The sequence below is a fragment of the Magnetococcales bacterium genome (genome assembly GCA_015231755.1).
GTDB lineage: Bacteria > Pseudomonadota > Magnetococcia > Magnetococcales > Magnetaquicoccaceae > Magnetaquiglobus.
This window is the reverse complement of record JADGAZ010000003.1, coordinates 1-57,671: the sequence shown is the minus strand read 5'-3', so window position 1 is coordinate 57,671 and position 57,671 is coordinate 1. Positions and strand designations below refer to the sequence as shown.

At 59.5% G+C, this 57,671-nt stretch carries 50 protein-coding genes and 1 tRNA gene (1 of these 51 running past the window's edge); 18 read left to right on the top strand and 33 right to left on the bottom strand.

Annotated features, from left to right (window positions below):
• The 8 genes in view from HQL98_02775 to HQL98_02740 are tightly spaced (at most 5 nt apart) and all read right to left on the bottom strand, a layout consistent with a single transcriptional unit that may run on beyond the window.
• Window positions 1-316, bottom strand: partial view of a type II secretion system protein M gene (locus tag HQL98_02775; protein MBF0270988.1) — the 5' portion only. 200 nt of this gene lie to the left of the window's left edge; the window shows 316 of its 516 coding nt (coding positions 1-316); it begins with the start codon at window positions 314-316; its stop codon lies beyond the left edge, outside the window.
• Window positions 313-1,641 carry a hypothetical protein gene (locus HQL98_02770; GenBank protein MBF0270987.1) on the bottom strand — a complete coding sequence of 443 codons (1,329 nt, stop codon included), beginning with the start codon at window positions 1,639-1,641 and terminating at the stop codon, window positions 313-315. Before HQL98_02770 ends, HQL98_02775 begins: the two co-directional genes overlap by 4 nt.
• On the bottom strand, window positions 1,638-2,537 hold the full coding sequence (locus HQL98_02765) for a general secretion pathway protein GspK (GenBank protein MBF0270986.1): 900 nt from the start codon (window positions 2,535-2,537) through the stop codon (window positions 1,638-1,640). The genes HQL98_02770 and HQL98_02765 overlap by 4 nt, the downstream gene beginning before the upstream one ends.
• Entirely contained in the window at window positions 2,534-3,133 is a 600-nt protein-coding gene (locus tag HQL98_02760; GenBank protein ID MBF0270985.1) for a prepilin-type N-terminal cleavage/methylation domain-containing protein, read from the bottom strand. The genes HQL98_02765 and HQL98_02760 overlap by 4 nt, the downstream gene beginning before the upstream one ends.
• Window positions 3,118-3,489 (bottom strand): type II secretion system minor pseudopilin GspI, encoded by a 372-nt coding sequence (gene gspI, locus HQL98_02755; protein MBF0270984.1) that lies wholly within the window; start codon window positions 3,487-3,489, stop codon window positions 3,118-3,120. The genes HQL98_02760 and gspI overlap by 16 nt, the downstream gene beginning before the upstream one ends.
• Window positions 3,480-3,989 carry a prepilin-type N-terminal cleavage/methylation domain-containing protein gene (locus HQL98_02750; GenBank protein MBF0270983.1) on the bottom strand — a complete coding sequence of 170 codons (510 nt, stop codon included), beginning with the start codon at window positions 3,987-3,989 and terminating at the stop codon, window positions 3,480-3,482. Before HQL98_02750 ends, gspI begins: the two co-directional genes overlap by 10 nt.
• Window positions 3,986-4,444, bottom strand: coding sequence for a type II secretion system major pseudopilin GspG (gspG, locus tag HQL98_02745; protein MBF0270982.1), 459 nt, complete (start codon window positions 4,442-4,444; stop codon window positions 3,986-3,988). The genes HQL98_02750 and gspG overlap by 4 nt, the downstream gene beginning before the upstream one ends.
• A gap of 5 nt (window positions 4,445-4,449) precedes the next feature.
• The gene (locus HQL98_02740; protein ID MBF0270981.1) at window positions 4,450-4,893 is read right to left on the bottom strand and encodes a membrane protein insertion efficiency factor YidD; all 444 of its coding nucleotides are present in this window, start codon (window positions 4,891-4,893) and stop codon (window positions 4,450-4,452) included.
• 247 nt (window positions 4,894-5,140) lie between these two features.
• Here HQL98_02740 and HQL98_02735 point away from each other — a divergent pair, with 247 nt between their 5' ends.
• Window positions 5,141-5,449: a hypothetical protein gene (locus tag HQL98_02735; protein MBF0270980.1), complete on the top strand. Its 309-nt coding sequence runs from the start codon at window positions 5,141-5,143 to the stop codon at window positions 5,447-5,449.
• A 110-nt stretch (window positions 5,450-5,559) separates the two neighbouring features.
• On the opposite strand, the gene HQL98_02730 is transcribed toward HQL98_02735, so the two are convergent.
• The 6 genes from HQL98_02730 to HQL98_02705 form a co-directional block, all read right to left on the bottom strand.
• Entirely contained in the window at window positions 5,560-9,513 is a 3,954-nt protein-coding gene (locus tag HQL98_02730) for a helicase associated domain-containing protein (GenBank protein MBF0270979.1), read from the bottom strand.
• Window positions 9,514-9,543: 30 nt separating this feature from the next.
• A complete protein-coding gene (locus tag HQL98_02725; GenBank protein ID MBF0270978.1) occupies window positions 9,544-11,625 on the bottom strand; it encodes a bifunctional aldolase/short-chain dehydrogenase in 2,082 nt (693 codons plus the stop codon).
• Between the two features lie 34 nt (window positions 11,626-11,659).
• Window positions 11,660-12,541 (bottom strand): 3-hydroxy-5-phosphonooxypentane-2,4-dione thiolase, encoded by an 882-nt coding sequence (gene lsrF / locus HQL98_02720; protein MBF0270977.1) that lies wholly within the window; start codon window positions 12,539-12,541, stop codon window positions 11,660-11,662.
• A 110-nt stretch (window positions 12,542-12,651) separates the two neighbouring features.
• Window positions 12,652-13,827, bottom strand: coding sequence for a hypothetical protein (locus tag HQL98_02715; protein MBF0270976.1), 1,176 nt, complete (start codon window positions 13,825-13,827; stop codon window positions 12,652-12,654).
• Between the two features lie 11 nt (window positions 13,828-13,838).
• Window positions 13,839-14,462 (bottom strand): DUF4337 domain-containing protein, encoded by a 624-nt coding sequence (locus HQL98_02710; protein MBF0270975.1) that lies wholly within the window; start codon window positions 14,460-14,462, stop codon window positions 13,839-13,841.
• A 69-nt stretch (window positions 14,463-14,531) separates the two neighbouring features.
• Window positions 14,532-16,403 carry a nitrate- and nitrite sensing domain-containing protein gene (locus HQL98_02705; GenBank protein MBF0270974.1) on the bottom strand — a complete coding sequence of 624 codons (1,872 nt, stop codon included), beginning with the start codon at window positions 16,401-16,403 and terminating at the stop codon, window positions 14,532-14,534.
• Window positions 16,404-16,662: 259 nt separating this feature from the next.
• Here HQL98_02705 and HQL98_02700 point away from each other — a divergent pair, with 259 nt between their 5' ends.
• The 3 genes from HQL98_02700 (at window position 16,663) to HQL98_02690 (ending at window position 18,816) form a co-directional block, all read left to right on the top strand.
• Entirely contained in the window at window positions 16,663-17,427 is a 765-nt protein-coding gene (locus HQL98_02700; protein MBF0270973.1) for a PHP domain-containing protein, read from the top strand.
• Between the two features lie 143 nt (window positions 17,428-17,570).
• Entirely contained in the window at window positions 17,571-18,170 is a 600-nt protein-coding gene (locus HQL98_02695; GenBank protein MBF0270972.1) for a NapC/NirT family cytochrome c, read from the top strand.
• 43 nt (window positions 18,171-18,213) lie between these two features.
• The gene (locus HQL98_02690) at window positions 18,214-18,816 is read left to right on the top strand and encodes a hypothetical protein (protein ID MBF0270971.1); all 603 of its coding nucleotides are present in this window, start codon (window positions 18,214-18,216) and stop codon (window positions 18,814-18,816) included.
• 87 nt (window positions 18,817-18,903) lie between these two features.
• Here HQL98_02690 and HQL98_02685 read toward each other — a convergent pair whose 3' ends face one another.
• Both HQL98_02685 and HQL98_02680 read right to left on the bottom strand, forming a co-directional pair.
• Entirely contained in the window at window positions 18,904-19,245 is a 342-nt protein-coding gene (locus tag HQL98_02685) for a CZB domain-containing protein (protein MBF0270970.1), read from the bottom strand.
• Between the two features lie 76 nt (window positions 19,246-19,321).
• On the bottom strand, window positions 19,322-20,287 hold the full coding sequence (locus tag HQL98_02680; GenBank protein MBF0270969.1) for a cation transporter: 966 nt from the start codon (window positions 20,285-20,287) through the stop codon (window positions 19,322-19,324).
• 258 nt (window positions 20,288-20,545) lie between these two features.
• On the opposite strand from HQL98_02680, the gene HQL98_02675 reads away from it, so the two are divergent.
• A complete protein-coding gene (locus tag HQL98_02675) occupies window positions 20,546-20,788 on the top strand; it encodes a hypothetical protein (GenBank protein MBF0270968.1) in 243 nt (80 codons plus the stop codon).
• On the opposite strand, the gene HQL98_02670 is transcribed toward HQL98_02675, so the two are convergent.
• The 7 genes from HQL98_02670 to HQL98_02640 all read right to left on the bottom strand — a co-directional run bounded on the left by HQL98_02670 (window position 20,749) and on the right by HQL98_02640 (window position 27,780).
• Window positions 20,749-21,807, bottom strand: a complete 1,059-nt coding sequence (locus HQL98_02670) for a hypothetical protein (protein ID MBF0270967.1) — start codon at window positions 21,805-21,807, stop codon at window positions 20,749-20,751. The two genes, HQL98_02675 and HQL98_02670, sit on opposite strands and share 40 nt — an antisense overlap.
• Entirely contained in the window at window positions 21,804-23,132 is a 1,329-nt protein-coding gene (locus tag HQL98_02665; GenBank protein MBF0270966.1) for a diguanylate cyclase, read from the bottom strand. Before HQL98_02665 ends, HQL98_02670 begins: the two co-directional genes overlap by 4 nt.
• Window positions 23,133-23,178: 46 nt before the next feature.
• Window positions 23,179-24,234, bottom strand: coding sequence for a PilT/PilU family type 4a pilus ATPase (locus HQL98_02660; protein MBF0270965.1), 1,056 nt, complete (start codon window positions 24,232-24,234; stop codon window positions 23,179-23,181).
• A gap of 7 nt (window positions 24,235-24,241) precedes the next feature.
• Window positions 24,242-25,390: a PilT/PilU family type 4a pilus ATPase gene (locus HQL98_02655; GenBank protein MBF0270964.1), complete on the bottom strand. Its 1,149-nt coding sequence runs from the start codon at window positions 25,388-25,390 to the stop codon at window positions 24,242-24,244.
• 128 nt (window positions 25,391-25,518) lie between these two features.
• Window positions 25,519-26,097 (bottom strand): hypothetical protein, encoded by a 579-nt coding sequence (locus tag HQL98_02650; protein MBF0270963.1) that lies wholly within the window; start codon window positions 26,095-26,097, stop codon window positions 25,519-25,521.
• Window positions 26,094-26,699 carry a hypothetical protein gene (locus HQL98_02645; protein MBF0270962.1) on the bottom strand — a complete coding sequence of 202 codons (606 nt, stop codon included), beginning with the start codon at window positions 26,697-26,699 and terminating at the stop codon, window positions 26,094-26,096. The genes HQL98_02650 and HQL98_02645 overlap by 4 nt, the downstream gene beginning before the upstream one ends.
• Window positions 26,700-26,730: 31 nt before the next feature.
• Window positions 26,731-27,780, bottom strand: a complete 1,050-nt coding sequence (locus HQL98_02640; protein ID MBF0270961.1) for a type IV pilus twitching motility protein PilT — start codon at window positions 27,778-27,780, stop codon at window positions 26,731-26,733.
• Window positions 27,781-27,930: 150 nt separating this feature from the next.
• Between HQL98_02640 and recA the strand changes: the two genes are divergently transcribed.
• The 5 genes from recA (at window position 27,931) to HQL98_02615 (ending at window position 35,473) form a co-directional block, all read left to right on the top strand.
• Window positions 27,931-29,070, top strand: coding sequence for a recombinase RecA (gene recA / locus HQL98_02635; protein MBF0270960.1), 1,140 nt, complete (start codon window positions 27,931-27,933; stop codon window positions 29,068-29,070).
• Complete coding sequence (parC, locus tag HQL98_02630) at window positions 29,067-31,328, top strand: DNA topoisomerase IV subunit A (GenBank protein ID MBF0270959.1); 2,262 nt, start codon at window positions 29,067-29,069, stop codon at window positions 31,326-31,328. The genes recA and parC overlap by 4 nt, the downstream gene beginning before the upstream one ends.
• 382 nt (window positions 31,329-31,710) lie before the next feature.
• Window positions 31,711-33,546: a hypothetical protein gene (locus HQL98_02625; GenBank protein MBF0270958.1), complete on the top strand. Its 1,836-nt coding sequence runs from the start codon at window positions 31,711-31,713 to the stop codon at window positions 33,544-33,546.
• 136 nt (window positions 33,547-33,682) lie between these two features.
• Window positions 33,683-34,819 (top strand): hypothetical protein, encoded by a 1,137-nt coding sequence (locus HQL98_02620; GenBank protein MBF0270957.1) that lies wholly within the window; start codon window positions 33,683-33,685, stop codon window positions 34,817-34,819.
• A 36-nt stretch (window positions 34,820-34,855) separates the two neighbouring features.
• A complete protein-coding gene (locus HQL98_02615) occupies window positions 34,856-35,473 on the top strand; it encodes a sel1 repeat family protein (protein ID MBF0270956.1) in 618 nt (205 codons plus the stop codon).
• A 63-nt stretch (window positions 35,474-35,536) separates the two neighbouring features.
• Here HQL98_02615 and HQL98_02610 read toward each other — a convergent pair whose 3' ends face one another.
• The 3 genes from HQL98_02610 to HQL98_02600 form a co-directional block, all read right to left on the bottom strand.
• Window positions 35,537-36,778 carry a DUF2252 family protein gene (locus HQL98_02610; protein MBF0270955.1) on the bottom strand — a complete coding sequence of 414 codons (1,242 nt, stop codon included), beginning with the start codon at window positions 36,776-36,778 and terminating at the stop codon, window positions 35,537-35,539.
• A 293-nt stretch (window positions 36,779-37,071) separates the two neighbouring features.
• A complete protein-coding gene (locus HQL98_02605) occupies window positions 37,072-37,533 on the bottom strand; it encodes a hypothetical protein (GenBank protein MBF0270954.1) in 462 nt (153 codons plus the stop codon).
• 38 nt (window positions 37,534-37,571) lie between these two features.
• Window positions 37,572-38,714, bottom strand: coding sequence for an FHA domain-containing protein (locus tag HQL98_02600; GenBank protein ID MBF0270953.1), 1,143 nt, complete (start codon window positions 38,712-38,714; stop codon window positions 37,572-37,574).
• 217 nt (window positions 38,715-38,931) lie between these two features.
• Here HQL98_02600 and acnB point away from each other — a divergent pair, with 217 nt between their 5' ends.
• Window positions 38,932-41,469 carry a bifunctional aconitate hydratase 2/2-methylisocitrate dehydratase gene (gene acnB, locus HQL98_02595; protein MBF0270952.1) on the top strand — a complete coding sequence of 846 codons (2,538 nt, stop codon included), beginning with the start codon at window positions 38,932-38,934 and terminating at the stop codon, window positions 41,467-41,469.
• A gap of 113 nt (window positions 41,470-41,582) precedes the next feature.
• On the opposite strand, the gene HQL98_02590 is transcribed toward acnB, so the two are convergent.
• Window positions 41,583-41,882 (bottom strand): hypothetical protein, encoded by a 300-nt coding sequence (locus tag HQL98_02590; protein MBF0270951.1) that lies wholly within the window; start codon window positions 41,880-41,882, stop codon window positions 41,583-41,585.
• A gap of 139 nt (window positions 41,883-42,021) precedes the next feature.
• Window positions 42,022-42,264, bottom strand: a complete 243-nt coding sequence (locus HQL98_02585; GenBank protein MBF0270950.1) for a hypothetical protein — start codon at window positions 42,262-42,264, stop codon at window positions 42,022-42,024.
• Window positions 42,265-42,938: 674 nt separating this feature from the next.
• On the opposite strand from HQL98_02585, the gene HQL98_02580 reads away from it, so the two are divergent.
• Both HQL98_02580 and HQL98_02575 read left to right on the top strand, forming a co-directional pair.
• On the top strand, window positions 42,939-44,387 hold the full coding sequence (locus tag HQL98_02580; GenBank protein MBF0270949.1) for a bacteriohemerythrin: 1,449 nt from the start codon (window positions 42,939-42,941) through the stop codon (window positions 44,385-44,387).
• Window positions 44,388-44,403: 16 nt separating this feature from the next.
• Window positions 44,404-45,417: a hemerythrin domain-containing protein gene (locus HQL98_02575; GenBank protein MBF0270948.1), complete on the top strand. Its 1,014-nt coding sequence runs from the start codon at window positions 44,404-44,406 to the stop codon at window positions 45,415-45,417.
• 38 nt (window positions 45,418-45,455) lie between these two features.
• Here the strand turns inward: HQL98_02575 and HQL98_02570 are convergent, their stop codons facing one another.
• Window positions 45,456-49,685 (bottom strand): DEAD/DEAH box helicase, encoded by a 4,230-nt coding sequence (locus tag HQL98_02570; GenBank protein ID MBF0270947.1) that lies wholly within the window; start codon window positions 49,683-49,685, stop codon window positions 45,456-45,458.
• Window positions 49,686-49,700: 15 nt separating this feature from the next.
• Window positions 49,701-50,333 carry an endonuclease III gene (gene nth / locus HQL98_02565; protein MBF0270946.1) on the bottom strand — a complete coding sequence of 211 codons (633 nt, stop codon included), beginning with the start codon at window positions 50,331-50,333 and terminating at the stop codon, window positions 49,701-49,703.
• Window positions 50,334-50,378: 45 nt separating this feature from the next.
• Here nth and HQL98_02560 point away from each other — a divergent pair, with 45 nt between their 5' ends.
• Window positions 50,379-52,400 carry a molybdopterin-dependent oxidoreductase gene (locus tag HQL98_02560; protein ID MBF0270945.1) on the top strand — a complete coding sequence of 674 codons (2,022 nt, stop codon included), beginning with the start codon at window positions 50,379-50,381 and terminating at the stop codon, window positions 52,398-52,400.
• 25 nt (window positions 52,401-52,425) lie between these two features.
• Here HQL98_02560 and HQL98_02555 read toward each other — a convergent pair whose 3' ends face one another.
• Window positions 52,426-52,875: a VanZ family protein gene (locus HQL98_02555; GenBank protein MBF0270944.1), complete on the bottom strand. Its 450-nt coding sequence runs from the start codon at window positions 52,873-52,875 to the stop codon at window positions 52,426-52,428.
• A gap of 86 nt (window positions 52,876-52,961) precedes the next feature.
• On the opposite strand from HQL98_02555, the gene nagZ reads away from it, so the two are divergent.
• The 4 genes from nagZ to HQL98_02535 all read left to right on the top strand — a co-directional run bounded on the left by nagZ (window position 52,962) and on the right by HQL98_02535 (window position 56,206).
• On the top strand, window positions 52,962-54,050 hold the full coding sequence (nagZ, locus tag HQL98_02550; GenBank protein ID MBF0270943.1) for a beta-N-acetylhexosaminidase: 1,089 nt from the start codon (window positions 52,962-52,964) through the stop codon (window positions 54,048-54,050).
• Window positions 54,051-54,073: 23 nt separating this feature from the next.
• A complete protein-coding gene (locus HQL98_02545; GenBank protein MBF0270942.1) occupies window positions 54,074-54,469 on the top strand; it encodes a DUF971 domain-containing protein in 396 nt (131 codons plus the stop codon).
• A 96-nt stretch (window positions 54,470-54,565) separates the two neighbouring features.
• A tRNA-Glu gene (locus HQL98_02540) sits at window positions 54,566-54,641 on the top strand.
• Between the two features lie 587 nt (window positions 54,642-55,228).
• On the top strand, window positions 55,229-56,206 hold the full coding sequence (locus HQL98_02535; GenBank protein MBF0270941.1) for an FkbM family methyltransferase: 978 nt from the start codon (window positions 55,229-55,231) through the stop codon (window positions 56,204-56,206).
• A 496-nt stretch (window positions 56,207-56,702) separates the two neighbouring features.
• Here the strand turns inward: HQL98_02535 and HQL98_02530 are convergent, their stop codons facing one another.
• Window positions 56,703-57,254 (bottom strand): hypothetical protein, encoded by a 552-nt coding sequence (locus HQL98_02530; GenBank protein ID MBF0270940.1) that lies wholly within the window; start codon window positions 57,252-57,254, stop codon window positions 56,703-56,705.
• Window positions 57,255-57,486: 232 nt separating this feature from the next.
• The coding region (locus tag HQL98_02525) for a hypothetical protein (protein MBF0270939.1) at window positions 57,487-57,671 on the bottom strand (185 nt) is incomplete at its 5' end.

The window sequence follows — 57,671 nt, the reverse complement described above, 5'->3', positions numbered from 1 at the left end:
TCGGCGCGATTTGTTGCATCTTGTCCGCCAACTGGAAGGCGGCGGTTTCCTTTTCCAGCCAGGGAAGCAGAGAGGGAATGGCCTCCTCTCCGGGTTTGCCCGCCACCGGGGCCCGCTCCTTGCCGGTCGCGCCGCGACTGGCCTTGAGTTGTTTGGCCAACTGGGCCACCTCCCGTCGCATGTTTTCCTGGGCCTTGGCCTTGTTTTCCCATTGGGTCACGGTGTCGTCGATCCAGACCACCCCCTGGATCAGCAGCAGCACGATCAGCAGCGCCAGGGATACGGTGAGCAGCAGACGCTTGTTGGCTTCGTTCATGGCAGTCCCAGGCGGAAACGGACGGTTTTGCTCTCCGGCGCGATGCGGGCTTCGTCCATGCGGGTCTCCTTGCCCTTGGAAAGGGGCAGCAGGGCCGCCCGCACCCGGTCCAGATGGTTGTAAGACGGGACTTCGCCGTGCAATTGCAGTTCGCCGGGTTCGTAACGCAACCGATGCCACTTGACCTGGGTATCGGCGGGAACCGTGGTCTGGATGAGGCCGATCCAGGTGGAAAGCGTCGGGAATTCCCCTTCCTTGTTGGCCTGACTGTTTTGACCCAGGGCCTGTTTCAGTTGCAACAGGGGCTCGACGATCACCGGAATGTGGGGCAATGCCTCCCGGAAGAGGGCTTCGGTTTCCGCTTTGAGCCGGTCGTGCCGGGCCTTGGCGCGGGTGAAGCGCAGCGCCTCCTCACCACCCCAGACCAGCAGCAGGATCAAGGCCAGCACTCCGGCTCCCCGCCAGGGATCCAGCCAGGTGCGCCATTGTCGTTCTCCGGCCCCGTGGAGAAAGTCCATCAGCCGTTCCTGTTGACCCCGCGCCGCCGCCAGGGCCAGACCCGCCGGTCGCAGCCATTCCCACTGTTTCAGCCCCTGTCCCAAAGCCTCCAGGGGGGGGATTTCGACCCGGTTGGCCGGGTGCCGCTCCCACACGGGTTGCCAGAACTCCCGTGTCCTGCCCAGAAAAATCAAACCCGCCGCTTCGGCCTCCGGCAAACGGCTGGCAAGATCCGTCAACAGCCATGCCACCTCTTCCAGCAGCGCGGTATCGTCGAGGGTGGAGGTGGCAGGGGCCACCAGACGTAACTCCCGCAGCCTGCCTTCCGTGACCGCGTAGACCGATACCGGCGAGGCGGAACCGTCCACCACCATCATCGATCCTTGGGTGCCGATCAGGGTGGCCGCTTCCAGCAGGGGCCAAGCGCCCAGTTCGGCCATGACCACGCCCCGGGGTTTGACCGTGGCCTGGGCCAGGGTGGCGAGCAGGCCATCCAGGGTGTGGCGTTCGCACAGGGCGAACAGCACCGAGGATCCCTGTTCCACCGGTTCCCACTGCATGGCGAAACAGGGATCTTCGAAGCGTTGCACCAGGGTATCCATGGCCTCCTGGGGCAGCACCGACCAGATCTGATCCCGACGGGAAAAAGGCAACACGCTCTTGCGCACCGCCATATTGACCGCCGACAGACCCGCCACCACTCCCCGCTCCCCGCCGGGAATCACCGCCATGCCGGTTTCAAACATCAAGGTGTCGTGTTCCAGCAGGCGCACCCACAACAGTTTGTCCGTGGCTGGCACCACGCCCCATGTGGCCTTGGATTTCATCCGTCCCAACTCGTTTTGGTGATGGTCACCCGTGTTCCGTTGCGAACCAGCCACGCGGTCAGCATGGCCGCCGATCCTTGCACCCGCGAGCGGATGTGCGCCACAAAACAACTGCTGCCCACGGTCAGCAGTTGGCCCTGATCCGGCGACAGCGCCACACCGGCCCCGGCCAGATCCGTCACCTGGGCGATCGGGGTGTGGGTGCGGCGTTCCACCACCTGTTGCCAGTTGGCCTCCGGAACCAGCGGTTCCAGGGTCTGGAGGGTGGCGGTGTTGAGATTCAGGCGGCTGTTGCGGCAGGTGTCATCCACGGTGATGAAGGGAGCGAGCTTGCGTACCGCCTCGGCGTTCCAATCCGGCAGTTTCAAGAGTTCTTCCAGGGCGTGCAGAGGCTCCGGGGCCAAGGGTGTCCCCCCGGTTTCCGGACGCGCCATTTGATCCGTGGGCACCAGCCACTCCACCACCCGTTCCAGCATCGATCCCGAAAGCCCCTCCCGGGCCGCCAGACGGCGCAACACCAGACGCAACTCTCCGTTCAGTTGTCCATCCTCCTTGCGCAGGGCGTTGAGGTTCCAGCGGCGGGAGGTGTCTTCCACCAACGCCTCCGCAGTGCCATCCGGGTTGTCCGGCAGGGTGATCGGCATGGCCCATGGTTCGTTCAAATGGTCGATGACTCCCCCCTGCACCCCATCCATCTTCACCACCGCCACCACCAGCGACAACAGGGATTCGGCGTGACGGTGGGCCATTTCCAGCTCCAGCTCCCGTTGCACCTGACGCAGATGAAACCGTTGCGACTCCATCCCGGCGTAAACCAGGGGCACCAGCAGGGCAATGGCCGACAGGGTCACCAGCAATACCATTCCCTCCTGCCCTTTGGCGCGGATGCGGCTCATGGGGCGGTCTCCGGCAGGGGCAACAGATTGCGCACCAGGGTCCATGGGCCGATGTCGCTGAAGTCGAAATGCCAGCGAATCGCCCGGAAAGGCGGATTCGCCCCCTCGCCGGATGGACGCCACTCCTGGGCGTCGAGCAGGGCATATTCCACCTTTTTCAAACCCTGGTCGAGTTTCAATGTCACTTTGGCCGTTTCCCTTTTGCCGTTTGCGGGTTTGACCAGCCGTTCCCAGGTCATGCCGGCTCCGGTGCCGTTGGAACGCCAACGGTAGATCACCTCCACCACCGCTCCCATGGCCCATTCCGGCATGATCCCCCCGCTGCAACGCAGGATCAAGGTGTCGTTTCCTTCCCGCACCAGACGCGCCGGGGGTTCGTGGGCGAGTTGTTCCAGATCCTGGCTCAAGACGCGTCGCACATGGCTCCAAAGATGGAGGGTCTCGGCGCGTTGTTCCAGCGTTTTGGTCTGGATCGCTCCGCCGTTGACCATGCGATACACCCCGGTCATGATCAGCGCCGAGATGGTCAACGCGATCAGGGCTTCCAGCAGGGTGAACCCCCCGGATCGCCACCGGCGGGTCAATGACCGGGCCATCGGAAGCGCTCCACAAAGAGCGGAGCGGTCTCCAGCCCCACCAGGATCGTCACTTCGTATCCCAGACCGTCTTCGGAACGGGTGACGCGTCGGATCCAGGGAAGGGTGCGACCCGCCATCTCTTCGTCTCCGGCCACCTGATCCGGGGTCGGGGGCAGGCCGTTGGCCCGGAACAGCTCCATCTGATTGCTGGCCACCTGGGCTGCGGCCAGACGTTCTTCCAGTCGGTACTGGGTATTGGCCTGCTGCCTGAGAATGGCCCCGATGCCCACGAACAATCCTCCGATCAGCGCCAGGGCCACCAGGATCTCCAGCAGGGTGAAACCTTGGATCGAGGCGGATCGGCTCATTTCCACGACAACAGTCCCGCTTCCAGACGGGGTTGACTCCACTCGGGCCGGTAGGAGACCGTGAATCCTTCTTTTCCGTCCCGGGTGGCGAATTGGACCTGGATCGCCCGCTCTGGACCAAACCGGGTGAACTTTACCGTCACCTCGCTGGGATCCGACAGATCGGCTTGATCCGGTTGCCAGAGCAGTTGTCCATCCGCAGGGTGCAGTTGCCCCGGCTTGAGCAGAGGATCCGCCACCGGGACAAAAGCCTCTTGGTCGAGTATCTCGACATGATAGCGCCCCTGGGCCGGTTCCAGCCGCAGCCGATACTCCGCCAGTCCGGAGGCTCCTTGATCCCGCAGCCAGATCAGCACGTTGCGGAAGCGATTGGCGGAGGCGCGCAATCCGTCCAGTTTCCCCGGTCCCAGATAGGGAATCACCAGTCCCGTTAGAATGGTGATCAGAAACAAGGTGATCATCACCTCCAGCAGGGTGAACCCCCGTGACTGGAGGCGTCGGTTCACTGGCGATCCAGATTCCAGGAGGTGATGTCCGCCCCTTTGCCTTCGCCCCCCGGCATGCCGTCCGGCCCCAAGGAGAGCAGATCGTATTGACCGTGCAGACCCGGAGCCAGATAGACATATGGATTGTCCCAAGGATCCATGGGCAGCTTGGCCAGATAGCCTTCCTGACGCCAGCGGCGGGGAACCGGTTCCACTTCCGGCTTGACCACCAAAGCCATCAGGCCCTGTTCGGTGGTGGGATACTGGTTGTTGTCCAGGCGATACAGATCAAGGGCCTGCCCGATGGATTGGATGTCGAGGATGGCCTTGGTATGCCGCGCTTCGTCCGGGCGGCTCATGATTTTTGGGATGATCAATGTCGCCAGGATGCCGAGAATGACCACCACCACCATGATTTCGATCAGCGTGAATCCGGCGGAGGCTGGCCGGGCTGACAAAATGGGCGATCTTTTCATTGTTTTCAAGGGTTCTCTCTCCAGGGTTGATGCAACCAGAAATCGTTGGCCTCCAGGGGATCCAGCAGGCGCGTCGAGCCGTCCTCGGCCCGGACCTGGGGTGCCAGTTCGATTTCGCTGCGTTCGTGGATCAGGCGGTCGATGGTCAGCCACAGTCCCGTCAGGGGGCCATGGCGTTGCAGGGCCTGCCTGGCATAGTGGGAGCAGTTGGGGTGCGAAGGGCAACGATCTCCATCCACGCGGCTTATGGTATGGGAATACAGGCTCAAGGGAAAGAGCAGCCATGGGGTCAAGGCGTTTGTGGCATCGGACTCCGGGGGGTGCTGCTGGGGCGTCGCCGGGCGATAGGCCAGGGGATTGACGGCTTCGTCGGCGGCCCAGGTGGTCCGGAGCGGTCCGAGCGCTGTCAACAGCGCGATGACCAAACCAATCGTGGGGGGCGGTGGCATTTTCAAGGTCGTGGGGAATGGGCTGCCGGTCTTGAAACCATGGAGTGGATGTGATGAATCACAAAAAGAGGATGGAATCATGATTGTTTTTTATCTGTCAAGATGGTTTGCCATTTCCGGGGGATGTGCGGGAGATGGGACCGGGTTTCTTTCTTGACATCGGAGTTGACGGACGGGGCTTGGGTATAGGAAAATGAGAAGAGATTGTTTCCACGATTCAAGTCACGCATTGGAGGCGAAGAGAGTCATGAATAAATGGCAGGGTGTTGTGGCCGTTGCGGTCTTTTTGTTGGCGGCTCCGGTCTGGGCCGCGGGTGGCGCCAACCCGGAAAAAGAAGAGCAATTCAAGGCGCGCAAGGCCAGAGAGATCCAGAACATGGAAGAAAAGCTGGCCTGTCTGAAAGCGGCCAATACCCCTGCCGAAGTGAAACGCTGTCATGAGGCCCAGAAGATGCGTCACCAGACCGAGCAGTTGCAACGCATCCAGGAACAGCGCAAAAAGCTGGATGCGCGGGAACAGAATCTGAAAGAGTTGCAGGAGAAGAAGGCCCAGTGATGGTGATGGTCCGGCCCTGACCGACAAAGAGGGCGCCGGACCATCCGTCTCGCCCCGACATGAAGCCCGTTGGGCTTTGTGTCCGGGGTGAGGGATCCTTTATCCGGAGGTTATCGCCACACCACCCCGATCTCTTCCAACCGTTTTTCCCGTCGCGGCTCCAGGGTGCCATCTTTTCTGGCCTGACGCTGAAATTGCAGCCACATCCCCAGTTTGGGACATTCCGGGGCTTCCAACGGCACGTCGCAGTGGCCGTGACGGGCCTGGAAGGCCCGCAATTGCTGGATCATCTCTTCGGCCACCGCCTCCTTGGGATCCCAGATCATCCCCAGATCGGTCAACAGGGCCACCCGTCTTTCTCCCAGATGACCCTTTTGACGCGCATTGCGCTGGGCGCTTACCCAGGTGGCCAGACGGGGATTTTCCGGCCAGTCGGCGGGCACCAGACAGTGGCCGAACCGGTGTTTGAACTGTGCCAGGGCGCTCAACGACTCCATCCAGATCACCTCCTGGGCATCCCAGACAAAACCGACCGCGTCCAGACGCTGGATCCGTTCCGGTTCCAGTTGTGCGGCCAGTCGCGCCTTGCGTTGGGCCGCCACCCACCAAGCCAACTGGGAGTGTTCGGTTTGACTTTCGGAAACCAGACAGTCCCCGTGCCGCTCCCGGTATTCCGTGAGGGCGGCGAACATCTCCTCCCAAAAGATCGCCTTGGAATCCCAGATGAACCCGAGGGATTCCAGGCGCTGGATCTGGTCGGGTTTGAGCAGCTTGAGTCGATGGTCCCGCCGTTGTTGTTCCACCCAGCGGGCCAGGGCCGGATCGTTGGCCCATTGGGCCGGCACCAGACAGTGGTTGCGGGCTTGCTGGAAGCGGGTCAAGGCGAGAAACATCTCCTCCCAGGCCGCCTCCCGCGCATCCCACAAGAACCCCAAAGCCACCAGTCGGGAGAGTTTGTCTTCGTCCAGTTTCTCTTTTTCACGCGCCAGCCGTTGCGCCTTGACCCAGGCGAACAACTCCGGGGGATCCTCCCACTCTTTGGGCACGTTGAAATGACCCTGGGTCTGGTAAAAGCGGTCCAGGGCGGTGAACTGGTCATTCCACCATTTTTCCGCCGGATCCCAGATGAAATCCACCCGATCCAATCGGGTCTGCAAGGTCGCGGAGAGGGAGCCCTTGAGCCGTGCCCGGCGTTGGGCCTGCACCCAGGCCGCAAGCAAAGGAAATTCGGGACACGGCTCCACCACTCCGGCATGACCATGGTCGGCGCGGAACCGTTCCAGCTCGGCAAAGCGCGCCTCCCAGGCAGCCTGCTCCAGATCCCAGACAAAGCCCGCCTCGTCCACCCGGCTTTGCAGTTTGGGATCGAGCTGTCCCAGCCGCCAGGAGCGGCGCATCTCCCTGGCCCAGGAATCCAGAAGCGCCGAGTCCGGATGGGGATCGGGCACCAGACCATGCCCGTTCAGGGCGAAAAATTGCAAAAAGGCCTGCCATCCCTCTTCCCAGCGGGCTTTCTTGAGATCCCAGACGAAATCCAAAGCCTCCAGACGGGCCACACGCTCCGTGGACAAGGCCCCCTTTTCATGCAGACGACGCTGTTCTTCGGCCCAGATGGCCAGGGTGGGATTTTCCGGCCACTCCTTGGGCACCTTGCCGTGGCCTTGCATCATGCGGTGCTGGCGCAACACCTCCAGCATTTCGTCCCAGGCCGCGGCGGCCAGATCCCAGACAAAGCCTTCCGCCTCCAGCCGGTCCTGACGGGTGGGGAGCAGTTTTTTCTGTTCCCGCTCCTTGCGTTGCCGCTCGGCCCATTTGCCCAGTTGGGGATCATCCGGGCAGTGGCTCGGAATCTTGCCATGTCCCCGCACCCCCTTGAAACGCAGGAAAAGCTGAAAGAACTCCTCCCAGGCCGCCTCTTCCGGATCCCAGATGAAGCCTGCCGCTTCCAGGCGCGCGTTTCGTTCCGCAGCGAGTTTTTCCTTTTTCTTAAGGTGACGCTGCCGCAGGGTCCACTCCCCCAGGGCTGGATCCTCCGGGCAGGGGTCGGGAATCTTGGCGTGGCCGTGACGGGCGATGAACCGTTCCAACCGGGCGAAGGCCCGATCCCAGGCGAAGGCCTCCAGATCCCAGACAAAGCCCACCGTTTCCAGTCGCGTTTTCTGGGTCTCTTCCAGGATGCCCTTGGCCCAGGCGGACCGCTGGCGTCCGGCCCATTCCGCCAGCAGGGGATTTTCCGGCCACAGCACCGGAACCGCCCCGTGGCCTTGCCTGTGACAAAAAGATTGCAGCTCGCCGAACCGCTCGTCCCAGCTTTCCCCCAGGCGTTTGAGGAGTGCCGTGACGATGGTTTCCGCCGGGGGAACGGAGAGGGACGTGTCGCCGGGCAGCAGGCGGAAGCGGGTTTGCAACGGCTCAGGATCGCAGCGTCCTTCCCGGCCCTGTTGTTCCATGGCGGCGCGGATCTGTTGGGTCAGGGTGGGGTCCAGCTCCCGCAGACCTTTCAGAATGCCCCACAACAGCTCCGGATCCGCCAATTGGCCATCCTTGAGGGGCAACGGCAGCAGCAGGCAACCCGGTGTGGCGCCGTTGCCGGTGGACAGCAGGGAATCCAGGGTGTGGGACAGGCCCGAACCGCTGGGAGATGTCAGCCAGATCACCAGATCCGCTGCGGGCAGGAAGGGTCCGGAGTCGCCACCAGGGGGCAAAAGCAGCATCCCCCGCCGGGCGCGCTGGAAGGCGGTCAGGATCCGGTCCCGCTCCGTGGGTTTGAGGCCTCGGGCCAGATGAAAAACCGTGTATCCGGACTCTCCCGCCCAGGCCGGATCCATCAGGGTCCGGGGAGGATCCTCCGGCAGACACGCGAGAATGTGGCGTACCTCGTCCAGGGCCGTCGCCTGTGTCATCAGCGCGGGCAACAGGCTCCAGGGGTTTTCCGTCTGACTGGCCGGAACCGGCAGCAACCACAGCCGCCAGGGTCGGGGCAAGGGCAGGGTCAAGGCGCGGGCCGCATCCAGGGATTTGGGTCGGAGGGGGGCGGTGTGCAACTGCAATCGCTTGGCGGCAGGCAAGGTCTCCCCGGAGGTGTGGAATCCGATCAGATAGTCGGCCTGGGTAAAGCCCATCATGGCCCGGGCCAGCAGTGGCATCATGGCGCGGGTGGCCAGGATCACCCGCGCCCCGGTGTGGGGCCAGGCGAGGAAACGTCGCACCCCGTCCGGATGATGGGTCAGGGGAAAGTCCAGTTCCAGTGGGCCGGGGGTATTGCCCCCAGGCTCTTCGCTCACCTGAAGCGCGGCCAGATCCCCCCAGCCGGCGTGTTGACGCCACACGCGGATGGTGTGGACCATCTGATCGAGCGTGTCGAGCAGCACCACCACCACCCGGCGTCCCCCCAGCCGTTGCACGATCCGCAGGGTCAGCAGTTCCGCCTCGGCGCCGGGAGGGAGCAGCAGCGTGGCTTGATCTCCGGTGGTCATCAAGGATTGGATCCGTTCCATGGCCCAGGCGTGGGACGGGGTGACGAGGGGGCGTTCCACGGCGGCTCCAGCCCCTTGCAGCCAGCGGCGGATGGCCTGGAAGGTTCGGGGTTCCAGCCGGTCCAGGTCCACCCCCCGCAGGGCATGGAGGGGTTTGAGTTTTTTCCAGCCGTTGGCGAACAGATCCCCGTTGGTGAACAGCAGCGGTTGCAGGCTGTGGGCGAGAAGAGGCTGAAAGCGTTCCGACTCATCCGGCAACGGTTTGTCCCGATCTGGCCGGAAGAGCAGTTGATAGGCGTGAATCTCCCCCTCCTGGGAGCGGAACAGACCATCGGCGCCGGGCAGGGTCGCGGGCAGTCCCAGACGACGGCGGGCATCCAGAGGCACCTGACCGGTGGGCCAGATCTCCACCGCCCGGTGCAAGGCCCGGGTGGTCAACACCCCTTCGGCGAAGAGCGCAAAGGCCGCCTGTTGTTCCGCCGGATCCTCCAGGGCGCGGATGCGGGTTTCCAGTTCGGAAAAACGGGAAACCTCCTGGAACAGTCCGCTTTCCAACAGCGATCTGGCTTTGGGATGACGAGGCAGCATGCGGGACTCGATGCGAAGGTTGAGAGACACTCAGCGGGGGGTGGCGTCCGGCAGACCCCCATCCACCGGCAACGTGGCCCCGGTGGTCGGAGTTTGACGGGTGGCGAAAAACAGTACCGCCTTGCCCACATGTTGGGCGGTGATGCGCGCCTTGAGGAGATTGCGGTTGCGGTAGTACTCCTGCAAGCCGTCGGCGTCCAGGCCCCGGGCCTTCATGCGGTCCGGTCCCACTTCGGCCCACAGTCCCGAAGGACGCGCCCCGTCGGCGAAGACGCCATCGGGTGCCACCATGTTGACCCGCACCCCCAGTTCCGCCAGTTCCAGGGAGGCGATGCGGGCCAGTTGATGGGCCGCCGCCTTGGTGGCGCTGTAGGCGCCGAAACGGGCACCCGGAGCAAAGACGTTCTTGGTGGAGATCATCACCACATCCCCCCCGGTGCCCTGGCGTCGGAACAGCCGGGCCGCCTCGGCCAGCACCAGCAGGGTGCCTTCCACATTGACTCTTTGCAATTTCTGGAACGTGGCCAGGGTCAACTCTTCCAGTCCGGCCACATGGGCCAGTCCCGCGTTGGGAATCACCAGATCCACCCCGCCCCACCGCTCCACGACGGTTGTGAAACCGGCGCTCACCGCGTCGGCTGAGGTCACATCCATGGGCACGGGCAGCAGTTGTCCCGGATGCAGGCGGTTGAGTTCTTCCGCCAGGGAGTTCAACCCTTCGCCGGGCAGGTCGGCGGCAGCCACATGACAGCCATGGGCCAACAGCTCCCGGCAGATCCCGGAACCGATGGCCCCGGCGGCTCCGGTCACCAGCGCCACCTGACGGGCCAGGGGCGCTTCCTGGACGTTCTTGAGTTTTTTGAGTTGGGGGGGGAAATACTCCATGGCGAACAGATCCGGGTCGTCGAGTCCCCGATAACGGGCTCCCATGGCGGCGATCTGGTTTTTGACCGTCAGGGTTTGTAGCAGGATATCCCGGGTCACGTCCACCTCGGCGCCGGTGCGGCCCACGCAGATGGCCCCCATGCCGGGCATGAAGATCACCCGGGGGGAGGGATCGAAGGGGATGGGCGGATTCGTCGCGTCGGCCAGCCGTTGGAACCGTTCCCGATAGGCGGTTTGGTACCCCTCGATGGCGGCGGGAATGGCGTCGATGTTGTCGATCCACAGGGGCAGCGGCTTGGTGCGGATCAGGTGATCGGTGGTCAAGGGTGGGGTGATGGCCAGTTCGGCCCCTTGTTCGGAGTCCACCAGATTGAGGGTCTCGCGGGTGATCACCGGCAGCAGGATGAAGCGTTGAAACGGATGATCCGCTTCGCCGGTGGGGATCGCCAGCCGTCCCCGCAACACCGGAGCCGCCTCCAGATAACGCTCCCGGGCCGCGGCCAAGGCGGTGACCCGGCGCAGGCTTTTGGGAGCCCGGGAGTGGCGGATGATGTATTCTTCGGCGCGGCTGACCAGTTCGATGGTGGCGTCATAGGATTGCCGGGCGCTTTGACCCCAGGTGACCAGACCGTGATGCATCAGCACCAGACCGACGCACTCCGGGGCCGCGGCTTGGTGTTCCGCCACCGCCTTGGCCAGGGCGAATCCGGGATGCACATAAGGCAAAATGGCCACCCGGTCCCCGAGTGCCGCCCGGAGGTGTTGTTCCCCGTCCGGTTGGTTGCTCAAGGCGAGGATGGCGTCGGCGTGGGTATGATCGATGAAGTCGTGGGGCAGAAAGATATGCAGCAACGCCTCGATGGAAGGGGTGGGGGCTTCGGCGTCCAGACGGCGCACCCGCAGGGCGTTGATCATGGCCGCTTCGTCCAGGGTCTTGAGGCCGATCAGCGGACGCAACGGGGCCAGTTCCAGACCGGTGTGACCTTCGGGTTCGATGGTTTCCAGATTCCACCCCGAAGCCTTGATGAAGATCGCGCCGATCTCTTCTCCCAGCAGGGTGCGGGCGCTTCCCTTGACCGAGGTGTTGCCTCCGCCGTGCAGCACCAGCCCTTTTTCCGCGCCGATCAGGCGGCTGGAGTAGGTGCGCAGGGCCAGACGCTCCCCCCAACGGGGGGCGTAGCGTTGGCGGTATTCGGCGGCCTCGGTCTCTGACCAGCGGTTTTTCATGAGCGTCGTCGGTTCGGCAAGGGGGTGAATACGGTCAGCGGGCGGCTTTGAGGTCTTGATAGAACGCGAACGCCTCCCGGGGCGTGAAGCCGTCGTGGACCACTTTGCCCACGGCCTGGATCATGGCCGCCGGCGCGTCGGATTGGAAGATGTTGCGGCCCATGTCCACCCCCGCCGCGCCTTGCTGGATGGCGTTGTAGGCCATGGTCAGGGCATCGGCTTCGGGTTGTTTCTTGCCGCCGGCGATCACGATGGGCACCGGACAGGCGGCGGTGACGCTCTCGAAGCCCTTGTCCACGTAATAGGTCTTGACGAAGGTGGCTCCGAGTTCGGCGCAGATGCGGGTGGCCAGACGCATGTATTTGGCATCCCGGGCCAGATCCTTGCCCACGGCGGTGACCCCCAGAACCGGCAGTCCGTAGCGCAAACCCTGGTCCACCAGACGGGTCAGGTTGTGGATCGACTGGGTTTCGAATTCGCCTCCGACAAACACCTGCACCGCCATGGCCGCCACATTGAGGCGCAAGGCGTCTTCGATGTCCACGGCGATCCGTTCGTCCGACAGCTCCTTGAGAATGCTGGGACCGCCGCTGGCCCGCAACGACACCCCTTTGGTGAAGGTGGCGGGGGTCAGGGCGCGCAACACGCCACGGGTACACATCAGGGTGTCGGCATACGGCAGCAACGGATTGATGGTGACATCGATCCGTTCGAGTCCCGTGGTCGGTCCCATGAAATAGCCATGATCCACCGCCAGCATCACCGTGCGGCCCGTGGTCGGCGAAAAGATTTTGGAAAGCCGGTTCTTCATCCCCCAGTCCAGGGAGTCGCACCCTTTGAGGGGGAACGGCTGGGCCCGTTGCGGGATGTCGAAATGATAGTCGTGGGTCTCTTTCAGATCGTCGGTATCGGCCATTTTTTATGGTTCCTTTGGAATGGGCGTGGCGTCCGCTGGTGTTCCTTAGACTGGCGAAGGAGCGCAAGATTGCCCCAAAGGAGGGCGCTTGGCAAGGGTTTCGAGCTGCTTTAATCCCGTCTGGGTGGCTCAGGCGCGCAGGAGGACGGATCGGCCAGAAAGGCGTCGATGCCCATGGTTTCCAGTTTTTGCAGATAACACGGATAGTGGTCGGCCCAGGCGGCGGCGTTGGGGTCGGCCAGCAGGCCCGGCACGTTGGTGATGGAGGCGAAGGCCACTTCCAGGCGCTCCACCTTGAGTTCGCTCATCAGGCTGTGGACCAACAGCATGTCGGTCACCAGGGTGGGCAGGAAGCGGGCATCGCACACCGGTTTGGTGGCGGACAGGCCCGCCGGATCTTCCAGTTCCAGCAGATGGGCGATGGCGGCGTTGTCCAGGGGGGAGAGCAGGGCAATGGCGGCGTCCAGAGTGGCGCGGTTGAAGCCGTCGGCATCCACCCCTCCGGTGGGAATGGCGTGGCGTTCTTCCGCCAGGAATCGCAATACCGGATGGATCGCCTTGACCACAGGGGCGCTGACTGCGGTGATTTTCACGCCGGTGCCCAGCTGTTTTGTGGCTTCGGCGAAGCGGGGCGCCAGGATGCGGGCGGTTTCATCCAGGGCGGTCGGACCCACGGGATTGGGGGAGCAGGTGGGGTCGGGATTTTTTTTGACTTGTTCGCAATACAGCTTGCGCCACGCCTTTTGTCCCAGGTCGGTGCCCCATCCCGAGCTTTTGCCGGCAATCTGGACGCTGCCGCCTCCCAGATCCAGGATCCAGGGGGTTTTCAGACGATCTCCCAGACTTTTTTCCGCGGCCAGATGGCCGTGGGTCCCCTCCACCGCTTGGGGAATGACAAACAATGGCACCTGGGTTTGGGCGTGGATGGTGCGCAAGGTGGCGATCAGCCGGGTGGGATCCCCTTGTTGCAAGGCCAGTCGCCAGGCGGAATACCCTCCCGCCACCCCGCGGCAACCGGGAGGGATTCCGGCGGCCCGGGGCAGGGAGAGCAGAGCCTGGATGGTGGCGTCCACGGTGCGGTCGATTTCGTGATCGGGCCACACGTCCCCCAGATAATCGATGGCCACCTTGGCCGGTTCGGCCTGGGGCGTGGGGCCGACCCGGATGCCGGAAGAACCGACATCAAAGGCGATGCGGCAGGATTCGGCTGCGCCCGGCGTCTGCCAGCACAGCAGCGCCAGTCCGCACAGCCAACCGATCCTGCCGGCGCCGGAGAGTCGGGTCATGGGAGCCCTCTTTAAAAATGCAAGGCCGTCGGAGCCAGCCACGCTACGCAGGCGATGGCCGATCCCAAAGCCGCCAGCCCGCCGGCCAGATAGGCCAGCACCAGCACGCTGGTGGCCGCCGAGGCCGATGCCAGCACGATGCCGATCTGCATGGCCGCCGCGGCGTATTCGTAGAGGTGATAGGCGTGGAGGGCGTGGGCGTGTTTGTCTTCGGCCTGTTTGGCCCGGGCCATCAATTCTTTGCGGCCTTCGTTGGTTTCCGGTTCGCTGTCGTAGCGTTTCGCGGTGGCGCGCAGGGTATCGATCTGTTTGTTCCACAGACCCGCCTGTTCCGGGGGGAGTTCCAGAGGTTTGATGGTCTCCATCATCTCCGCAGAGGTTTTGGTCATGGTCATGCGGATGGTTTTGGCCTGGTAGAAGGCCCACAGATTGGAGGACTCGATGTAGGAGGTCAATGCGGTGTTCTGGGAACTTTTGCCGCCGATTTCCACGATGGCCAGCAGACAGGCGATGGCGCTGATCAAAATGGCGATCCGTTTGTTGCGGCTGTTGAGGCCCGGATCGTCATGACCGTCGCCATGGCCGCCCCCGTGGGCAGCGTGATGGACCATTTCGTGTGTTTCGTGGATTTCCATGGGATGGTGGCTCCGTTGTCGGTTTGGTAACGATCAATGCTGATACAAGGATATGAGTGGCTTTTCCGCTCAGGAGAGTTTGAAGAAAGAAAGCGCTTCTTGCAAGGTCGCAGCCTGGGAGGCGAGATCGTCGGCGGTGGCGGACATCTCTTCGGCGGAGGCGGCGTTTTGTTGCAGCACCTGGTCGAGTTGCTGGATCGCCTCGTTCACCTGGGCGGCGCCTTGGGCCTGCTCTTCGGAACCGGTGGTGATGCCCTGGACCAGTTGGGCGGTTTTCTGGATGTCCGGCACCAGGGTCGAGAGCAGTTGTCCCGCCTGTTCCGACACCTGCACGCTGGTGGTGGACAGTTGGGTAATCTCTCCGGCGGCGGTTTGACTGCGTTCCGCCAGTTTGCGCACCTCGGCGGCCACCACCGCGAATCCCTTGCCATGCTCGCCGGCCCGGGCCGCCTCGATGGCGGCGTTCAAGGCCAGCAGGTTGGTCTGACGGGCAATCTCTTCGATGATGTTGATCTTGCTGGCAATCTGACGCATCGCCCCCACGGCCTGCTCCACGGCCACACCGCTCTCCCGGGCATCCACCGAGGCTTTGCCGGCCATGGTTTCGGTCAATTGGGCGTTTTCGGTGTTTTGCTGGATATTGGCGGCCATCTGTTCCATGGAGGCGGATGTCTCCTCGATGGCCGCTGCCTGTTCCGTGGCCCCCTGGGAGAGGGTCTGGGCCGCCGCGCTGGCGGAGTTGCTTTGATTGACCAGATTGACCCCTACATCCATCAAGACACCGATGGTTTTTTGCAGATTCTGCACCATGGTCTCCATGGCGGCGTAGATGCCACTCTTGGCGCGGTTGTCGAAGGTGACGTTGAGCTGACCGGTGGCGATGGTCTGGACCATGGCCGCCACCTCGGAGGGTTCTCCGCCCAGTTGCAGCATGATTTCACGGGCGATCAGGGTTCCCAGGATCACGCTGACCAGCACCGCCAGGGAGGTGAGGATCATTCCGCCCCAAAACAGGGTTCTGGCCTCGGTGGCCAGGGTGGTGGTCCGGCTGTCCAGATCCTGGGAGAGGCGGTTTTCCACCTCCTTGAGGAGGTTGATCTTGTCGGTGATGGTGGAGAACCAGACGTTGGGATCGACTCCGAATTCGCCGGTGATGGCTTTGCTCATGGCGATGGCGCGCATTTTTTCCACTTCGGCCACCGCCGGAGTGGACATCTTCTCTTTGAAGAAGTCGCGCTGGGAGGCCGGAGCCAGGGAGTGGAACACCCCCAGATAGGCGTTTTGTTCGGTCACCAGCGCGATGAATTTGGGAAACATTCCTTCGGCGAAGGCGTTTTTGGCAAAGGTGTTGGTCAGGACAGCCCGTTCCTGACCGCTGCGCTCCTTGGCCAGCAGAAAATGGACATAACCGCCGGTGATGGCTGCCAGTTCCGCGTTGGCGGAAAGCTTGGGCAGGGCGCCCACCACGTTGAGCAGATCGGTGATGGTCTGGGTGTAAAAACCGATGGCTTCCGGTGCCGGCAGCGCAAGGGCCAGAATCTGACGTCGGGTTTCCGGCAGTTTTTCCAGCCGACCCAGCGCGCCGTTGAGGGATGTGTTGAGTTCATTGCCGTATAGCTGGACATTGAATCCTTGCAGATAATCCCGCATGCGCTTGAGCATGACATCGCTCTCCTGCTGCTGTTTGGGCAGTTGGTCGGAGAATTTTTTGCCCTGACTGCCGATGAATCCGGCGCTCATGCCGCGTTCTTTCTGGGCTTCGTGGACCAGTTCGCTGATGCGTACCCCCAGGCCGGAAAGGGCGGTCATGGCGTCCATTTGCTGCGTCAACCGATGTTTGTCCACAACCCCTGTCACCCCGAACCCGATCATGCCGACCATGGGCAACAAAAGCATGATTGCAATTTTGGTGCGCAATGTGATTCGATTGAGTAACGACATGGTGATCCTCTCCCCCTGTGAGATGGACGGGTGATCCCCGCATAAGCGTGATATTGGTCAATATCATTTTCGTGAACGCTGGTTCAGCAGGAATATTGATTTTTATATCTAAGTGAGAATAACTAACTCCTGCCCGACGGTCAACCCGTGCCGGGCGCGTCAGACAGGGAGATGCGTGGCGGATGGGGTCGGAATTTCAATCCGATGACAGGCGGGTTGGTATCAATGGCGGTGGCATGGCACAAGGAAAAGGTATGACATGGTGAATCTGGTGACTCAAGAGTGGTTTTATCCTGCGGATCGTCCCCTGGCGCAGTTGCCCCGTTGGGAATATCACGTGCATTCGGATTTTTCCGACGGTGCGTCGTCGGTGTCGAAGACCATGGCCGTGGCCCGGGCCAAAGGGATCGAACGGTTGATTTTCACCGAACATACCGAACCCGAACTGGTGGCCGGTCCGGGGTGGTTCGAGCGTTATGCCCGCACCGTGCGGGATTTGCGCCGGTCGGAAGCCGGCGGGATGGAGGTGGTGCTGGGACTGGAAGTGCCGATTCTCGATCTGGAGGGCAATCTGTTGGCCACGGAAGAGATGCTGACCGAAAGCGAGTTCATTTTGGGGGCGGTGCATGCCTATCCCGGATATGGCTGGGATCTTTCCGGCATCGATCCGGCCCGCGCCATCGATCTGGAGTTTCGCAGTCTGTTGGCCCTGATCGATCATCCCCGGGTACACGCCATCGCCCACCCGGGGGGAGTGTGCAGCAAATATGTGACCCCGTTTCCCATGGCCTTGTTTGAAGAGGTGGTGATCCGGGCCAAGGCCCAAGGCAAGGGCCTGGAGTTGAATCCCGCCTATCATTATCCCATGGGGCCATTTCTGGAAATCTGTCGTCGTCATGGGGTGCTGCTCGCTCCCGGCTCCAACGCCCATCATCCCGACGAGATCGGATTGGCCTGGAAAGTGCTGCGGGAGACGGAGGTGTGGATACAGGGAAAAGCTCGCATTTCTGGAAAATTCACTTGACAAGTGCAGCCGCTCCCGTCGAACATGCCGCCATATAAGGTCAATCAGACCGTCCGGACGACTCGGATTGCGGGGGGCTGGACCCCGTGACGGGCGTATTGACCACTGTCATGTTTTCGTTTTGATTGATAAGGAGATCGGCCATGGAATCGGGCCTGGGCGGGATGGATAAACGTGGTCGTGGTGGCAAGTGCAAGTCCGGATTCTGGTGGATTTTCATGGGTGGTTTGCTGGTGGGGGGGATCGGTTTTCTGGGTGGGCACTTCCTGTTGATGGATGGTTATACCAACAGTCTGGAAATGTGCATCTCCTGCCATGAAATGGAAGGGGTCTACAAGGAATACCAGAAAAGCATCCACTACAAGAATCCCTCCGGGGTTCGGGTGACCTGCGCCGGTTGTCACATTCCCCACGGCAAGGGACTGGTGGACTACAAGGATAAGATGTTGGACAAGGTGATCGTGGGGGGACGGCATCTGTACCACCATCTGGTCGGCACCTATCCGGATGCTGCCTCCTTCGAGAAATCCCGCTACCGGTTGGCGCAGTTGGTCACGGAGAACATGCGGAAACGGGATTCCAAGGAGTGTCGCCAGTGTCACACCTACGAGGCGATGCAACTGGCGGATCAACAACGCACGGCGGCCAACAAACACGAACGGATGATGCAGGAAGGAACCAAAACCTGTATCGATTGTCACAGCGGTATTGCCCACGAGGTGCCTGAAGAACCGGCCCCGTGAGTCGCAAGGGAATGCCCAAGAATACCGGGGATGGTTTTGGAACATGTCGCATGTGCGTGGTGAGGTGGTCATGAACAATCAGGCAGAAAGGCCCATGTTGGATTGGGATCGGAATCTTCGACCCGTTTTCCGGAATCCTCCGGGACGCAGGCGCTTTTGGCTGGCCGCGGTCGGGGGAGCCTTGTTTTTCTCCCTGGCGCCGGGTCTGGTGGAGTCTTCCGAGAAGGATCGATATGTGGAATCGGTCATCACCATGCTGCGTTTGCATGCGGAGGCCATTCGTCAACTGGCGACCCATGATTTCCGTTACAGTCGCAATCTGGCCCGTCACGTTTCGGGATTGCAACACACCTTCGGTCTGTTGGGCCCCATGGAGTGGCATGTCAGCACCTCCATCACCCTGCAAAAAAAGAATGGACAGGGGGGAAGCGTCCTCACCGAGGCGGATTTTGACAAAATCGCCGAGCAGTGCCAGAAATCCATGAAGGGACTCTATCAGGCCTCCATCAAACAACTGGAAGCCGGAGGCAGTCCGGAACCGGTTTTGAAGGCTTTGGACGAGTTGCAGGGCAAATGCACCAGTTGTCACAGCCTGTTGGATGGCATTGCCCCGGACGTGTGGGGTGCTGCGGCCAAAGGCAAGTGACCGGCGTGAAACGAGGAGCCGGATCGTCGCGGGGGTATCCCGGACGGTCCGGGCCGGTTTGGGCCGTATCGGGTTTCAGGTGTGTTTTCAGTTTTCAAGGATGCGGTATTCGATCATCGTCAACATGAAGATCAAATCCTGACTGTCCCGTTTCAATTCATCCAGGGCCACTTCCGCTTCCACGAAGTTGCGGTTCTTGTAGTAACTGACCAGCAGATCCGCCGTCTCGTGAAACCGCTTGTGACGCTTCTCCAGGAAGGATATTTCTGGATATTTGCTGTATTTTTTGATTCCCTCCTGATAAAGCCAGATTCCCAGTTCACAGGTCATGTAGGTCTGCAGTTGCGGGATGGACTCCTGCCGCAACAACATTTCAAGCTGGAACAACCATTTCAAATGGACCAGTCTGGCTCGTGATAGGTCGATCATGTGTCATTCTCGTGGGTGTTTATCGTCCATGCGGACAGGCTTATGGGGAGCGTCAGGGTCAATCCTGGTTTTATGTTTATGGATTGTCTGCCGGTGTTTTCGGGGCGCCGCCGCCAGGAGGCAGGGAAAAAAGGTGTTCTTTCCAGTAGTTGCCGCCGTCTTCCTCTTCCGTTTCGCTGGGGATGGTGACAACCCAGATGTGTTGAACCTTGGGAAAGTCCGTCAGCAGTCGTTCTTTCAGAAGAGTGGAGAGGTCGTGCCCTGCGCGGATGGTGAGTTTTTCATCGATGGCGATGTGCAGATAGATCTCCCAGTATTCGCCAAGACTGCGACCCCGGATGAGTTTGACTTCCTGCACCCCCTGGATCATGCGGGCGGTGCGGGCCATTTCCGATAAGGCGTCCTGGGAAACGGTGACATCCAGCAAACCTTTGATGGCATCCCAGGCAATGAGGCCGCCGATGCGGATGACCAGCAGTGAAATCACGAAGGCCGCCATATGATCGGCGGAAGGAATGCCGATATTGGATAGAAAAATGCCAATCAACACAATGATGGATGAGGCGGCATCCAGGCGATTGTCCATCGAGGCGGATTCGATGGCGGAGTTGTTGTTTTCCTTGGCGACGCAGCCCAGAAAACGGTACATGCATTCACTGGCGGCAGCCGACAACAGAATACCCACCGCCGTCATCAACGAAGGAACCGATTGGATGCCGACAATATCGGTGAAACTGGTCAAACCCAGGAAGATGCCCCCCACGATCAAGACGACTCCAATGGCGAAGGACGAAATGAACAAGACTTTTCCAAAGCCAAAGGGGAATGTTTTGCTGGGGGGGCGTTTGGCCACATGGATGCTGAACAGCGTGACGCTTTTGGTCACCGCGTCGCCAATGGAATACAGTCCCTGAACCACCAATCCCAGACTGCCGGACAACCATCCAAGCAGGCTGCGGAAGATTGCCTGGGCAATCGCGGCGGCCAAGTCTGTCCATCCGGCCTGCACCACACATTTTTGGCACTGTTTGAATGGGGTCATGGTGTATTTGTCTTGAGTTGAGAAATACACGATCCATCGATCATGTTTTCGTATGGATATGCGATTTGTACGGGTTGCATGGGGGTGTGGTTGTCTTTGTTATTGAATCTTCTAATGATCATTTTGACAGGTTATCATGTTTGCTTTCACGATTCAAGTGCGGGATTGCTATGGCGTTGCCGGATTTTCCATATTGATGAACCATCATTTTCCGGGTAGAGTTGCCATCTGGAGATGGTAAAAAAAAAGGAGTCACGTATGATATCCGAGCAACACGAGCGGCTGATCGATCAATTGTTCAAACAGGTCAATTTGCGTGGCGCGGGGGTGGAGCAGGGGAGTGGGGAGGGGGGGACGGGTCCGGGAGCGGGGAAAACACGGGGCCGGAAAACTGTCGAACACGCCGATCCCTTCGCGGTGGAAGCGCCATCCGACGGCCAGCCGCAACAAGAGGCCAGGGTTCAGGGTTTGGGGGGGCCGCCGATCAACTCTTCGTCTTGAAACGGCCAGCCCGCCTGACGCAGCATGGCCGCCGGAATCATGGTGACCCGGGGATCCATGGATTCCACCGCGCGTTTGAGATGGGCGACCAGTTCCTGGGCGTGGGGGTTGGCCACTCCTTCCCCTTGCCACAAGGTCAGATTGAAGACGTGATAGAGGGGATAACGACCGCTCAACACCGCCTGCACATCGTCCGGTGCGTTGCCGTCGATGGAGAGGGGATTGGGGCGGATTGTGTCGGTCAGGCGTTTCACATGCCAGAGGGTCTCGTAACCGATGCTGCCCCGCTGGGCCAGAATTCTTTGGATCATGTCGGGAATGGCGCCGACCTCTTCCATGTGGGGGCTGAAGTCGTCCGGATTGCCCAGCAGTGTGCGCCAGTGTCCGGGGCGCAGCTTGCAGTGCAGCCGTCCGATGGGTTGGACGGGCCAGGATGGACCCCGGCGACCCGTCAGATCGGTCACCTCCGACCACTGCCGGGGCTGTCCCCGAAAGAGGCCGCGTATCTGCTCCAAGCTCAGATTGGTCAGTCCGTTTTCTGGATGGACCAGCATGGCGATGCTGGCGATGCCCAGGGTGTGAAAGGTGAGTCCGGGCAGACGGTCGCTTTTTCCGGGAGGACAGCAGAATCCGGCGATGTCCACCGCCTTGCGGCTCATCAGACCCGCCGAGGTGCCGCAGGTGCCTTCCCGTACCCGGATGTCCAGTTGTTTTTCTTGGGCGTATTGGGTGATCAGGGGTAGCAGGAGTTGATGGATTTGTTGATCCAGGGTGATGGCCATGGTGCCCCCCTGGCCCCAGCGGTCATGCCGGATCGGCTGGACGACCCAGGACGGGGGTTGGGCAAAGGTCTCGGTAGGCGCGCAGAATGCCTGTCCAAGGATGCGCTGCACCGCGTCTTCCGCCTCTTGCGCCCCGACGGTGACCCGCGCTCCCGTCTCCCCCCGGACCATGCCCGGTATCAGCCAGATCAGCAGCAGCCACCAGATCCGCCAACCGGCAGGGGGACGGGGGGTCATGGGGTTGCCTCCGGCGGAGAGAAAAAGCGTACCGTGTCCCGACCGGCGCTCTTGGCCTGATACAGGGCCTTGTCCGCCTTGTCGATCAGGTCGGACATCTCGTCGCCGTCGTGGGGGTAGAGGCTCACGCCGATGGAGGAGGTGACCGTGACCTTGTGACCCGTCAGATAGAATTTCCTCCCCAGAGCTTTCAGCATTTTCTTGGCCACCTTGCGCACCTGGGAGGCGTCGGAGACGTTGGTCAGGACTGCCGTGAATTCATCCCCCCCCAGTCGCGCCACGGTGTCGCTTTCCCGCACGCAGGATTTCAGTCGGTTGGCCACCTCCCGCAACAACTGATCCCCGGCGGCATGGCCCAAGGTGTCGTTGATGTTCTTGAAATGATCCAGATCGAACAGCATCACCGCCACCATCTGGGCATGACGCCGACCCTGGGCCAGGGCCTGATGCAACCGGTCGTGGAACAACTGCCGGTTGGGCAGATGGGTCAAGGGGTCGTGGAAGGCCAGATGCTTGAGGCGGTTTTCCATTTCACGGGTCTGGGTGATGTCCCGTTCCAGACACACGATGCGATCCGCCCGACCCGTGGCGTCGTGAATGGGCAGGGTCTGGACCAGGGTGTGAAGCGGTTCTCCCTGGGGGCTGTGACCGGAGAATTCCCGGCAGGCCGACGCGCCGGAATCGACGGTGGTGCGCAGAATGCACGCCTCCTCACCGGGACCGGGGCACTGGGGACAGGAACGGCTTTTGTCCGCCAGCAAGGTGACACATTTTTCCCCCACCACCCGATGGCGGGGTAGATTGAGCTGTTCCAGAAACAGACGATTGGCCTCCAGCACCACATGGGAATCCGGATCGATGACGCAAATGGCCTCGTCCATGCTGTTGAGAATGGCGTCGGTGAAGGATTTGGCCCGTTGCAAGGCGTTGCGTTGCGCCTGGATGGCATGGATATGGGCTTTGGTCTCCAGGGCGATGCGGATGCGGGACAACAGCTCCAAAGGCCGGATCGGCTTGTTGACGAAATCCACGGCGCCGAGCTGAAAACACTCCTGAATCAGGGATTCGTCGGTCTCCCCGGTGATCATGATGATAGGAATTTCTTTCAGATGGGGAGTGGCCCGGATCCTTTTGAGCAGCGTCACCCCATCCACCTCCGGCATGTTCACATCCAGAAGCAGCAGATCCGGAGGTGACGCCTCCAGTTTGTGCAGCAGATAGGGGGATTCCAACAGAAAGTCGGCGGAATGCCCGGCGTTGGAAATCAACCGGGCGGTCTGCTCGATGGCCTGACCATCATCATCCACCACCAGGATGCGTGCCATGGACCTTGGTGACTCCCATAAGGATGACCCGCGGGAAATGCGGGTGTTAACCGAAATGGATTTTGGCCTCCAGATTGGCACGGGAATCGGCGCTGTTCAAGGCCTCTTCCATGGAAACCGCCCCCTCCTTGTACAGATTGAACAGGGCCTGATCGAACGTCTGCATCCCTTTGACGCTGGTTTCGGCCATGGACTCCTTGATGGCGTCGATTTCTCCTTTGAGAATCAACTCCGCGATGTGGGGAGTATTGATCATCACCTCCACCGCGGCGCGGCGTTTGCCGTCGAGGCTCGGCACCAACCGTTGGGAGAGGATCGCCCGCAGATACAAGGAGAGATCCATGAACAACTGGGGATGCAACGCCTGGGGAAACAGGTTGATGATGCGGGTCAGGGCCTGATAGGCGTTGTTGGCGTGCAGGGTGGAGATGGCCAGATGGCCGGTGCCCGCCAGTTCCATGGCGGCTTCCATGGTCTCCCGGTCGCGGATTTCGCCGATCAGGATCACGTCCGGAGCCTCCCGCAGGCTGCTTTTCAGGGCCTTGGCGTAGGAGTGGGTATCGATGCCCACCTCCCGTTGGTTGACGATGGATTTTTTGTGGGGATGGACAAACTCCACTGGATCTTCGATGGTGAGGATGTGGCCCCCGATGCTGCTGTTGCGGTGATCCACCATGGCCGCGAGGGTCGTGGATTTGCCCGATCCGGTGCCCCCCACCATCAGCAGCAGTCCCCGCTTGTTCAAGATGAGTTCCGCCAGCACCGGAGGGACTTTCAACTGCTCCAGCGTGGGAATCTGGGAGCGGATGTAGCGCAGCACCATGGCCGGCTGGTTTTTCTGGTGAAAGGCGTTGACCCGGAAACGTCCTTCGTCTCCCAGGGCGATGGCGAAGTCGATTTCCAGGTTTTTCTTGTAAAAATCGAATTGCGCCTCATCCATGATCCCCTGGGCCGCCTGATCGATCATCTCGGCGGTGAGCAGTTCCTTGCCCACCACGGCCAGACGGCCATCGAGTTTCATGCGCACCGTGGCCCCGCTGGTGAAAAAGAGATCCGAGGCCCCTTTTTCGATCATGAGCTTGAGATAGGGGGTCAGGTTCATGGGGGGATCACTCGTCGTCTTTGCGGGTCAGGGCGAGGCGGTCGAGTCCTTCGTTGATGTCCCCTTTTTTGGCCCCTTTGCTTTCCAGCTTGACCCGCAGACGCAGTTCGTTGGCGGAGTCGGCGTTGCGCAGGGCGTCTTCGTAGGTGATCAGGTCGGCTTCGTAGAGGTCGAACAGTGCCTGATCAAAGGTCTTCATCCCCAGGTCGTTGGACTTGCCCATGATCTCCTTGATGCCTGCCACCTCCCCTTTGAAAATCAGATCGGCGATCAGCGGCGAACGCAGCATGATCTCGATGGCCGCCACCCGTCCACCGCCTTTCTTCTTGACCAGTCGCTGGGAGACGATGGCCCGCAAATTCAGCGACAGATCCATGAGCAGTTGATGACGCTTTTCGCTCGGGAACATGTTGATGATCCGGTCCAGGGTCTGGTTGGCGCTGTTGGCGTGGAGGGTGGAGAGGGCCAGATGGCCGGTTTCGGCGAAGTTGATGGCGTGTTCCATGGTCTCCTGATCGCGGATTTCGCCGATGAGGATCACGCTGGGGGCCTGACGCAAGGTATTCTTGAGGGCCGCGTGCCAACTGAGGGTATCCACCCCCACTTCCCGTTGGGTGATCATGCAGTTGACGTGGGGATGGACGTATTCGATGGGGTCTTCGATGGTGATGATGTGATCGTAGCTGTCCCGGTTGCGGATGCCGAGCATGGCTGCCAACGTGGTGGACTTGCCCGAGCCGGTTCCACCCACCACCAGCACCAGTCCGGTTTTGCTCATGACCACATCCTTGAGTACCGGGGGCAGGCCGAGTTTGTCGAAATCCGGAATGTCGGTGGTGATGGTTCTCAGCACCATGCCCGCCTGTCCCTGCTGGACAAAGGCGTTGACCCGGAAGCGGCCCACACCCGGCGGATTGATGGCGAAGTTGCACTCCTTGGTGGCGTCGAACTCCTTGATCTGGCGATCGTTCATGATGGCGCGGACCAGCATCAGGCTTTGGGAGGCGTCCAGGGGGGCTTTGGCCAGGGGGGTCATCTTGCCGTCGAGCTTGGCGGCTGGCGGAAATCCGGTGGTGATGAACAGGTCGGAGCCGCCTTTGGCAAGCATGGTTTTCAGGGCGTCGAGCATGAATTTGATGGCCTGGTCGCGTTCCATGTATGGATTCCTCGGGATGGCGGATGGAGGGGTCGGAAATGAACGGGCAAAGGGCAAAAAAAATCCCGGTCTTGTTGAGGGACCGGGATGCAAGAATAAACCCTTTCGACTGGCCGGGAAAGGGGGGATTACTTGAGGAGCGCCCGGATGTTCGGGGTCAGGGGCATGCTGAAGTCGTTGGAGGAGAGCACCACCCCGTCGTTGGTCCGAATCAGTTGGGCATTGACGTAGATCCGGTTTCTGGCGGTCACGTAACTGCCGGCCAGCACCGCCGAGACCTTGTGGGTCTTGCGGATCTCCTTGGCTTCCTGGGAGAGGACGAACTGGCCGGCGCCTTTCTTCAGGAGGATTTCGCTGCGCAGGGTGATCTCCACCACCGAATGGCCGGCCTGGGTGAAGCGCGAGGCCATCTGTTTGGCCAGGAGCCGTCCCAGGGGAGAGGTTTTTTCCAGGTTGCTTTCGTCCACGAAGGAGGCGGGCAGGATCACTTCCCGGTCGCGCAGTTTGTCGCCGAGGGTGATGATCATGCCGTCCGCGGCCTGTTGGGCCACCTGACCCGGTTCCACTTCCGCCGTCGAGGTGAGGGGCACCGAGATCAGGGGATAGCCCTCTTGTGGGGTCGAGGAGGAGACGCACCCCCCGGCCACCACCGAGAGCAACGCCAGACTCAGGGTCGGGCGCAGGAAAGAGGGTGAAAAGCGTTTCATCGCGTGACCACCGGCATGCTGGTGCCGCCATTGGAGTTGATCAGCAGGTCACGGGTGGTGGAGCCCACCGGTACCTTGGCGTCAACCGAGGCCAGAACCTGACGGCTGTTGAGGGCGATGATGCGGGAGGTGAAATCCAATGCTTCCCGGGTTTCGGTATAGGTACCGGTGACCACGGCGTAGGCTTTGTTGTCCTGGCTGATCTTTTCGATATCCCGGGAGAGGATGAACTCCCCTTGATCCTGACGGATGGCCAGGCTCTTGCGCAGTTTCGGTTCCACCACGGTGAAACCCTGCTGGGTGAGACGGGAGGCGACGTGATCGGCGATCAGGTTGCCCAACTCCGAGGTGCTGTCCAACTGGCCGCGATTGACGAAGCTGGTGACCAGAAGGGGTTTGCGCTGGTGGAACGAGGGATGATTCTTGCGCAGTTCGGCCACCAGCGCGTCGGTCAGGGCGTGACTCATGCGGATGAGATCCACTTCGTTTTGGATGATGGCCGGACCGGTGGACGGTTGACCTTGTAATGCGCCTGGAGCGACGCATCCACCCATGAGTGCGGCGAGAACCAGGGTGGCGAGACCGGAGTGGATTTTCTTCATGGAGTCAATATTCCTTCACAGGGCAGAATGCTTATTTGAACCCGTCCTTGATGTTGGCCTTGTCACGGGCGGCCTCTTTGGTGATGAGTCCCTTGTTCAGTAGTTCTTGCAAGCATTGTTCCAATGTTTGCATGCCCAGGGCGCGACCGGTCTGGATGGAGGAGTACATCTGGGCCACCTTGTTTTCGCGGATCAGGTTGCGGATCGCCGGGGTGCCGACCAGGATTTCGTGGGCCGCGACCCGTCCGCCGCCTTTTTTCTTCAACAGATTCTGCGAGATGATCGCCCGTACCGATTCGGAGAGCATGGTGCGGATCATGTCTTTTTCCGCCGCTGGGAAGACATCCACGATACGGTCGATGGTCTTGGCCGCGGAGGTGGTGTGCAGGGTGCCGAAAACCAGATGGCCAGTTTCGGCGGCGGTCAGGGCCAGTCGAATGGTTTCCAGATCCCGCATTTCCCCCACCAGGATCACGTCTGGATCCTCGCGCAGGGCCGAACGCAGGGCGGCGGCAAAGGTTTTGGTGTCCCGATGGACCTCACGCTGGTTGATGAGACATTTTTTTGACTCGTGGACGAACTCGATGGGATCCTCCATGGTGAGGATGTGACCGTATTCGTTTTTGTTCTTGTAGTCGATCATGGCGGCCAGGGTGGTGGACTTGCCCGAGCCGGTGGGACCGGTGACCAGCACCAGTCCGCGGGGGGTCTCGGCGAACTCCTTGAAGATCTCCGGGCAGTTGAGCTGTTCCAGGCTTAAGATCTCCGAGGGAATGGTGCGGAACACCGCCGCCGGTCCCCGCTGCTGATTGAAGGCGTTGACGCGGAACCGGGCCAGATTGGGCACCGCGAAGGAGAAGTCGCATTCGTACTCTTCTTCAAATTGTTTGCGCTGTTTGTCGTTCATGATATCGTACACCATGCCCTTGACCTCGTCGGCGTCCAGAGGCGGCACGTCGATGCGACGGATTTCCCCGTCCACTCGGATGAGGGGAGGCATGCCGGCGGAGATGTGGAGATCCGAGGCCTTGTTGCGCACACTGAAGGCCAGAAGTTCGGAAATATCGACTTTTTTGGACATGATGCCTCGCTATGTTTTTTGGTGTCGGCTTGTATGTGAAATCGAAAAACGATTGCGTTCCGCGTCAATGCGAAGGATGATCATACACGAAATCCCACCAGTCGGGCAACCACGGTATCGACTTTTTGACAGCAAGGAGCGTTGGAAAAAATGGCACTGGACACGGATCGGGCCAAAGCCCTGGAAGCGGCCATCTCGCAGATCGAGCGGCAGTATGGCAAGGGATCCATCATGCGGATGAGCGCCGCCGCGGTGGCGGATGTGCCGGTGATTTCCACCGGATCGTTGGGCGTGGATCTGGCTTTGGGTATCGGTGGCGTGCCGCGGGGACGGGTGGTGGAAGTGTTTGGTCCCGAGGCTTCGGGCAAGACCACTTTGGCCTTGCATGTGGCCGCCGAGGTGCAGATGGCCGGAGGCGTGGCCGCCTTCGTGGATGCCGAACACGCGTTGGATCCGGCCTATGCCCGTCGTCTGGGGGTGGATATCGATCAACTGCTCATCAGTCAGCCCGACACCGGGGAGCAGGCTTTGGAAATCGTCGACATGCTGGTGCGTTCCGGGGCGGTGGATCTGGTGGTGGTGGACTCGGTGGCCGCTTTGACCCCCAAGGCGGAACTGGAAGGAGAGATGGGGGATTCCCACATGGGCTTGCAGGCCCGTCTCATGTCCCAGGCGCTGCGGAAATTGACCGGTTCCATCAACCGTTCCCAGGCCGTGGTGTTGTTCATCAACCAGATTCGTCAGAAAATCGGGGTGATGTTCGGCAATCCGGAGACCACCACCGGTGGCAATGCCCTCAAGTTCTACGCCTCCGTGCGTCTGGACATCCGCCGCGTGGCCGCCATCAAGGACAAGGAACAGGTGGTGGGCGCCCGCTGCAAGGTGAAAGTGGTCAAGAACAAACACGCGCCGCCGTTTCGCACCGTGGAGTTCGACATTAACTACGGCGAGGGCATCTCCCTGGAAGGAGAGGTGCTGGACATGGCCGTGGAAGAAAAGATCATCGAAAAATCCGGGGCTTGGTTCTCCCTCGACGGGGAGCGGATCGGCCAGGGACGGGAGAATGTCAAGCAGTATCTGCGGGACAACCGCGAACTGCTCTACTCCCTGGAGGATCGTTTGCGCACCCATTTCGGCCTGGCGCCCAAGCGCAGCGGCGACGTGACCATGATGAGCGGGCTGGCTTCGCCCAAGGCCGGGGGCGGCAAGGGTGGGGGGCGCGGCAAACCCGCTGCCCGTCCCGCCGCCAGCTCGGAAGAAAGCTATGAGGCGGATGGAGGGGATGTTTGAATCCGGAAGCCGGCGTCATCGTTGACGCCCCGTTGCGGCTGGAGTTGGAGACCCGTTATCTCGCCTACGCCCTCTCCACGATCATCAGCCGTTCCCTGCCGGATGTCCGGGATGGATTGAAACCGGTCCATCGGCGGATTCTGTTCGCCATGCGCGCACTGAATCTGGATCCGGGTTCGCCCTACAAGAAGTCCGCCCGGGTGGTGGGCGACGTGATCGGCAAATTCCATCCCCACGGGGATCAGGCCGCCTACGACGCCATGGTGCGACTGGCCCAGGAGTTCGCGGTCCGTTATCCCCTGGTGGATGGCCAGGGGAACTTCGGCAACATCGATGGCGATGGCGCGGCGGCCATGCGCTATACCGAAGCCCGCCTCACCGTGGCCGCCCGGGCCATGATGGAGGATCTCAACCTCGACGTGGTGGAGTTCGCCGCCACCTATGACGGTTCCCTGGAAGAGCCGACGGTTCTGCCTTCCCGTTTTCCCAATCTGCTGGCCAATGGTTCCACCGGGATCGCGGTGGGCATGTCGACCTCGATCCCGCCCCACAACGTCGGTGAAGTCCTCGACGCCTGCTTGCACCTGATCCACGAACCCGATGCCACGGTGAATCGTCTGCTCGACATCGTGCCGGGTCCGGATTTTCCCACCGGCGGGGTGGTGGTGGCGGACCGGGCCGAACGGCTGGCCATCTACGAGACCGGTCGCGGCACCTTGCGGTTGCGGGCCCGGATCCTTCGGGAGGATCTGCCCCGGGGAGCGTGGCGGCTGGTGGTGACCGAAATCCCCTATCAGGTGCAAAAGTCCCGCCTGATCGAGCGGATCGCCGAGTTGATCGTCGAACACAAGTGCATGTTTTTGGAGGATGTGCGCGACGAGTCCGACGAACGGGTGCGGATCGTGCTGGAGCCTAAATCCAGCCGGATGGATCCGGAAATGGTGCTGGCCTATCTTTACAAGAATACCGACCTGGAGACCCGGGTGACGATGAACTTCAACGTCATCGACCAGGGGCGTCCCAAGGTGCTGGATCTGGCCAGTCTGCTCAAGGCGTGGCTGGCCCATCGCTTCGACGTGCATGGGCGGCGCGCCCGCTTCGAGTTGGCGCGCATCGGCGAACGGCTGCATTTGTTGTCCGCCCATCTGATCGCCCATCTCAATATCGATGAGGTGGTGGCCATCATCAAGGAGCACGACGAGCCGGCTCCGGTGCTCATGGCCCGTTTCGGGCTGGACCGGGAGCAGGCCGAAGCGGTGTTGAATCTCCGGTTGCGGGCCTTGCGGCGGCTGGAGGAGATGGAAATCCGCAAGGAGATGGCCGACAAGGAGGCCAGAGCCCGGGAGTTGACCGCCATGCTCGCCGATGATCGTCTGATGTGGGCGGCCATCGAGGGGGAGTTGCGTCTGACCCGTCAGGAGTTCGCCGATCCCCGCCGTACCGAGTTGGCCGGAGCGCCTCCCCCGGAGGTGATCCTGAAACCCGAAGATCTGACCCCCAGAGAGGCGGTCACCGTGATCCTTTCCCGCATGGGCTGGGTGCGGACCGTGCGGGGACACGAGGAGATCGTGGCCGACAAACTGCGTTTTAAGGGAGAGGATGGGCTGTTGATGACGATCAAGGCCCATGCCAACGACCAGATCACCTTCGTCACCGCGTCGGGCAAGGCGTTTTCCATGCTGGCGGACCGTTTGCCGGCGGGGAAGGGGTTTGGGGATCCGCTGACGGTGCTGTTCAATATAGAAGGCGGGGATGCGGCGGTATGGGTCATGGCTCCGGATCCGGAGCGGGAATATTTCGTGGTCACCCGTCTGGGCCAGGGTTTCCGGGTGTCGGGAGCGGATTTGATCGCCAGTCGGCGCGACGGCAAGCAGTGGTTGACCTTGAAACCCAACGATACCTTGTTGCATCTGCATCCGGTCAAGGGCAGCGAGGTGGCGGCCATCGGTCGGGGTCGCAAGCTGTTGGTGTGCGGGTTGGATGAGTTTCCCTTGTTGTCCCGGGGGCAGGGGGTGCGGATTCAGTTTCTGCTGTCGGATGAGGTGTTGATGGATGCCACCACCTTCCGGCCCGAAGACGGCATTACCCTGGATACGGGCAAACGGCAAAAAAATTTCACGGACCTGACCTTGTGGCGGGGCCGCCGGGCCACCCGTGGCGCCATGCTGCCCCACGGGTTCCTCTCCGGGGCGGTCTTTGTGGGCACCGGGGTTTCGCCTTGGGAAGCGGGCAAAGGATATACCCGGGAGATGTTTTGAAATTAGGTTTGTTTGTGGTTTGTCGCATAGTTCGTGTTTATGGTGTGATATGATTTTTTTGGTTGTCTTTTTCGTGGTGGGGAGGTCTAATGCATGCTCAGGGGTTGATGTCGGCCAATTCCGGCCTTCCATACGATCAAGACGGTGAAAAAAAATCTTGACATCGTTCAATCATGGACGCATCATAGGTTAAATTTGTAAAAATTATGACCATTATTGGCTTGATCCAGTCAGGCACCAGCGGGTTTGCAATCCGTCAATCCATCCGAATCAAATAGTGTCTTTAATCACATGACGCTTTCGTTTGAGATGATAAACCAAGACCCCCGCGTTGGGTGCGTCGAACTTTTCTAATGTTTTCTTGTACAGGAGTTTGTTAAAAATGAGACAGTGGGGTCTTCAATCCATGCATTCCAAGGGCAGCACCTTTTTGGCCATGGCCGGCGCCATGGCGTTGGTTGTCGGAACGGCGGCTTGTGGCGGCGGCGGTGGCAGCACCACCGCGGCCGTCACCAGCACCACGGTTGGCGGTTTGGCCAGCGACGGTCTGCTCCAGGTCGCGACCGTCAATGTCTACTCCCGTGACGGCACCACCCCTTGTACCAGCACCCAAACCGGCAGCGACGGCAAGTACAGCTTGTCCGTTTCCTCCACCTGTCTGCCCCCCCTGCGCATCGAAGTGAGTGGTGGTACGGACAAAACCACCGGCAAGACCAATGACCTGACTCTGCAATCCCTGGTGACCAACACCTCGCAGACCACGGCCAACCTGTCGCCCCAAACCACCATGATGGCCTATGCCATGAAGGCTGCTGCCGGTGGCTCTTTGACCGCCATGGCCGGCAAGTCCGCCACGGAGCAGTCCCAGTTGGTCTCCACGGCGTCCACCGCCGTTCTCAAGTCCTTCGGTTTCGGCGCGGATGCCAATGCTTCCGGCTTCAACCCCATGACCACCCCCATCACCACCACGACCCAGATCACCGCTTTTGAAAGCGCGGCCGACGCGGCGGGTGAGGTGGTCCGTCGTCTGACCAGTTCCCTGGGTACGGCCAATACGACCAATGTCGCGGCTGCCATGCAGGCGATTGGACAGCAAATGGTGGGTGCCAACAACTCCACCGTGACCATTGCTGGCAGATCCCTCAGCATCAGCGGCCTGGATGCGTTGGTCAGCACCCAGAAGGCGGTCGTCAGCGCCGAGGTTCTTACCGGCAGTCTGACCCGTAATAGTGTGGCCACGGGTACCATGGCCTCTGCGGGTACGTTGGCTACCACCTCCTTCTTGTCTTCCCTCTCCACGGCCTTCCAGCAGCAGATGCAGAGCGATGTCAAGGTCGCCAAATCGTTGGGTGTCTTCAGCACCGCGATGGAAACGGCGATGAACACGGCCCTCACAGCCGCTTCGACCGGCGGGTCGGCTTCCATGACCATGCCCACGGGTGAGACCCTCACCACCTTGAACAGCAACGCCAGCGGTGCGGTCACCAATATCGACGACAAGGCCGGGGCCGCTTTGAATGCCGTCAACTTTCGGGTTCAGCCCTCCGTCACCCTGATGGACTTCCCCCTCGGAACCACGGCTTCCGCCACCGTCGCGACCATGAGCCAGACCGTGGACAGCACCGGCGTCATGACCGCCAATTTCCCCGTTGCCCTCAGCGCCAGCAACCTGAGCAATGTCGGCAAATCTTCGGGTATTGCCCCGATCGTCAACTTTACGATGGCCAACCTCGACGGCACCAAGGGTTCCGGTGTGGCCGTCGTGACCGCCACCCTGGTGGATGGCACCAATGCGACCCGCGATGCCGGCGAACGGTATATCTCGGTCAGCACCTCCTTCAACTGGACCAGCAACGGCACCAGCATCGTCTTGAGCGCCCCGAGTGCCGGTGTGGCTCCCGTGAGCTATTACACCGCCAACTCCACCGCTTCCGCTCCTGCCACGGCCACGTTGACCAATGGGGATCTGGATGTGTTGTCCGTCACCAGTTCCGGCACCTCCCCCCAGGCGACCCTCAGCATGAAAGTGGCTGGTCTGTTCAGCCAGTTGGCCGCCACCTCCCTGGATGCCAATGGCACCAAGGGCAATTACTACTACAAGGTGACGGTCTCGGGTCTGCCCCTGTCGGCTTGTAATTACACCGAGTCCTTGACTTCCTGTTCCGCAACGACCGCGAAGCCGTTCTCGACCGTTCAGGGCACGATTTCCGCTCAGTAAGAACGTCTGTCTGCGTACAAAAAAACGCGCCCCATTGTGGGCGCGTTTTTTTTTGAGAAGTGTCGGGAAATGGCGGTATCATGGGGCCGCAAAAGCCTGTTGCTGGTTCAACCCGGATATGAAAAGTGAAAACATCATGATGAAATGCAGATGGGTTTGGCTGTCCGTGCTGGGTGGATTGATGGTTTCGACCGGGTTGCGTGCCGCGCCTCTGGACGAGTTTCTCAACGCCAATCCGGGCTTTGAAGCCTGGCACGGCGAGGGGGAGGTGGGCATGGATGTGATGAACAGCAAGGTGGATTTGTTCAACATGCGCGGGGAGACCGATCCCCGAAACAGCGCCATCGGGGATTATCGGGGGGGGCACGCCCGGGGAGGGCTGGCCTTGAGTCGGCGCTTGTGGGTGGATGGGGGCGTCTGGTCGAGAAAGGTGATCACCCCTTACGACAGCGGTGAAAGCGTCACCTTGCACGGGGCGGCGCAATTCCAGGTGATGCCTTCGTTTGGGGCCTTTCCCTCCGTGGCGTTGCGTTTGAGCGCCTGGCGGGATTCCGCTTCCGAGGCCATCAAGGGATCCCCTTCCACAGTCACCATGGGGGGGACCAGTGTGACCACCCAGCGGATCCATGTGGAGGAACCACGGGATGATCAGGTGCAACTGGATTTGATCAATACCTGGAACCTGACCAACAATACGTCGTTATCCATGTTCGTCGGTTACGGAAAGAGCACGGTCGAATTTGACAGCGTGGATGTCACCGGATTGTCGGTGGGGGGGTTGACCGCGAGCGGTCAGTTTCAACTCAAACCGTATACCCTGCCGGATGGCTCACGGGGCATTTCCGGGGTTTGTATCAGCCAGTGTGGGCGGGTGCTGGATTTCAAGGTGCCCTCCCCGAATGGCCAGGACATTCCCGAGGGGCTGAATATTGGTTATGAATCGAAATATTATCAGGCGGGTGGCATGTATGCTTGGATGAGTCCCCAATGGCGCGCCCGTTTCGGCTACCGTTTCGTGAAATGGAATCGGGACGTGGATGAGGCGGTCACGCAAATGGGCAAGACGGTCATCGATACCAACCATTTTGTCACCGGGGAGTTGGGATACAAGCCTCCGTTCCCGTTGTTCGAGCATGCGGGTTTGTTCATGCGTGGACAGTTGATGGCCAATCAGTTTGTCGGAGAGATTCCTTTCACCTACAATGCCTTCAGCGCCCACAAGTTCGAGAGCCGTTATGGATTGGTCACGGTGGGGGTGACCGGGGGTTTTTGAGCGGGTGGTTGTCGGCCCTTTTTTGAGGTGGGGGATATGGCCATGGGATTCCGGCTGTGGATCCTGGTCTGGCTGGGGTTGTTGGGGGGGATCCCGGTCATCGGGGACGCCGCCCCATTGGACTCCTGGATCCGTCAGGCGGAGCAGGGAGATGTGAAGGCCCAACTCAAGCTGGGACAGATGTTTCACGAAGGCCGGGGGGTGGCCGTGGAGTATCGGCAGGCCATGCGCTGGTATCGTCTGGCGGCCGCCCAGGGCAATGCCGAGGCCCAGAACGGCGTGGGAACCTTGTACGACAATGGCAAGGGCGTGACCAGGGATTACCGCGAGGCGGCCCGATGGTTCTTGATGGCTGCGGAGCAGGACCATGTGCTGGCGCGGCGCAATCTGGGCTGGATGTACGAAAAAGGGCAGGGGCTGGTCCAGGATGATGAACGGTCTTACCTGTGGCAGTTTCTGGCCCAGAGGGCGCGGGACGGCAAGCGGGTCGGACAGGAGAATGACCCCTGCCGGTTTTGCGCCACCGTGGCCGCTCGCATGACCCCGGCCCGGATCGCCCGGGCCAGGGAGATGGCCAGACAGTGGAAACCTGGCGAGCCTTTGGTCTTTGCGCCGTTGCGTCCCCGTCAGGGGAGTGGAGCGACGCCGCGGTGAGTTCGAGATCATCGTGGCGGATGGTTGATTGTATTATTGTGGGCCGGGGGTGATCCCGCCACCTCACTGGACGCAGTGGAAAGCTTTTCGCATGTGTTTTGCCAGGCGTTTGGATTGCTCCAGCAGCGTGGATTGGGTGGAGTGCCGGTTCAATTCCTGCCGATAGGCGGAAAGGTGGTGCAGGGTTTCGCGATGGATCATGCCCAGCATCCAGGCTTCGGCGCGCATGAGGGCATGGTCTTTTTCCACCTGTTTGGTTTTGACATTGAATTGTCCGCTCCAGCGGACCCGCAACAGAAACGGTCCCATATCGTTCAGCACCACCCCCCGATTGAAATAATCGGGATTCCCGACCCGCTCCCGACGCAAGCTGGTATTGGCCCGTTTCTTGATGACTTTTGGAGTCAAGGAGGTGGAGACGCGGGGTTTCAGGTGGTCTTGGAACAAGGGATAAATGCCGGCACGCACCAGGGGTTTCACATCGAGGACCACCCATTTCGGCCATCTTTTCTGGACCGATTTCTGGCGTTTCAGGAGTACCCGGTACTGAATCAATCCCCCGGATCCCCCGGATTGCTTGGAAAACTGGATCAGGTCCATGAGCGTGTAGTGACGGGAGAACTCCTGGGAGATTTTTCCCCGGATCACGGATTGTTCTTGGGTGGAGATGCTGTAGTCGCTTTCGCTGGAACCTGTACGGATCAAGGTGCCACTGGTGGGGTTGAAATATTGGGGATCCGCTGTGCAGCCCGGTTGCATCCCCTCGCGCACCTTGTCTTGGGTACTCCCTTTGACGCCCCGTTGATCGAGAAACGCCAAAACCGCATCCAGATCTTTGGGCCAGTGGTCGTCTTTCAGACCCTGCCGATAGGCGTGGATGATGTCTTGGAGTCTGTGATGGATCGTCTTCCCTTGTCCCACCACATCCTGGCCCGCCAGCCGACATCCGGTCAGATAACGCAGCAGGTCCACCGCCGGATCCCCGTATCCCCCGTCATCCGGATCGTTCATGGTGAACAGGATCTGTTCCGATTTGTGTTGGCGGAACTGGGCCATCACCCCGAAATTCTCCAGATGGGGATCTCCCACGCACCAGCAGCGATAGCGCTTCTTGGCGATCTCCAGTGCATCCAGGAGCCGTTTTTTTTCCACCTCGTAGCTGAAATAGGGAACAAAGGCGCGGAAAAATAAAAAGGCGCTGGGTGGGTCGGTGATATCGTTGGGATGGATCTTGTTCAGGATGTCTTGTTGTGTCAGGTGGGGCATCAAGAAGTGCAACCGATCGATCATTTTTTCTTTATTCATGGTTTTTCCTTTTCTGGTCCAGAGGATATCGGCACGTTGTGACGGATATTGACAAGAGAGGTTCCGACTGCGGATGGCCGGGCATTTCTGGCGCGTAAAAATATGCAGAATCCCGGAATCGCCAAATGGAATGATCCGGGATGAAAAGGGTGGATGCAAGCTTTTTTCAGGTCTTTGGAGAGGGGGATGGGTGGTTTTTTGTTATCAGTGTTCGGACAAGATAAATTTAAGTAATTTTTCCCGATAGCCCCGCCCCAGTCTTTGCGGGTATGCCGCGCAGAAGGGGGGTGGGATTACTCTTCGACGGCATACACTTTGGGCGGATTTTCCAGGGTTTGAATGGTCAATTTTTCCTTGGGGCCGGGCATGCCGGGTACGCCGGTGGGCATGCCGGGCAGGGCGATGCCGGGAATGGCGGGTTTTTCTTGCAACAGGCGTTGCAGGGTCTTGAGGGGTACGTGACCTTCCACCACATAGCCGCCGATGCGGGTGGTGTGGCAGGATTCCAGTTCTTTGGGCACCCCGAGGGAGCGTTTGACCGGATCCATGTCGGCGATGTTTTCGATCGTGACCGTGTAGCCCTGGCTTTGGAGAAATTCCACATAGCCGGTGCAGCAGCCGCACAACGGGGATTTGTAGACCGTGGCTTGTTGTTGTGCCTCCTTGGCCCAGGCCGGAGGCGTGATGACCGCCGCGATGACCATGCCCAGTCCCACTCCCCATGCCATCATCCAGGCTTTGCGTCCGATTTTCATGTGATTGTGTCTCCGTGTGCGTTCGGCGGGTGATGTTTTCAGAATCGCGCTCCGGTCAGATGATAGAACAGATTGCTGGGAAACATCATGGTGAATTCGTGACGACCGATCTTGACCTTATCGTTGTCGAACAGTTCACAGGGTTTCCGGTCCAGTTCGTGACCGTTGACAAAAACCCCGTTGGTGGAATGCAGATCCTGGATGAAATACTGTCCGGTTGCGCCAAAGAGGATCTGGGCATGGTGATTGGAGATGGCGTCATCCCCCATGACCAGATCATTTTCCACCGCCCGACCGATGGTGAGGGACTCCTGTTGGTTTTCTTCGGTGCGTTCCGGCTGGATCAACGGAAAGATCGAGCGGCCCAAAACCTTGAAAGGCACTGCGTCCGGTCCCCCCGACAGATCCCGCAGAAAGGCGTGGGTGGCATCCGGGTCGGTGCCGGGGGTACGGCTGGCATAGCCGCGAAAGACTCCGGAACCCACCAGACTCGGATGGCGCAACAGTTGGGAGAAGATGTCCACGTTGTGTTTTTCCGCGTAATCCTTCAAGGCTTTGTAGTCCGCCTGTCCCAGGGAGTTGATCAACTGCCGGATGCGGGGTTGGGCCTTGATCCCTTTCAAACGGAAATACAGACCGCTTGGGGCCAGCAACACAAAACGAAACCGCCCGAAATCGATCACATCCCCTTCCCGCAGGAGTTGTTCTCTGGTCAAAGGGGCGTTGTTCACATAGATCGGGTTGGATCCTCCCAGACAGCGGATCCGGAAACGGTTGCCCCGGAAAACGTGAATCACCGCCTGATTGCGGGAGATCGCGTAATCGGGCATGACGAAATCGTTTTCGTCGGTGCGACCCAGGGTGAAGGAGTGTACACCGTCCACGGGTTGGGTGGGTTTGTGGAAGGCGTAGATCACCTCGGTCAGATTGCCGGGGACGGGAGCGTGGATCGGCTGGTTGGCGGCGGGTTCAAACCGGGCGGTTTCGATGATGTCGCTGGTGGCCGGGGTGATTTTGCCCCGCACCACCCGATCTCCGGCCAACACCCAGTGTCCGAGTTGGCGGATGAAGTTTTGTTCGGGGGTTTCGGAGGCCAGACTCATCAAGGCGTGGTAGTCGAGTCTGCTTCCCTCGCCGAGCAGATCGGAGATTCCGGTGATGGGGGGAGGTGGTTTGTTCATGGATCGATTCCCCAGGCAAAGGAATGGGCCGGACTGACTTTTTAAAGTTCAGTATAGCCCGAAAACCGTCACGAAAGCGACTACGGATTTCCATGGAGAAACGCGATGACTTGCCAATGGCGCAACACCTGGATTATCGTGAATGATGCGCCTCGCTTTTTACGAGGCGCTCCATCAGGCAGTCTCCCGTACATATTATCGAAGGAGAATCGTTTCCATGCTCGAAGCCTATCGTCAACACGTCGAGGAACGCGCCAAGCAAGGTGTTCCCCCCCTGCCACTGACTGCTCAACAGACCGCTGAGGTGATCGCGCTGTTGCTCAATCCCCCAGCAGGCGAGGCGGAGTTTTTGAAGAGTCTGTTGGTCAACCAGGTTCCGCCGGGTGTGGACGATGCGGCCAAGGTGAAAGCGGCATTCCTCGATAACGTGGCGCAGGGCAAGGCGCAGTGTGGTGTCATCAGCCGTCTGGAGGCGGTGCGTCTGTTGGGCACCATGATCGGTGGCTTCAATGTGATGCCGTTGATCCGTCTGCTCGATGATGCGGAACTGGCTGCCGAAGCCGTGGCGGCCCTGTCCAATACCCTGATGATCTATGATGCTTTCGACACCCTGGCCAGCAAGGCCAAAAGCAATGCCAACGCCAAACAGGTGTTGCAGAATTGGGCCGATGCCACATGGTTCACCTCCCGTCCGCCCATGCCCGAGGAGGTGACGGTCACCTTGTTCCAGGTGGCGGGTGAAACCAACACCGACGATCTGTCTCCCGCCTCCGAGGCCTGGAGCCGCCCGGATGTGCCGGTGCATGCCCTCTCCATGCTGGGTACCCGTCAGCCCGGCTCTCTGGAAGAGATTATCCGCCTCAAGCAGAAAGGGCATCCCCTGGCCTATCTGGGGGATGTGGTCGGCACGGGTTCTTCCCGCAAGTCGGCGGCCAACTCGTTGATCTGGCACATCGGTGAGGATATCCCGTTCGTGCCGGCGAAGCGTACCGGAGGTGTGGTGATCGGTGGAACCATCGCGCCGATCTTTTTCAATACCGCCGAGGATTCCGGCATGTTGCCGATCCAGTGCGACGTGAGCGCCTTGAAGAATGGTGATGTGATCACCATCAACACCCGGGAAGGCACCATCAGCCGGGATGGCGCGGTGGTGACCCGTTTCGCCCTCAAGCCCGACACCCTCGCCGACGAAGTGCGGGCTGGGGGACGGGTCAATCTGATCGTGGGTCGCAAACTCACCGCCAAGGCCCGGGAGATCCTGGGACTGGCTCCCACCACCTTGTTCCAGTTGCCGGAAAATCCACCGGATACCGGCAAGGGTTACACCCTGGCCCAGAAAATGGTCGGCAAGGCCGTGGCTCAGACGGGGGTGCGCCCGGGTGAATATTGCGAACCCACCATGACCACGGTCGGTTCCCAGGATACCACCGGTCCCATGACCCGGGATGAGATCAAGGAATTGGCCTGCCTCGGTTTTTCGGCGGACTTCGTGATCCAGTCCTTCTGCCATACGGCGGCCTATCCCAAAGCCGTGGATGTCCAGACCCACAAGACCCTGCCGGGTTTCTTCGAGGAGCGGGGCGGTGTGGCTTTGCGCCCGGGGGATGGCATCATCCATTCGTGGCTCAACCGCATGTGCATGCCCGATACCGTGGGTACCGGGGGTGACTCCCACACCCGTTTCCCCATCGGCATCTCCTTCCCGGCGGGTTCCGGATTGGTGGCGTTTGCCGCGGCCACGGGTGCCATGCCCTTGGTCATGCCCGAGTCGGTGCTGGTGCGTTTCACCGGCAGCATGCAACCCGGCGTCACCTTGCGGGATCTGGTCAATGCCATCCCCTATGTGGCCATCCAGAAAGGGTTGTTGACCGTGGCCAAGGCCGGCAAGAAGAATATCTTCTCCGGTCGCATCCTGGAGATCGAGGGATTGCCGGATCTGAAGGTGGAACAGGCGTTTGAATTGAGCGACGCTTCCGCCGAGCGTTCGGCGGCGGCCTGCACCGTGTTGCTGAACAAGGAACCGGTGATCGAATACATCCGTTCCAATGTCACGTTGTTGAAAAACATGCTCAATCAGGGGTATCAGGCGGCAGCAGCCATTTCCAGACGGATTGCCTCCATGGAAGCTTGGCTGGCCAATCCCACCTTGCTGCAACCCGATCCCGATGCGGAATACGCCGCCGTGATCGAAATCGATCTTAACGAGATCAAAGAACCGATCCTGGCCTGCCCCAACGATCCGGATGATGTGAAACTGTTGTCCAGCGTGGCCGGCACCCCGGTGGATGAAGTGTTCATCGGTTCGTGCATGACCAATATCGGCCATTTCCGGGCCGCGGCCAAGATTCTGGACAATCAACCCCAGGTGCCGGGTCGTTTGTGGTTGTCTCCCCCTACCCGCATGGACGAGCGGCAATTGATCGCTGAAGGGGTGTACAGCACCTTCGGCAAGTCCGGTGCCCGGATGGAGATTCCCGGTTGTTCGTTGTGCATGGGCAATCAGGCCCGGGTCAAGGACAACACCACGGTGGTTTCCACCTCCACGCGTAACTTCAACAATCGCATGGGTACAGGTTCGAAGGTGTTTTTGTCTTCAGCCGAGGTGGCGGCCATCTCGTCTCAGTTGGGACGCCTGCCCACCGTGGAAGAGTACATGAATATCATGGAAGAGCGGGTCTCCCCGAAGTCTGCCAGTGTCTACAAGTATCTGAACTTCGACGAAATCCCCAATTATGAGCAAACCGGCGGCGCCTGACGCGCCGCGGTGGCTGAAACAAAAAACGCCCAGGGTAACCTGGGCGTTTTTTTTTGATCGGAAATCTTTGAAGTGGAAACCGATCGCGAATGGCCGCAATCCCGGCAGGGGATTTATTGGGCCGGTCCTGTATCCCACTGTCCCGCGGAGCTGCCGGCGCCGGCGCCGAAATCATTGGCTCCCGCTTTCTGCTGTTTGGCCTTTTTGGCTTTTTTCTTCTTTTTCTTTTTCTTTTTGTCCAGAACCGTGGATTGATCCTCATCCACCACGACCGCGGATTGAATCGAATCGGCAGAGGCGAGAATCAACGGCTTGGAGAGGCCGGAAAGATCCGTGGAGGAAAGATCCGCCGCGGACGCGACTCCTCCGGTCAAACCCAACAACAACGCCACCATCAACAGATTTTTCTTCATCAACCAGTTCCCTTGAGCAGTATAAAAGGTAAAGACAGTGTTGCTTTCTCATCGACACGGTCATCTCTTCCATGGAACGGATGCCTTGCAGATCTGATCCATGGAAGAATCGACGGGCGTGCATTCAAACCAAAGAAGATTATTTTGTAATCAGGGTATCCGTTTTGGTTGCGGCTGCCGCTTTTTTCTTGGTTTTCTTTTTGGCTTTTTTGGTGGCCTTGGCATGCGTGGCATGTTTGTCGGTTGCCGGGTCGGTGGCAGCCGCCATGATCATGGTGCCTTTGGACGCAACCCGTTCGGCTGCGTCCACGGAGGCAACCGTGCCCGCCAGACCCAGACCCAGACCCAGTGCCACGGTCAGTGCCAGAATGCTTTTTTTCATGAATCCATCTCCTTGTCTTAGAAAACGCATTGGGTATCTTTAAAGCTCTTAACGAGAGCTTCGGCAAGGATAGCATGCCTTCCCATGCTTGAATAGCCATGTTGAATAAAATTTCAACGGTAGGTCCGGCACGGCAATCCAGGACGGGTCCAGGCGTGAGAGCCTTCGGCACCTTGATCCGTTCTGACCGTTGGGAGTGTCGCAGCCTGACCGGGCATGAAACATGAAACATGAAACATGAAGCATGAAGCATGAAGCATGAAGCATGAAGCATGAAGCATGAAGCATGAAACATGAAACATGTAGCATGAAACATAAAGAATGGAATATGAAACAAAAGTGTATTGCTGAAGGTGGTAAAATGTTGATTTTTAATTTTCTTGATTGCGTTTGCTAGGTTATTGAGAGTATATTATTGCATAAATGGGATAATGATAAATCTTTATGTTGTATATGAACGGAGTGTTAAATCTTGATTTGGTCTTCTCTAAAGAGGCTGTGATCCCGGGGTGTGATTCGTTATGATGCTGGTGTCGGTCTTTTTATGGTATCCTATCGTATAGCGCAGGAATTGATAGGTTATTATATAATCTTCTTGCCGCGTTGTGCGGGACAATGCCTGTGTGTGGTGGGCAGCGTCAGACAATAAAAATCTGTTGCAAGGATGAGACCGAATGAATCGTGTTTGTTTGCTTGAACATTATCTTGGACAGACAAGCCGGGGTTTGTTGCTGGTCGATGATATGGGCATTGTTTTGTTCTGCAATGGTAATTTCTTGAAGCTGTTCTGTTTGGATATCCAGGAATCCCTGGTGGAACGGCCCTTTGGGGATTGTTTGTCCATTCTGGAACAGTATGTGAAAGTGGGTCGACACGACAATCAATCGATCGCGGAAGGGGTGTCGCGTTCCCATGCGACCGGCATACCGTTTACGCCGGCGGATTTTTTTCTGGCGGGCAGATGGCTGGCGGTGCGGGGACGGACGCTGGAGGAGGGTGGGTATGCGTTGACCATCACCGATGTGACGACGCATCACACCACCATGGAGTCCTTGCACCGTTCCAGTCGGATCACGGTGATGGCGTTGGCGGAGTTGGCGGAGAGTCGGGATCAGACCACGGGGGATCATGTCTTGCGCGTGGCCCGTTTGACCCATGCGGTGACGCGCAAGTTGATGGAGCAGGGGTTGTACGGTTCCATTCTGCACGAGCATTTCTTGCAGAATATCGCCCTGGCCAGCATTCTTCACGACATCGGCAAAGTCACCACCCCCGACCGGATTCTGCTCAAGCCGGGCGCTCTGGATGCCCAGGAGCGTCAGATCATTCAACAGCACGCCCTCATGGGGTGGAGTCTGTTGAAACGCCTGAATGATTATCTCGACGACGACAGCTATCTGGCTATGGCCGAAGAGATCGCCAAATCCCACCATGAGAACTTCAACGGGTCCGGCTATCCGGATGGGCTGGCGGGGGAGGAGATTCCGTTGTCCGGGCGCATCGTCGCGTTGGCGGATGTCTATGACGCCCTGGTTTCGGAGCGGCCCTACAAACAGGCCTGGAGCGAGGCGGAGGCGATCGGGTTTGTGCAGAAGATGTCGGGTCAGATGTTCGATCCCCAGATCGTCGATGCCTTTCTGGCGGTGCTGGAGGATCGTCAGCGCTCCAATCGCATTGTCTGGACTCCGGACATGACGGTTGGAGATCGCCTGTTGGATTTCGATCACTGCAATCTGATCGCGTTGCTGAACCAGGTCTACAAATCCATCGAACAGCGGGATGTGATCATGTTCAATCTGGTGCAGCAGGAGTTGTTCAACTATACGATTGGTCACTTTGCGCGCGAAGAGGCCTATTTGCTCAAGATGGGATATCCGGACTTGCAGGCGCATATCCGGATTCATCAGGCGTTGACCCGGAAGGTACGGGATATGCGTCATCGGTTTCTTCATGAGGTCAACATCTCCACCCAGCAACAGATCGGAGATGAATTGCTGGAACTTCTGAGCGGTTGGCTCAGAGAGCATATTCTCCATGAAGACGGCAAATATTATCGGTTCGTGTCGTCTTTGCAACCAGATGAGGTCGATTGTGTTCAACCGCCTCACCGCCCCTTTTCTTAAAAGAGGAGATACGCTTGTGAAAGCCCTCGTGATGTCATCAGTTCCGGATGATCTTCAGCGTGATGTCTCTTTGGATACGTTCCGCAGCAATCTGTTGGGCCGTCTGCGGGATATCGGCGTTCCGGGTCTGCATGGACAGCACACACAACTGGTCGAGATTATGGTGGTTCTTTACGCCCAGATGCGGCGGTTGCAAAAGAAAGCCCCCGACCCGCAGGATCTGGATGCCCTGAGAGAGGCCATCCTCGCCTTGAAACGTTATGCCATCCAACATTTCCACGATGAGGAAGGATTCATGGAAACGTTGCGGTTTCCGGATCTGCACGCCCATCGGCAGGCGCATCAGGTGTTTATCCAGTCTCTTTTGACGTTGGAACAGCGGATCTGGCAGGAATCCGTATCATATATTGTGGATCTGATGCATCTGGTGATTGGGTGGCTGTTTCAACACATCAATCAGATGGATATGGCCTATGCCCGGTTTGCCAGGGGGGAAAGGGTGGCGTTGTCGGGCACGGAACTGCACCTCCCGCCAGCGTTGCGACGGGACGATGCCCATGGGCCGCAGGCCGATGCGGAGGCCAGAAGTCAGGTTGCGATGCGGGAAACGATGCGGCGGCACCTGATTGCCACAGGCATTGCGGAAATTGATCAAGAGCATGTCGATTTGATGAATATCGTTGTCGGCATTCGACTGCTGGCGGGCAGACTCTCCACCCACAAGCCTACCCTGCTAGACTGGAGCGGAATCGATCACGCCATTGCGTTTCTGCTCACCTATTGCCGGGATCACTTCGCCGGGGAGGAGGCGTGGATGCGCAAGATCGGCTATCCCAAACTGGCTGCCCATATCCAGGAACATCAGGGGTTGCTGACTCGGGTGAAGGCGTTGGTGAATCAGTTGGTGTGCGACCGCAGCATCGGCTTGATTGTGGATCTGCATTTCTTTTTGTATGAATGGTTTCTGAGCCACACCGTGCGTTCCGACGGTTTGTTTGTCGAGTTTGCCAGCAGCCAGAAGCGTCTTTGAGACGCGACTCCCCGCGACGACTCTTCCCCCTTTTCTTTTCACTCTTCGGCCAGCAATCGCATCAACTCCTCGGCGGAAATGGTGCTGGCGGTCTGGCCCCCGTCCAGCAGGCCGTCGGCCAGATCCCGTTTGTGGCGGTGCAGATCGACGATTTTCTCCTCGATGGACTCCCGGATCACCAGACGATAGACCGTAACCGGCCTTTGTTGGCCAAAACGGTGGGCCCGGTCCGAGGCCTGATCCTCCACTGCCGGATTCCACCAGGGATCCATGTGGATGACATAATCGGCTGCGGTGAGGTTCAGACCCAGGCCGCCCGCCTTCAGGCTGATCAGAAACAGATCTCCGCTGCCGGACTGAAAGGCCCGTACCGCTTCGCGTCGGGCCATCGGCGGGGTGGAGCCGTCCAGATATTGATAGGAGATCTTCTCGGTGTCCAGCAGGTCGCGGATGATGGCCAGATAACTGGTGAACTGGCTGAAAACCAACGCCTTGTGCCCGTTGGCCAACAGTTCTTCCACCACCTCCTTGAACAAGGCCATCTTGGCCCCGGACAATCCGCAATCCGGCACCACCAGGGCCGGATGACAGCAGGCGCGCCGCAGCTTCATGATTTCGGCCAGGATCTGGAAGCGTCGATCCTCCTCCGGAACTGGATCCCCGCTCAACCGTTCGATGGCATTGCGGCGCAACGCCTCGTAAAACGAGCGTTCCTCCTCGTCCATCTCCACCCGCAAGGTGATTTCGGTGCGGGGGGGCAGTTCGTCGAGTACCTGACTTTTCAATCGTCGCAACACAAAGGGACGGATCAGGGTTTTTAAGCGGATGCGGGCCTCGTCGTCGTGATCCCGTTCGATGGGCACGGCGAAGCGGCGGTTGAACCGCTCCAGCGATCCCAGAAAGCCGGGATTGATGAATCGGAAGATGTTCCACAACTCTCCCAGATGGTTTTCGATCGGCGTGCCGGTGGTCACCATGCGGAAGCCGGCGTTCAACTCCATCACCGCCTTGGAACGTTTGGTCTGACGGTTCTTGATCGCCTGGGCCTCGTCCAGCACCACCGAATGCCATTGGATGCCGGCAAAGCGTTCCGCTTCGTTTTGCAGCAACCCGTAACTGCATACCAATAGATCGAATGGACCCAAACCGTTCAACAGTTCCTGCCGGTCCACCCCGCCGAACAGTTGAACATTCAAGGTGGGTGCCCAGCGTCGGCTTTCGTCCAGCCAGTTCATGCATACCGAGGTGGGAGCCACCACCAGCGCTGGTCCATCCGGGGCGCGGGTCACCAACAGGGCCAAGGCTTGCAGGGTCTTGCCCAGTCCCATGTCATCCGCCAGACAGGCTCCCGCCCCCCAGGCCGCCAGACGGGACAGCCATTGCACCCCCTCTTTCTGATACTCCCGCAGCTCGGCGGTGAAGGTGGAAGGCAGTTCCGGTCTCCAATCCTGCAACGAGCGCAACCGTTCCAACTGCTCCTCCCAGCCTGGGTCCACCTGACTGTTGCCCGCTTCCCGCAGCAGCGGCTCCAGGGCGCCGAGGGCCATGGGATGGACATGCCGTTTGGCTCCGGTCCCTTGGGAAAAGGCTTCCAACTGGGCCAGGCGCTTGCGGAATTCATCCGTCAGGGCCAGATAACGCCCCTCCCCCAGAGGCACGAACCGTCCCCCTTCCGCCCCTTCCATGAGCTTGAGCAGTTCTTGCAGGTCCAGCACCAGGGATTCGTCCACCTGGAGCGTGCCATCCACGGAGAACCAATCCTTCTGCCGCTCGAAACGCAGGCTCATGGCCCCGAACGACAAGGGCCGACTCACCCGCAACCGCTCGCCTTCGGGCCATTCCAGGGTAAGCCCATCTTCCAGATGGTGCAGTTCGGATAACAGTTGCAAGCAGGAAGCCGGCTCCTCGAAACTCCATTCCCAATCCTTTTGCCACGCCTCGGCCAACAGAGGCGACACCGACAGAATCCGTTCCGCCCGTTCCCGTTCGGCTTTCAAGTCGCGGGTGGTCTGGGCGCGACGTCCGGCCACCTCGGCGATCAGGGTGGCGGCTCCCTCGCCGGGGGGCAGCCAGGGGCCTTCGTCGCCGAAGGGGCGGATCATGATCTTGATCTTCAACCCCTGGTTGAACGGCAAAACGTGAATCCGGGGACGGGAGCAGGCTTCCACCACCGGCAGATGTTCCCCCACGCCGCCGATTTCCGATTGCAACGTCGCCAGGGTGGAGAGTCCAGGCAAGATTTTCAAGACCCGTTCCCGTTCGTTGCCGGGAATCTCCAGACCTTTGCCCAGAATTTCCGCCACCTCCTTGTGACGCGGCAGAATCTCCACCACCCGGCAACGGGTCGGGGTTTCGCGGATGGCATAGGCCCCGAGCCGGGAGGCGTCTTCGGAAAAATGGATCAACAGCTTGCCATTTTCCTCCCGGACGCACAGTTCCGGTTCTCCCGCCACCACCTCCACATTGAGCGTCGGGTCGTCTTCCCAGAAAACCAGAGGATGGCCCACCAGCAACGGCAGCAGACGATGGCCCTCCATGCGGCTTTCCCGCGCCCCGTAGCGGTTGAAATCCACTTCCATGGCGGCGCACAGCTTCATGTCCTGGGGCGAGAGCTTGCCCGGCATCGCGCCCAAACTCCGCAGGCTGCGCTGCGTGATCACCCGACCCCGGGTCCATTCCCCCTTGGTGGTCCATTTTTGTTCCTTGGCGTGGACAAAGCTCAGTCCGGCCTTGGGAGCGCTGATCAACCACACCAGACGGGTCGCGTCGTGTCCTCCCGGGGTCTCCTCGTCCCCCTGGGCGTTTTTCAGCTCTCCGGCCACATCCTCCAGAGCTTCCAACGCCCACTCCCACACCTCCTTGGGCCGCATCAGCGCCACGATGCTGCGGCTGTCCGCACACTCCCGGCCATCCAGCACCTCCCACAAGGCCCGGCTCTCCCGGGCCATCCAGAGATGACCGTGACCTTCCGCCAGTTCCGTCAACTCCATCAGCACCGGAACATGGACGCGGGCCTTGGCGGCATCGATCCAGTAATGGGCCAGCACATGAAAAAATTGACAGAACGGCGCCAGTGATTTCAGATCCGCTTTTCCGGATCCCGCCACCAGTTGCCGGTGGCTGGCCTGGATTTCCGCGGTGTCCGCGGTTCCGAAGGCTTCGTCCCGTTCCAGCCAGCTTTGCGCGGCCCGTACCCGGTTGTCCATCACCAGGGCCAGGGCGAACAGCCCCTCGTAGGCGAAACGCAACGGGTCGGAGCCGGTACGGAACACCCGATCCATGTAATCCATGGCCGTGCGTCGATGGAGCCGGTTGCCGGTCTTGAGGAGCGCCAGAATGAAGGAGGGGCCGCTGGGATGGCGCAGAAAGACCTTTTTATTTTTGCCTTTGCTGCTTTTTTCGATGGCCCGCAGGCTCTCTTCGAAACCGGGGATCGCCCGTTCGTAATCCCCTTGCATGAACAGCAGCCAAGCCCGCAGACACAAGGGGGCATCCACCGGCCTCTCGCCGTTCAGGATGTCACGGGCTTCGTCCAGACGGTCGGACAACAATAAAAACACTACCAACAGATGGCGGAATTGGGGACCATGTTGCTCGTCGGCATGGAGCCGATAGCTTTGCAGCAACGGAATGATCTCGGCAAAAGGCAGAAAGCCCCGAATCGTCTCCACCATGATTTGGCTCAAGGTTTCGATTTGCAGGATCGTGGAACGGGCGCCGAACCATTCGGGTCGAAACGGCTGCATGCAAAGCCGCACGAACGGGGAGGGGCGGTTGGCATCGGGAAAGGCCCGTTCCGCCAATCCCATGAAATAGCGTACCGGATTGAGGTCGTTGGTGAACAGTCCGATGCGGATTTCCCGGATGCATAGCTCATAAGAGACCGCCCGGGCCATGCCCCAACTGTACTGGATGACCGCCGGAGTGGTCTCTTGCACCGCTGCGATCAGGGCCGGAAAGGTGTCGTCGGCCACGGCCAGTTCCATGGCTTCCCAGGAGATGAGGCTGGGCATGCGCACCCCGGTCACACCCCGGGAGATTTTTTCCTCGACGATCAGCCCCAGATCGGTCAGACGACGCAGCGTCCCTTCCAGATGGTGATTCAGACCGGTACCCCGTGTGCCCGTGGTGATGGGGGCGCATTTCTGCAAAGCCTTGAACAGTTCAGTTCGGGTTGCGGGCAGATAATAAATCGCGATCAGCCAGACCACACAGCGGTCCAGGGCGGGCAGGGTCGCGATCCGTCGTTTGATCTCCACGGAATTCATGACATCCCTTCCAAATCAATGATCATGTGCGCCCAGTGGGCACCACGACCGTATCAGACAACGCGCACAAGCGGGTTTGCGGGCCATGCAGACGTGGCGGCCATGCAGGATCAACCAATGGTGGGCATGCAGAAGAAAAGTCTCGGGAATGCAGGCCAAAAGCTGTCGTTCCACCGCCTCCGGGGTTTTGCCGTCCGCCAGCCCCAGACGATGGGATACCCGGAACACATGGGTATCCACCGCCAGGGTGGGGTGACCAAAGGCGATGTTCAACACCACATTGGCGCTTTTGCGTCCCACGCCGGGCAGGGCTTCCAGGGACTCCCGGTTTTCCGGCACCTGACCGTGATGACGCTCCACCAGGATGCGGCTCAAGGCGTGAATGTTTTTGGCCTTGGTGTTGAACAGTCCCAGGGAACGGATCTGGGCGCGGATGGCGTCTTCTCCGAGTCGGACCATGGCCTCCGGATCGGCGGCCAGGGCGAACAGACCCGGCGTGACCCGGTTCACCCCCACGTCCGTGGACTGGGCGGACAGCACCACGGCCACCAGCAGTTCATAGGGGGTCCGGAACCAAAGCGCGCCTTTGGGATGCGGATCCGCTTCCCTGAAGGCGTTAAACAGTGCGATAATGTGTGCGTTTTCCATCCTGCGGATTATCCACCAACCGCCCCCGATAGGCAAAGGAGTTCCATGTCCAAGACTTTCGACAGTGTCTGTCCCCTGGACTGTCCCGGCACCTGCGCCTTGAAGGTCACCATCGACCAGGGACGCCTGCAAGCCATTGATGGCCATCCGGATCATCCCCTGACCCGCGGGGTGATCTGTGGCAAGGTGAGCCGTTATCAGGCCATTCAGGACGGACCGCGCATTCTGGATCCCATGCTGCGGGTGGGCCCCAAGGGGGTGGCGGATTTCAAGAAAATCTCCTGGGACGAGGCGCTGGACCGGATCGGGGAGCGGTTGCTGTCCATCATGGACAATCCGGGGCCGGAGGCGGTGTTGCCGTTTTCCTACGGGGGCACCATGGGGGTGATCCAGCGGCGCGCCTATGCCCGTTTGACCACCCGGGCCGGTTTCTCCGGGCTGGATGGCAATATCTGTTATGCCATTGGCTGGGCGGGGTGGCGCGCCGGAGTGGGACTGGCCCTGGGGCCGGATCCGACGGAAATGGCCGCAAGCGATCTGCCCATTCTGTGGGGCATCAACGCCGCGGCCACCCACATTTCCCTCATGAGCCACATCAAACAGGCGCGGCGTCAGGGAGCGCGACTGGTGGTGGTGGATCCCTACCGCAACCAGACCGCCCGTCTGGCGGATTTGCATCTGGCCTTGAGGCCCGGCACGGATGGCGCTTTGGCTGTGGCGGTGATGCAGGTGTTGCTGGAGGAAGGGTTGGCGGATCGGGACTATCTGCAACGCCATACCGACTTCGATTCGGCCCTGGAGGATCATCTGGCGCTCCGTTCCCCGGAGTGGGCCGCGCCCATCACCGGATTGGATCCGGGGTTGATCCGGGAGTTCGCCCGGATGTATGGGCGGGCGCGGGCTCCTTTTATCCGCATCGGTCTGGGAATGAGCCGGCAGAACAATGGCGCGGTCAACATTCACGCGGTCTCTTGTCTGCCCGCCGTGACCGGTGCCTGGAGACACACCGGAGGCGGCGCCTTGTTCGCCACCGGTGGGGCGTTCAATCTCTCCCCGCAGCCGCTGCCTCCTCCCCGTTCCCCGGAACATACCCCCCGTGTGCTGGACATGAGCCGTCTGGGGGAGGTGCTGACCGATCCGACCCTCACGCCGCCGGTGTTGGCCCTGCTGGTCTCCCATGCCAATCCGGCGGGCAGTTGTCCGGATTTGCAACGGGTCTACGCCGGTCTGGCCCGGGAGGATCTGTTCACCGTGGTCCACGAACAGGTGATGACCGATACCGCCCGTTTCGCCGATGTGCTGCTGCCCGCCACCACCTTTTTGGAACACGAGGATCTCTACAAGGCCTACGGACAATACACGCTGCAACACGCCAAGCCTGTGCTGCCGCCGCGTGGGCAGGCGCTGTGCAATCACGATCTGGTCAACGCTTTGGCCCGTCGTCTGGGATTCGACGATGAGCCGTTCCGGCTGGGGGTGGCGGAGACGATTGGCGTGGTGCTGAAAGAATCCGGACTTCCCCCCCTGGAACAGTGGGAAAAACCCTGGCTGGATTGCGCTCCCGCCTGGGAGGCGCGTCACTTTGTGGAGGGATTTCCCCAGCCCGATGGCCGGTTTCATTTTCGTCCCGGCTGGTCGCATTCCCGGATGCCGGCTTTTCCCGATCACTGGGCGGTCAATCGTCGCGACGATCCGGCGGAAGCCACCGCTTATCCTCTGGATTTCATGACGCCTCCGGCGCTGGAGGTACTCAATACCACCTTCACCGGCACCTTGGATGCGGACAAACGCCCCCCACGGTTATGGATCCATCCGGAAGATGCTCAAAAAAGGGGAATCGTCGAGGGGGATCGGGTGGCGGTGTTCAACGGCGTGGGTCAATTGACCATGGTGGCCCGGGTGACCGGAGATGTGGGGGTGGGGATGACTTTGTGCGAGTCCAATCAGCCTGCGGGGGCGTTTGCCGAGGGAATCGGGTTGAATGCTCTTTCCCATGCCTGCCCCACGGCCCCGGATGGGGGGCCGGCTTTGCATGACAACCGGGTGGAGGTGGTGCGTCTGTCGTGACCTGCTTAAAGACCGATGGATGGTCTTAAGGCAGGGAAAAACGGGAGAAGCGTGGCAGGATCATCCAGACACGGGATTCCGGTCTGGCGCGGTAGAGTTCCAGGATGGCGATGGCCAGTGCCGCGCCCACGGCGTCGGCCACCAGATCCCAAAAATCCGCATAGCGACCCGGCACGAAGAGTTGATGCCATTCGTCGGTCATGCCATAGGCCACGGCATAGACCCAGGCCCACAGCCAGCAATGCCGCAACAAGGTCCATTGACGCAAGGTACTCCAGGCGATGTAGGCCATGAAGCCGTAAGCGAGAATGTGTTCGATCTTGTCCTGGTTTTCAAAGAGGGGCTGACTGTTTTGTCCAACCATGGATGAAAGCAGATAGATCAAAAATGAGTAACCCAGCAACAGAACAGCATGGAGACCCTTTTTTTTCCAGTGGGCGGGAATCCCCGCTGTGTCGATCGGTTCGCGTTGCATTTTTGCAGACCATATCCTAGTGTTGATGGAATTCACCACCATTCTCCAAAGCTCCCCCGATGAGGCGGAAACAGGATTATAGCAGAATGAAACCGCAAATCCACCTTATTATCGCAATTCAGGGTCCGGAACTCTCGGAGGCCGAAGTGGCCTTTTTGAATCGGGTCCGACCTTCCGGGGTGATTCTTTTTGGTCGTAATATCAATTGTTTAAAACAAACTTCCGCGCTCATCAAGGCCATTGGCGAAACATCGGCTGCGCCGACCATCTGGATTGATCAGGAAGGTGGGCGGGTGCAGCGTCTGCGTGATCCTTTGGCCCGATATCCCAGTCCCTATCAGTTCGCGTTGTTGGCCCGCAAGGATCCGATACGCGCCGAACGGTTGTTGTTCACCGCCGGCAGGTTGTGCGGCGAGGAGTTGCGCGCCCTGGGGATCGGGGTCAACTGCGCGCCGGTCCTGGACATTCGCGAGGAGGGAGCGGATCCGGTGATCGGGGAGCGGGCTTTTGGCTCCCACTTTTCCGAGGTGATCCTGAATGCCACCTCCTGGTTGCACGGATTCCGTCAAACCGGTGTCATGCCGATTGGCAAGCATTTTCCGGGCCATGGTGCAGCGCGTGCCGATTCCCATCGTGCGTTGCCGGTGTTGGACAAGAGTCTCAAGGCCATGGGAAAGTGGGAATTGAACCCGTTTCGCGCCATGCTGGGTTATTTGCCGGGGATCATGACCGCTCATCTGGCCTTGTCCCGGGTGGATGACGGCGTGCCGGCCACCTGGTCGCGTACCCTGTTACACAAGCTGTTGCGTCAAAAATGGAACTATTCGGGTGTCATCGTTTCGGACGCCTTGGAAATGGGGGCGCTGCAAGGCACCATGGAAGAACGGGCGCGACTGGCGATGATGGCGGGTTGTGATCTGTTGCTGTGTTGCACGGGGCGCATGGAGGACAACGAGGCGGTGATCGAAGGGATCTCGCGGGCCATGAAATCCATGGACGCCAGCGAAACCGAAGCCTCCCGACGGCGGGTGCGGCATATCCTCGCCCCTTACCGGATGCAGCCCGAATCGATCCGGCGTCTGCTCAAGGATCCCGGTTATCGGAAAAGACGTCAGCAGGTGGAGTCGGTCGCCGAAGAGGTGTTTGCCGATGATCCCACCCAATCCACGACTTGAAAATGCAAGAAGGAGCCAGAATCATGTCTTACGGCAGCCAGCACATTCCCACGGAAATTCGTCAAAAGCGTGCCGAGCGCGTGGTGGAGATCGCCTGGGATACCGGTGAGCAGTTTCGTTACACCATGGAGTATCTGCGGGTGCGTTGTCCCTGCGCCAAATGCGCTGGTCATACCCCCGAGGAGGCGCAACTGGTGGATGGCATGCAGGATGTCACCATCACCTCCATCGTGCCGGTGGGCCATTACGCCATCAAGATCGCCTTCAGCGACGGACACGACAGCGGGCTTTACGCCTGGGAGACCCTGTTCGAGCTGGGCGCCAACCAGGAGGCCATCTGGGCGGACTACCTGGAGGCGTTGCGGGTGGCGGGAAAACGCCGCAAGGCCAGTGTCATTCCCATCATGCAGGCTTCTTGAAAAGTGCCGCTTGGAAAAAATGCGGCGCCCCGCACAAAAAAAGCCTTGCTCCCGGCTCCGGCAACGGGTAAAAGAGTGCCCAGCTTAAGTGCTCGGGTCCCCATCGTCTAGTGGCCTAGGACGCTGGCCTCTCACGCCGGTAACACGGGTTCGACTCCCGTTGGGGACGCCATTTCATTCTTACCAGATTTTTTTCGCTTCCAGACCGCCCACTCGGGCGGTTTTTTTTGTGCTTGAGAAGTCAAATATTTCAATAGATAGCCGATATCGTTTCGACTTCCACTCGGTAGCCTCTGGAGCGGATAGCGAAACTTGGCGGAGTCAGTTCGGGAAAGCATCAAAAATATTAATAATCGTGAGTGATCTTGAGGATAATTTGAACTACGCTGTCAAACCCCATCTGGATGGTGTGGCAGCGGAAATTTTCCCGGTCATCTGGGGCAAGGCAGATCCTGGTACGACCCAACGTCTCAAGGAGCGGTGGAAGGCGTTTCTCGTCCAATGCGGTGTCAAGGCTGACCAAGTACAATTGAAGAGTACGGAACGGCCTCATTGTGGAGACGAAGGAGGAACCTGCGGTTCAAGCGGGGAAAACCGTCAGGCATTGCCTGCCCATGCTGGTCTTGGTATCATTAAACGTGAGCGGAATCGGCTCATGTGGGCCATGGAAGTCATCTTTTCATGGCCTTGTTTTTTTTGCCATCATGGGCCCATTGCACATTGTGTTGATGGGTGTCTGATCCTTGGAGAGGCTTCATCATGAAACCTGCGAGAATCCCCTTGCTTTTTGATCGGCGACGGCTTCAGTTGGCTGGTCATCTGTTCAAGGATCCGGTCACCGCCCATGTGAAGCTGTGTTTTGTGCAGGCCAATCCTTTTGTGTTGCAAGGCAAGGATGGGGGGATGGCCACCTTTGCCCGGCGTGATTGCCGCAACGATACCTTGTGGGACTGGTTGTGCGGGGAAGGGGTCGGGATGGGAGTCGTGTCCCACATCGATTCGGATGGACATCTGCGGTTGAGTCATCCTTCTTTCGGCACCTTCAAGCTGCGTCCTACCTCCCAGGACTTTTTGGTGTTTGACGAAATCGTCATCCAGGATGGTTATGAGATTGCCGCCATGCCGGATACCCTGGAAATCGTGTTCGATATCGGGGCTAATTGCGGGGTGCTTTCCACCATGATGTGGCGCAAGGCGCGGCGGGTGATCTCGGTGGAACCGGTGGAGGGCAATTATCGTCAGCTTTGTGCCAATCTTTCCTTGAATGGCCACCCGTTGGATGACGCCTACAAGCTGGCTGTCGGCAAGAAGAGTGGAGAGATTCTGGAGATCTACACGGATCCGAACAAGACCGGTTGCAATTCCAGCATCACCGCTTTGCTGGACGCAGCGGAACAATCCAACACCATCGAGAAAGTGCCCACCATTTCCCTGGAAGACCTCTACCACAAGGCCGGAGCGCAACGCGCCGACTTTGTGAAGTGTGATATCGAAGGGGGGGAGTACGACCTGTTTGAAGGCGCCACCGACACCACGTTGTCGCGGGCCGATCGGTATGCCATGGAGGTGCATATTTTTAACCGGGAATGTCTGGGGCGTTCCGCCGCCATCGTCGAACGGTTGCGCCATCAAGGCTACGCGGTGGTGTGCAGCAAGTCTCCGGGGGAGTTGGAACATCAGGTGCAAGAAGGGCGTAAACCCATTTTCATTCTTACTGCCCAACGCCAGAACGGGTGACTCCTGACATGCGTGGCGGCGGAGCGTTTTTGCCCCCTGGGGGACCGGTTTTGTTCCCTGACGGGATGGTTTGTCAACGGTCTGGCCGCGGCGGCAACCATCCGGGAAAGAAATGCCGGGGAGGGTGCCATGCCTTGGTCGTATTCCCAAAGAAAATCAAACATCAGTCTGTTCGGTCCGGAAAGATCGTTTTCAGCACAGATCTTGCAAGGGTTCGTTGGTACGGTATTCAGGCATGAATGCGGAATACGGCTTTGCCCTGGCCCGCTTCATCAGTCCGGTCGTCCGGTTGCCATGCGCCGTTTGGACGAATCCCTGACCCCACATCCCCGGGGCACGTTCGGGATCCTTTGTCCAATGTGGCGCGATTCGTGAGGTCTCGCTCACCCCGCGGATCGCGCCTGTACCCATCCTGATTTTTGTGCGGATGGGTTTTTTGGGTGGATTTCGATTATTTTAATTTTATGTTCCGATTCAATAGAATGGATTGATTTGCTTAATAGTCAAGCACAGGCAAATCATACAATTCTTTTAAACTTGGAACTGACCAAAGATTGTTTTGCCAGATCACTTGCAAGGGCTCATTTCCGACACTTTGTGATTCGTTACGCAGATTTGTTGAAATGACTGATCGATGCACAACGCCTGGAAGTAAGGGGGTTACCATTGCTGCAGCCAAAGAATCCCCACCCAAAGCACCCAGATCTGGGGTACGGAAGATGCCAAGAAATTTCTCATTGTTAAATGGTTTACGATAAACAAGTCGCCAGCCATTGTTTAGATCTCCATGTACCATTAATTCACCAAATATAATAAATGGCAAACATATTAGCAATATTGCTATATAGATTATAAATATTATCTTCTTACGGATTAATTTTATCGAGAATGGTAGTAAAATAATTATAAAAATTAATAGTTCAATTGCATTGTTTATAATGTTATTTGTTAGATAAATGTCAAATTTGTTCGCGATTTGCTTTAGCATATAGCATAAAAATATAATATATAACAATGATTTTATGTATGTTGTTAATTTTTTAGGCATAATTCCAAGTTCTTTTTAGGTTTGGTTATGGAAGATGCTGACCATATTGTTAGGCGGAGTTGACATTCAAACAATCCAGAATGACAAAGCAACCAGCATAAAAAATACTCTGAAATTTAATTGGTTACGATCATATCTGGTAGCAGAATCCCCCCCCTCTTTATCTGTCACGGCCTGTTGATGGGCACGTGCTATTGTGCTATTTAATATCAAAGTTATATTTAGGGCCTCCTCAAAAAGCCCCCACCGCGATCATGGGTTTACCCTGTGGTAGCCGTCGCCGATCCGTCATTTCTTGCAGCAAAGCTTGCCAGGCGACCATCCGAGGCAGCAGGCTGGCAAAAACCACGCTGAGTGATGGCCGATTCAGGGCAAAAAAGAACCTGACCAGCAGGTTCAGGTTCATCACCAGGAAAA

Excerpts from the sequence above, each read along its gene's own strand:
- HQL98_02770 (MBF0270987.1), bottom strand. The coding sequence starts at position 1,641 with ATGAAATCCAAGGCCACATGGGGCGTGGTGCCAGCCACGGACAAACTG.
- HQL98_02765 (MBF0270986.1), bottom strand. The coding sequence starts at position 2,537 with ATGAGCCGCATCCGCGCCAAAGGGCAGGAGGGAATGGTATTGCTGGTG.
- HQL98_02760 (MBF0270985.1), bottom strand. The coding sequence starts at position 3,133 with ATGGCCCGGTCATTGACCCGCCGGTGGCGATCCGGGGGGTTCACCCTG.
- gspG (MBF0270982.1), bottom strand. The coding sequence starts at position 4,444 with ATGAAAAGATCGCCCATTTTGTCAGCCCGGCCAGCCTCCGCCGGATTC.
- HQL98_02740 (MBF0270981.1), bottom strand. The coding sequence starts at position 4,893 with ATGCCACCGCCCCCCACGATTGGTTTGGTCATCGCGCTGTTGACAGCG.
- HQL98_02735 (MBF0270980.1), top strand. The coding sequence starts at position 5,141 with ATGAATAAATGGCAGGGTGTTGTGGCCGTTGCGGTCTTTTTGTTGGCG.
- HQL98_02730 (MBF0270979.1), bottom strand. The coding sequence starts at position 9,513 with ATGCTGCCTCGTCATCCCAAAGCCAGATCGCTGTTGGAAAGCGGACTG.
- HQL98_02725 (MBF0270978.1), bottom strand. The coding sequence starts at position 11,625 with ATGAAAAACCGCTGGTCAGAGACCGAGGCCGCCGAATACCGCCAACGC.
- lsrF (MBF0270977.1), bottom strand. The coding sequence starts at position 12,541 with ATGGCCGATACCGACGATCTGAAAGAGACCCACGACTATCATTTCGAC.
- HQL98_02715 (MBF0270976.1), bottom strand. The coding sequence starts at position 13,827 with ATGACCCGACTCTCCGGCGCCGGCAGGATCGGTTGGCTGTGCGGACTG.
- HQL98_02710 (MBF0270975.1), bottom strand. The coding sequence starts at position 14,462 with ATGGAAATCCACGAAACACACGAAATGGTCCATCACGCTGCCCACGGG.
- HQL98_02705 (MBF0270974.1), bottom strand. The coding sequence starts at position 16,403 with ATGTCGTTACTCAATCGAATCACATTGCGCACCAAAATTGCAATCATG.
- HQL98_02700 (MBF0270973.1), top strand. The coding sequence starts at position 16,663 with ATGGTGAATCTGGTGACTCAAGAGTGGTTTTATCCTGCGGATCGTCCC.
- HQL98_02695 (MBF0270972.1), top strand. The coding sequence starts at position 17,571 with ATGGAATCGGGCCTGGGCGGGATGGATAAACGTGGTCGTGGTGGCAAG.
- HQL98_02690 (MBF0270971.1), top strand. The coding sequence starts at position 18,214 with ATGTCGCATGTGCGTGGTGAGGTGGTCATGAACAATCAGGCAGAAAGG.
- HQL98_02685 (MBF0270970.1), bottom strand. The coding sequence starts at position 19,245 with ATGATCGACCTATCACGAGCCAGACTGGTCCATTTGAAATGGTTGTTC.
- HQL98_02680 (MBF0270969.1), bottom strand. The coding sequence starts at position 20,287 with ATGACCCCATTCAAACAGTGCCAAAAATGTGTGGTGCAGGCCGGATGG.
- HQL98_02675 (MBF0270968.1), top strand. The coding sequence starts at position 20,546 with ATGATATCCGAGCAACACGAGCGGCTGATCGATCAATTGTTCAAACAG.
- HQL98_02670 (MBF0270967.1), bottom strand. The coding sequence starts at position 21,807 with ATGACCCCCCGTCCCCCTGCCGGTTGGCGGATCTGGTGGCTGCTGCTG.
- HQL98_02665 (MBF0270966.1), bottom strand. The coding sequence starts at position 23,132 with ATGGCACGCATCCTGGTGGTGGATGATGATGGTCAGGCCATCGAGCAG.
- HQL98_02660 (MBF0270965.1), bottom strand. The coding sequence starts at position 24,234 with ATGAACCTGACCCCCTATCTCAAGCTCATGATCGAAAAAGGGGCCTCG.
- HQL98_02655 (MBF0270964.1), bottom strand. The coding sequence starts at position 25,390 with ATGGAACGCGACCAGGCCATCAAATTCATGCTCGACGCCCTGAAAACC.
- HQL98_02650 (MBF0270963.1), bottom strand. The coding sequence starts at position 26,097 with ATGAAACGCTTTTCACCCTCTTTCCTGCGCCCGACCCTGAGTCTGGCG.
- HQL98_02645 (MBF0270962.1), bottom strand. The coding sequence starts at position 26,699 with ATGAAGAAAATCCACTCCGGTCTCGCCACCCTGGTTCTCGCCGCACTC.
- HQL98_02640 (MBF0270961.1), bottom strand. The coding sequence starts at position 27,780 with ATGTCCAAAAAAGTCGATATTTCCGAACTTCTGGCCTTCAGTGTGCGC.
- recA (MBF0270960.1), top strand. The coding sequence starts at position 27,931 with ATGGCACTGGACACGGATCGGGCCAAAGCCCTGGAAGCGGCCATCTCG.
- HQL98_02625 (MBF0270958.1), top strand. The coding sequence starts at position 31,711 with ATGAGACAGTGGGGTCTTCAATCCATGCATTCCAAGGGCAGCACCTTT.
- HQL98_02620 (MBF0270957.1), top strand. The coding sequence starts at position 33,683 with ATGATGAAATGCAGATGGGTTTGGCTGTCCGTGCTGGGTGGATTGATG.
- HQL98_02615 (MBF0270956.1), top strand. The coding sequence starts at position 34,856 with ATGGCCATGGGATTCCGGCTGTGGATCCTGGTCTGGCTGGGGTTGTTG.
- HQL98_02610 (MBF0270955.1), bottom strand. The coding sequence starts at position 36,778 with ATGAATAAAGAAAAAATGATCGATCGGTTGCACTTCTTGATGCCCCAC.
- HQL98_02605 (MBF0270954.1), bottom strand. The coding sequence starts at position 37,533 with ATGAAAATCGGACGCAAAGCCTGGATGATGGCATGGGGAGTGGGACTG.
- HQL98_02600 (MBF0270953.1), bottom strand. The coding sequence starts at position 38,714 with ATGAACAAACCACCTCCCCCCATCACCGGAATCTCCGATCTGCTCGGC.
- acnB (MBF0270952.1), top strand. The coding sequence starts at position 38,932 with ATGCTCGAAGCCTATCGTCAACACGTCGAGGAACGCGCCAAGCAAGGT.
- HQL98_02590 (MBF0270951.1), bottom strand. The coding sequence starts at position 41,882 with ATGAAGAAAAATCTGTTGATGGTGGCGTTGTTGTTGGGTTTGACCGGA.
- HQL98_02585 (MBF0270950.1), bottom strand. The coding sequence starts at position 42,264 with ATGAAAAAAAGCATTCTGGCACTGACCGTGGCACTGGGTCTGGGTCTG.
- HQL98_02580 (MBF0270949.1), top strand. The coding sequence starts at position 42,939 with ATGAATCGTGTTTGTTTGCTTGAACATTATCTTGGACAGACAAGCCGG.
- HQL98_02570 (MBF0270947.1), bottom strand. The coding sequence starts at position 49,685 with ATGAATTCCGTGGAGATCAAACGACGGATCGCGACCCTGCCCGCCCTG.
- nth (MBF0270946.1), bottom strand. The coding sequence starts at position 50,333 with ATGGAAAACGCACACATTATCGCACTGTTTAACGCCTTCAGGGAAGCG.
- HQL98_02560 (MBF0270945.1), top strand. The coding sequence starts at position 50,379 with ATGTCCAAGACTTTCGACAGTGTCTGTCCCCTGGACTGTCCCGGCACC.
- HQL98_02555 (MBF0270944.1), bottom strand. The coding sequence starts at position 52,875 with ATGCAACGCGAACCGATCGACACAGCGGGGATTCCCGCCCACTGGAAA.
- nagZ (MBF0270943.1), top strand. The coding sequence starts at position 52,962 with ATGAAACCGCAAATCCACCTTATTATCGCAATTCAGGGTCCGGAACTC.
- HQL98_02545 (MBF0270942.1), top strand. The coding sequence starts at position 54,074 with ATGTCTTACGGCAGCCAGCACATTCCCACGGAAATTCGTCAAAAGCGT.
- HQL98_02535 (MBF0270941.1), top strand. The coding sequence starts at position 55,229 with ATGAAACCTGCGAGAATCCCCTTGCTTTTTGATCGGCGACGGCTTCAG.
- HQL98_02530 (MBF0270940.1), bottom strand. The coding sequence starts at position 57,254 with ATGCCTAAAAAATTAACAACATACATAAAATCATTGTTATATATTATA.